This is a genomic window from Pseudomonas sp. GM25 (assembly GCF_000282255.1).
In the GTDB taxonomy this organism is placed as follows: domain Bacteria; phylum Pseudomonadota; class Gammaproteobacteria; order Pseudomonadales; family Pseudomonadaceae; genus Aquipseudomonas; species Aquipseudomonas aphyarum.
Genome location: NZ_AKJQ01000010.1, coordinates 113731 through 171401 on the forward strand (window position 1 = coordinate 113731; position 57671 = coordinate 171401).

46 protein-coding genes and 1 tRNA gene (2 of these 47 only partly in view) are annotated in these 57671 nt (G+C 60.2%); 30 read left to right on the forward strand and 17 right to left on the reverse strand.

The genetic code is table 11. The features are described 5' to 3' along the window. From PMI24_RS04015 to PMI24_RS04070, 12 genes are all read left to right on the forward strand, one after another. On the forward strand, positions 1-298 hold the 3' end of the coding sequence (locus PMI24_RS04015) for an LLM class flavin-dependent oxidoreductase (protein ID WP_007951369.1). The gene continues 824 nt to the left of window position 1, outside the view; only the last 298 of its 1122 coding nucleotides appear in the window; its start codon lies beyond the left edge, outside the window; the stop codon is at positions 296-298. Positions 299-517: 219 nt separating this feature from the next. After that, the gene (locus tag PMI24_RS04020) at positions 518-1414 is read left to right on the forward strand and encodes a VOC family protein (protein ID WP_007951370.1); all 897 of its coding nucleotides are present in this window, start codon (positions 518-520) and stop codon (positions 1412-1414) included. 11 nt (positions 1415-1425) lie between these two features. Continuing rightward, a complete protein-coding gene (locus tag PMI24_RS04025; protein ID WP_007951371.1) occupies positions 1426-2307 on the forward strand; it encodes a CoA transferase subunit A in 882 nt (293 codons plus the stop codon). A gap of 12 nt (positions 2308-2319) precedes the next feature. Next, positions 2320-3114, forward strand: coding sequence for an acyl CoA--acetate/3-ketoacid CoA transferase subunit beta (locus PMI24_RS04030; RefSeq protein WP_007951372.1), 795 nt, complete (start codon positions 2320-2322; stop codon positions 3112-3114). A 24-nt stretch (positions 3115-3138) separates the two neighbouring features. After that, complete coding sequence (locus PMI24_RS04035; RefSeq protein WP_007951373.1) at positions 3139-4011, forward strand: enoyl-CoA hydratase; 873 nt, start codon at positions 3139-3141, stop codon at positions 4009-4011. A gap of 2 nt (positions 4012-4013) precedes the next feature. Continuing rightward, on the forward strand, positions 4014-5081 hold the full coding sequence (locus tag PMI24_RS04040) for an NAD(P)H-dependent flavin oxidoreductase (protein WP_007951374.1): 1068 nt from the start codon (positions 4014-4016) through the stop codon (positions 5079-5081). An 11-nt stretch (positions 5082-5092) separates the two neighbouring features. Further along, complete coding sequence (locus PMI24_RS04045) at positions 5093-5848, forward strand: enoyl-CoA hydratase family protein (protein ID WP_007951375.1); 756 nt, start codon at positions 5093-5095, stop codon at positions 5846-5848. Positions 5849-5858: 10 nt separating this feature from the next. Beyond that, positions 5859-7025 (forward strand): acyl-CoA dehydrogenase family protein, encoded by a 1167-nt coding sequence (locus tag PMI24_RS04050; RefSeq protein WP_007951376.1) that lies wholly within the window; start codon positions 5859-5861, stop codon positions 7023-7025. 10 nt (positions 7026-7035) lie between these two features. Continuing rightward, a complete protein-coding gene (locus PMI24_RS04055; RefSeq protein WP_007951377.1) occupies positions 7036-8091 on the forward strand; it encodes an acyl-CoA dehydrogenase family protein in 1056 nt (351 codons plus the stop codon). Between the two features lie 24 nt (positions 8092-8115). Next, positions 8116-9264: an acetyl-CoA C-acetyltransferase gene (locus PMI24_RS04060; protein WP_007951378.1), complete on the forward strand. Its 1149-nt coding sequence runs from the start codon at positions 8116-8118 to the stop codon at positions 9262-9264. 25 nt (positions 9265-9289) lie between these two features. After that, positions 9290-10165 (forward strand): SDR family oxidoreductase, encoded by an 876-nt coding sequence (locus tag PMI24_RS04065; protein ID WP_007951379.1) that lies wholly within the window; start codon positions 9290-9292, stop codon positions 10163-10165. 311 nt (positions 10166-10476) lie between these two features. After that, the gene (locus tag PMI24_RS04070) at positions 10477-14409 is read left to right on the forward strand and encodes a YobI family P-loop NTPase (protein ID WP_007951380.1); all 3933 of its coding nucleotides are present in this window, start codon (positions 10477-10479) and stop codon (positions 14407-14409) included. 341 nt (positions 14410-14750) lie between these two features. Here PMI24_RS04070 and PMI24_RS04075 read toward each other — a convergent pair whose 3' ends face one another. Continuing rightward, on the reverse strand, positions 14751-15809 hold the full coding sequence (locus tag PMI24_RS04075; protein ID WP_238553807.1) for a hypothetical protein: 1059 nt from the start codon (positions 15807-15809) through the stop codon (positions 14751-14753). A gap of 191 nt (positions 15810-16000) precedes the next feature. Here PMI24_RS04075 and PMI24_RS04080 point away from each other — a divergent pair, with 191 nt between their 5' ends. The 5 genes from PMI24_RS04080 (at position 16001) to PMI24_RS04100 (ending at position 19150) form a co-directional block, all read left to right on the forward strand. Next, a complete protein-coding gene (locus tag PMI24_RS04080; RefSeq protein WP_045121644.1) occupies positions 16001-16693 on the forward strand; it encodes an ImmA/IrrE family metallo-endopeptidase in 693 nt (230 codons plus the stop codon). 301 nt (positions 16694-16994) lie between these two features. Further along, on the forward strand, positions 16995-18026 hold the full coding sequence (locus tag PMI24_RS04090; protein WP_007951383.1) for a tetratricopeptide repeat protein: 1032 nt from the start codon (positions 16995-16997) through the stop codon (positions 18024-18026). 44 nt (positions 18027-18070) lie between these two features. After that, the gene (locus PMI24_RS04095) at positions 18071-18364 is read left to right on the forward strand and encodes a hypothetical protein (RefSeq protein ID WP_007951384.1); all 294 of its coding nucleotides are present in this window, start codon (positions 18071-18073) and stop codon (positions 18362-18364) included. A gap of 2 nt (positions 18365-18366) precedes the next feature. Continuing rightward, on the forward strand, positions 18367-18687 hold the full coding sequence (locus tag PMI24_RS29190; protein WP_007951385.1) for a hypothetical protein: 321 nt from the start codon (positions 18367-18369) through the stop codon (positions 18685-18687). Then, positions 18635-19150 (forward strand): cupin domain-containing protein, encoded by a 516-nt coding sequence (locus PMI24_RS04100; protein WP_007951386.1) that lies wholly within the window; start codon positions 18635-18637, stop codon positions 19148-19150. The genes PMI24_RS29190 and PMI24_RS04100 overlap by 53 nt, the downstream gene beginning before the upstream one ends. Before the next feature lie 201 nt (positions 19151-19351). On the opposite strand, the gene PMI24_RS04105 is transcribed toward PMI24_RS04100, so the two are convergent. Beyond that, on the reverse strand, positions 19352-19963 hold the full coding sequence (locus PMI24_RS04105) for a dTMP kinase (protein ID WP_045121645.1): 612 nt from the start codon (positions 19961-19963) through the stop codon (positions 19352-19354). Positions 19964-20111: 148 nt separating this feature from the next. Between PMI24_RS04105 and PMI24_RS04110 the strand changes: the two genes are divergently transcribed. The 4 genes from PMI24_RS04110 to PMI24_RS04125 all read left to right on the forward strand — a co-directional run bounded on the left by PMI24_RS04110 (position 20112) and on the right by PMI24_RS04125 (position 28619). Further along, a complete protein-coding gene (locus tag PMI24_RS04110; protein ID WP_007951388.1) occupies positions 20112-21245 on the forward strand; it encodes an aminotransferase class V-fold PLP-dependent enzyme in 1134 nt (377 codons plus the stop codon). Between the two features lie 270 nt (positions 21246-21515). After that, positions 21516-23921: a glucose/quinate/shikimate family membrane-bound PQQ-dependent dehydrogenase gene (locus PMI24_RS04115; protein WP_007951389.1), complete on the forward strand. Its 2406-nt coding sequence runs from the start codon at positions 21516-21518 to the stop codon at positions 23919-23921. A gap of 126 nt (positions 23922-24047) precedes the next feature. Continuing rightward, the gene (locus PMI24_RS04120) at positions 24048-25301 is read left to right on the forward strand and encodes a carbohydrate porin (RefSeq protein ID WP_052026219.1); all 1254 of its coding nucleotides are present in this window, start codon (positions 24048-24050) and stop codon (positions 25299-25301) included. A 531-nt stretch (positions 25302-25832) separates the two neighbouring features. After that, positions 25833-28619, forward strand: a complete 2787-nt coding sequence (locus PMI24_RS04125; protein WP_007951391.1) for an EAL domain-containing protein — start codon at positions 25833-25835, stop codon at positions 28617-28619. Positions 28620-28679: 60 nt separating this feature from the next. Here the strand turns inward: PMI24_RS04125 and PMI24_RS04130 are convergent, their stop codons facing one another. Beyond that, positions 28680-30875 carry an OsmC domain/YcaO domain-containing protein gene (locus PMI24_RS04130; protein WP_007951392.1) on the reverse strand — a complete coding sequence of 732 codons (2196 nt, stop codon included), beginning with the start codon at positions 30873-30875 and terminating at the stop codon, positions 28680-28682. A gap of 287 nt (positions 30876-31162) precedes the next feature. Here PMI24_RS04130 and PMI24_RS04135 point away from each other — a divergent pair, with 287 nt between their 5' ends. Both PMI24_RS04135 and PMI24_RS04140 read left to right on the forward strand, forming a co-directional pair. Then, positions 31163-32350: a hypothetical protein gene (locus PMI24_RS04135; protein ID WP_007951393.1), complete on the forward strand. Its 1188-nt coding sequence runs from the start codon at positions 31163-31165 to the stop codon at positions 32348-32350. Between the two features lie 140 nt (positions 32351-32490). Continuing rightward, complete coding sequence (locus tag PMI24_RS04140) at positions 32491-33786, forward strand: OprD family porin (RefSeq protein WP_007951394.1); 1296 nt, start codon at positions 32491-32493, stop codon at positions 33784-33786. Positions 33787-33793: 7 nt separating this feature from the next. On the opposite strand, the gene PMI24_RS04145 is transcribed toward PMI24_RS04140, so the two are convergent. From PMI24_RS04145 to PMI24_RS04165, 5 genes are all read right to left on the reverse strand, one after another. After that, positions 33794-33889: transfer RNA gene (locus PMI24_RS04145), tRNA-Sec, on the reverse strand. A 6-nt stretch (positions 33890-33895) separates the two neighbouring features. Next, positions 33896-35806, reverse strand: coding sequence for a selenocysteine-specific translation elongation factor (gene selB, locus PMI24_RS04150; RefSeq protein WP_007951395.1), 1911 nt, complete (start codon positions 35804-35806; stop codon positions 33896-33898). Continuing rightward, on the reverse strand, positions 35803-37209 hold the full coding sequence (gene selA, locus PMI24_RS04155; RefSeq protein WP_007951396.1) for an L-seryl-tRNA(Sec) selenium transferase: 1407 nt from the start codon (positions 37207-37209) through the stop codon (positions 35803-35805). The genes selB and selA overlap by 4 nt, the downstream gene beginning before the upstream one ends. 51 nt (positions 37210-37260) lie before the next feature. Further along, positions 37261-37941, reverse strand: coding sequence for a DUF3313 domain-containing protein (locus tag PMI24_RS04160; RefSeq protein ID WP_007951397.1), 681 nt, complete (start codon positions 37939-37941; stop codon positions 37261-37263). A gap of 17 nt (positions 37942-37958) precedes the next feature. Beyond that, positions 37959-38270 (reverse strand): hypothetical protein, encoded by a 312-nt coding sequence (locus tag PMI24_RS04165; protein WP_007951398.1) that lies wholly within the window; start codon positions 38268-38270, stop codon positions 37959-37961. A gap of 151 nt (positions 38271-38421) precedes the next feature. Here PMI24_RS04165 and PMI24_RS04170 point away from each other — a divergent pair, with 151 nt between their 5' ends. Beyond that, a complete protein-coding gene (locus PMI24_RS04170; RefSeq protein ID WP_045121653.1) occupies positions 38422-39147 on the forward strand; it encodes a response regulator in 726 nt (241 codons plus the stop codon). Further along, positions 39144-40475, forward strand: coding sequence for an ATP-binding protein (locus tag PMI24_RS04175; protein WP_007951400.1), 1332 nt, complete (start codon positions 39144-39146; stop codon positions 40473-40475). Before PMI24_RS04170 ends, PMI24_RS04175 begins: the two co-directional genes overlap by 4 nt. Before the next feature lie 3 nt (positions 40476-40478). On the opposite strand, the gene fdhE is transcribed toward PMI24_RS04175, so the two are convergent. From fdhE to fdnG, 4 genes are read right to left on the reverse strand one after another with little or no spacing between them, the layout of a single operon-like run. Further along, entirely contained in the window at positions 40479-41405 is a 927-nt protein-coding gene (gene fdhE, locus PMI24_RS04180) for a formate dehydrogenase accessory protein FdhE (protein ID WP_007951401.1), read from the reverse strand. A gap of 3 nt (positions 41406-41408) precedes the next feature. After that, positions 41409-42062 carry a formate dehydrogenase subunit gamma gene (locus PMI24_RS04185; protein WP_007951402.1) on the reverse strand — a complete coding sequence of 218 codons (654 nt, stop codon included), beginning with the start codon at positions 42060-42062 and terminating at the stop codon, positions 41409-41411. Beyond that, on the reverse strand, positions 42059-42994 hold the full coding sequence (gene fdxH, locus PMI24_RS04190) for a formate dehydrogenase subunit beta (RefSeq protein WP_007951403.1): 936 nt from the start codon (positions 42992-42994) through the stop codon (positions 42059-42061). The genes PMI24_RS04185 and fdxH overlap by 4 nt, the downstream gene beginning before the upstream one ends. A gap of 14 nt (positions 42995-43008) precedes the next feature. Continuing rightward, the gene (gene fdnG, locus PMI24_RS04195; RefSeq protein ID WP_157222926.1) at positions 43009-46074 is read right to left on the reverse strand and encodes a formate dehydrogenase-N subunit alpha; all 3066 of its coding nucleotides are present in this window, start codon (positions 46072-46074) and stop codon (positions 43009-43011) included. 219 nt (positions 46075-46293) lie between these two features. Here fdnG and PMI24_RS04205 point away from each other — a divergent pair, with 219 nt between their 5' ends. The 4 genes from PMI24_RS04205 (at position 46294) to PMI24_RS04220 (ending at position 50609) form a co-directional block, all read left to right on the forward strand. Beyond that, complete coding sequence (locus tag PMI24_RS04205) at positions 46294-47442, forward strand: MalY/PatB family protein (RefSeq protein WP_007951407.1); 1149 nt, start codon at positions 46294-46296, stop codon at positions 47440-47442. A 95-nt stretch (positions 47443-47537) separates the two neighbouring features. Next, the gene (locus PMI24_RS04210) at positions 47538-48395 is read left to right on the forward strand and encodes a glucose 1-dehydrogenase (RefSeq protein WP_007951408.1); all 858 of its coding nucleotides are present in this window, start codon (positions 47538-47540) and stop codon (positions 48393-48395) included. 90 nt (positions 48396-48485) lie between these two features. Continuing rightward, complete coding sequence (locus PMI24_RS04215) at positions 48486-49097, forward strand: Yip1 family protein (RefSeq protein ID WP_007951409.1); 612 nt, start codon at positions 48486-48488, stop codon at positions 49095-49097. A 48-nt stretch (positions 49098-49145) separates the two neighbouring features. Continuing rightward, positions 49146-50609, forward strand: coding sequence for a cation:proton antiporter (locus PMI24_RS04220; RefSeq protein ID WP_007951410.1), 1464 nt, complete (start codon positions 49146-49148; stop codon positions 50607-50609). Here the strand turns inward: PMI24_RS04220 and PMI24_RS04225 are convergent. The 4 genes from PMI24_RS04225 to PMI24_RS04240 all read right to left on the reverse strand — a co-directional run bounded on the left by PMI24_RS04225 (position 50508) and on the right by PMI24_RS04240 (position 57015). Further along, the gene (locus PMI24_RS04225; protein ID WP_007951411.1) at positions 50508-51044 is read right to left on the reverse strand and encodes a hypothetical protein; all 537 of its coding nucleotides are present in this window, start codon (positions 51042-51044) and stop codon (positions 50508-50510) included. The genes PMI24_RS04220 and PMI24_RS04225 overlap by 102 nt on opposite strands. A gap of 73 nt (positions 51045-51117) precedes the next feature. Next, entirely contained in the window at positions 51118-53037 is a 1920-nt protein-coding gene (locus PMI24_RS04230; protein WP_007951412.1) for a hybrid sensor histidine kinase/response regulator, read from the reverse strand. Positions 53038-53047: 10 nt separating this feature from the next. After that, positions 53048-55366, reverse strand: a complete 2319-nt coding sequence (locus PMI24_RS04235; protein WP_007951413.1) for an ATP-dependent DNA helicase — start codon at positions 55364-55366, stop codon at positions 53048-53050. Further along, positions 55363-57015, reverse strand: a complete 1653-nt coding sequence (locus PMI24_RS04240) for a VRR-NUC domain-containing protein (protein WP_007951414.1) — start codon at positions 57013-57015, stop codon at positions 55363-55365. The genes PMI24_RS04235 and PMI24_RS04240 overlap by 4 nt, the downstream gene beginning before the upstream one ends. 195 nt (positions 57016-57210) lie before the next feature. On the opposite strand from PMI24_RS04240, the gene PMI24_RS04245 reads away from it, so the two are divergent. Next, a complete protein-coding gene (locus tag PMI24_RS04245) occupies positions 57211-57435 on the forward strand; it encodes a YgdI/YgdR family lipoprotein (protein WP_007951417.1) in 225 nt (74 codons plus the stop codon). 58 nt (positions 57436-57493) lie between these two features. Here the strand turns inward: PMI24_RS04245 and PMI24_RS04250 are convergent, their stop codons facing one another. Beyond that, positions 57494-57671 carry the end of a hypothetical protein gene (locus PMI24_RS04250; RefSeq protein ID WP_007951421.1) on the reverse strand. The gene runs 197 nt beyond the window's last position, so 178 of the gene's 375 nt are visible here — the last part of the coding sequence; the start codon falls outside the window, past its right edge; the stop codon is at positions 57494-57496.

The following is a 57671-nucleotide window of genomic DNA, read 5'->3' on the forward strand; positions in this document are numbered from 1 at the left end:
TCCGGAGAAATGGAAGGACGACACCTTCGTCGATGGCAACGGGCAGAGCGTGATCAAGTCGCGGTTTGCCTCGGAAGAGGTCAGCGTCGATTTCTCCGACCCGACCATGGCAATGATGAACCCCAACCATGCTTATGGCACTGTTGAGGATTGCATTGGCTATGTGCAGCGGCTGATTGACGCCGGCGCCGACGAAATTCTGTTCATCTGCCAGATGGGCACCGTGCCGCAGTGGGCGCAGCTGGAGACGTTGAAGAATATTGGGGAGAAGGTGATTCCGCATTTCCGCAAAAAGTAAGTTGATCGTTCCCACGCCGCGCATAAGGTCTGGAACGGAATCCAGTCCCCATTTCCAACGGGTCCTCAAGGCCCGTTTTTTTATGCCTGCGTTGCGCATGTGCGCTAGTCCCATTGGACGATGTTTCCCCCCGGCGAACCCGTTTGAATAGGCCTCAATACAGTCTCCCCGGCAATCGCCGTCGGGCGGCTCGGCCTGAGAACAACGAGGAGTGCATCCATGGATATCCGTGGTCTGGGTTACGTCACCCTGTTATCCAGCGATCTTGTGCAGTGGCGGCAGTACGCAAGTCAGGTGCTCGGCATGATGGTTGCCGGCAGTGATAACGATGAGCGCCTGTACCTGAAAATGGACGAGCGCCACCACCGGATTCTGGTGGAGAAAAGCACCGAAAACGGCTTCGGCGCCTGCGGTTGGGAAGTGTCCGGCAAAGCGGCGCTTGAGCAGGCGGTCAGCGAGCTGGAACGCGCCGACGTGCAAGTCACCCGTGGCACCGAGGCTCAGGCCCGGGAGCGCAAAGTCCAGGAACTGGTGCACTTCAGCGATCCGGACGGCAACCGTCACGAACTATTCTGGGGCCCGTTGCAGGATTTCGCGCGCTTCGTGTCGCCGGTCGGCGTAAAGGGCTTCGTCACCAATGAACTGGGCATGGGCCACGTGGTGCTGCCGGCGCCGAGCTTCGACCGTTGCCGGGATTTCTACGAGCAGGTGCTTGGTTTCGGCCTGTCGGACCTGATGAAAGTCCGCTTCACACCGGACCCGGCCGAACCGCAAAAGCGCATTCACTTCCTGCATTGCAACAACGGCCGCCACCACTCGCTGGCGATTTTCGAGTGCCCGATGCCCCACGGTTGCGTGCACATGATGGTCGAGGTCAACGCCCTGGATGAAGTCGGCCGGGCCCTCGACCGGGTGCAGGCCAATGGCGTGAAGATGTCCGCCACCCTCGGCCAGCACACCAACGACCAGATGATCTCGTTCTACATCAAGACCCCGTCCGGGTTTGACCTGGAGTACGGCTGCGATGGTCTGGTGGTCGACTGGGACCGGCACACCCCGTTCGAAAGCACCGTGGTCAGCCACTGGGGCCATGACTTCAGTGTCGGTCGCCAATGAGGAGTACGACGATGGACAAGCGAATGACCACGGCCGAAATGGTTGGCCAACTGCGTGACGGCATGACCATCGGCATCGGTGGCTGGGGCCCGCGACGCAAGCCCATGGCACTGGTGCGCGAGATTCTGCGCTCCGACCTCAAGGACCTGACCGTGGTCGCTTATGGCGGCGCGGACGTCGGCATGCTTTGCGCGGCCGGCAAGATTCGCAAACTGGTGTTTGCCTTTGTGTCGCTGGATTTCATTCCACTGGAACCGTACTTCCGCAAGGCGCGTCAGGAAGCGGCACTGCAGGTGATGGAAATCGACGAAGGCATGCTGTTGCTCGGCCTGCGTGCTGCCGCGATGAAGGTCCCGTTCATTCCAACGGCGGTGGGGCTGGGCACTGATGTGCTGCTACACAACCCGCAGATCAAGTTGATCGACTCGCCCTATGCCGACAACAAGCAATGGGTCGCAATGCCGGCGCTCAAGCTCGATGCGGCGCTGATTCACGTCGACCGCGCCGATATGCGCGGTGTCTGCCAGATCAGCGGCCCCGATCACTACATGGACGACTTGCTCGTCCGGGCGGCGACCCACAGCTACGTGACCTGTGACGAACTGGTCGACAGCGACTACTTCCATGCCGATCCGGCGCGGGCACATCAAGTGTTCTGGGAACGCAACCTGACCACCGCCGTGGCGCACGTGCCGGGCGGTGCGCACCCGTCTTCCTGCGCGCCGCTGTACGGCTTCGATGTCGCGCATTTCAAGGCCTACAACGCTTCGGCCCAGGCTGGCGAGGGTTGGCAGGACTACGTCCGCGCCTATGTCGACTGCACCCACGAACAGTATCTGGACAAGGTCGGCGGCCTGAACGCCATCCGCCAGCTCCCTCTGCCGGTCTACTAAGCGAGCCTTGATATGACGACTTCTGCAACGACTTACAGCCTCGCCGAGCTGATGATCTGCGCCGCTTCCGAAGCCTGGCGTGACGACGGCGAGGTGCTCGCCACCGGGATCGGAGTGATCCCGCGACTGGCCGCTTCATTGAGCATGCTGACCAGTAACCCGCAGCTGCTGATGACCGATTCCGAAGCCTACATGGTCGCTGAGCCGGTGCCGTTGGGTGCACGCAACGGCTACGAGCCAAAGCGCGACAGCTGGATGGGCTTTTCGCGGATTTTCGACAACGTCTGGGGCGGCAAGCGCCATGCCCTGGTCGGCCCGACGCAGATCGACCGCTTCGGTCAGGCGAACATTTCCTGCATCGGCGATTACGCCAAGCCCAAGGCGCAAATGCTTGGTGTGCGCGGCTTTCCCGGCAACTCGATCAGCCATGCCAACTCCTTCTGCGTGCCCAGCCACAACCGTCGGGTGTTCGTCGAAGGCGAGGTCGATATGGTCGCCTCGGTCGGCTACAACCCGGCGCGCCTGGCCCGGGGCTGGTCGCTGGACGAGATCGATATCCGCCTGATTGTCACCGACTTGTGCGTACTGGATTTTCTCGGCCCGCAACGGCAAGTGCGCATCCGTTCGCTGCACCCCGGCGTGACCGTGGAGCAGGTGCAGGACAACACCGGGTTCGAGCTGCATGTGCCACAGGATTGCCCGACGACAGCGCCGCCTACCGCCGCGCAGCTGCAACTGATCGAGCGTCTGGACCCGCACAACCTGCGCGCCAGTCAGCTCAAAGACAACCCGCCGGGTCAGCGCTGAGTCGCACCGTTTCGGAGAAAAGTGATGGCTGAACATAACGATAATAATGCCGCCGACGTGGTGCTCTACGAAGTGCGCGGGGCGGTGGCGCTGGTCACCATGAACCGTCCCGAGTATCACAATGCCCAGAACTCGCAGATGACCTACGCGCTGGACGCGGCGTTTCGCCGTGCCTGCGATGACGACGAGGTGAAAGTCATCGTGCTGCGCGGGGAGGGCAAGCATTTTTCCGCCGGGCATGACATCGGCACGCCGGGGCGGGACGTTCACAAGACGTTCGACCGCGCGAGCCTCTGGTACGACCACACCAACAAGCCCGGTGGCGAATTTCTCTATGCCCGCGAGCAGGAAGTCTATCTGGGCATGTGCCGGCGCTGGCGCGAAATGCCCAAGCCGACCATCGCGATGGTGCAGGGCGCGTGCATTGCCGGCGGGCTGATGCTGGCCTGGGTCTGCGATTTGATTGTGGCCAGCGAGGATGCGTATTTTGCCGATCCGGTGGTGCGCATGGGGATTCCCGGGGTCGAGTATTTTGCCCACGCGCATGAACTCAACCCGCGCATCGCCAAAGAGTTTCTGTTCCTCGGCGAACGCATGCCGGCGGCGCGCGCCTATCAGATGGGCATGCTCAATCGCGTGGTGGCTCGCGAATCCCTGGAACAGGAAACCCTCGACTTCGCCGGGCGCATCGCCCGGATGCCGCGCCTCGGCCTGCAATTGAGCAAGCAGGCGGTCAACAACGCCGAAGACTTGATGGGTAAACGCGCGACCATGGACATGGTTTTCGGCCTGCACCATTTCGCCCATGCCCACAATGAACTGGTGTCCGGCGACCGGCTCGGCGGTTACGACGCCAAAGCCATGGCCAGCTCGCAACGTTCGACGGGCGGGGCGTGACCATGGCGATCTCATTGAATACCCGGCTGACCGAGTTGCTTGGCTGCCGTTATCCGATCATTCAGACCGCGATGGGCTGGGTGGCTGACCCGAAACTGGTCGCGGCCACGAGCAATGCCGGCGCCTTCGGTTTTCTCGCCGGCGCGACCATCGAGCCGCAGCACATGGAGGCCGCGATCCTCGAAACCCGGCGCCTGACCGATCAGCCGTTCGGGGTCAATTTCCATATGTACCAGCCCAATGCCGACGACATCGTCGAGTTGGTGCTGCGCCACAAGGTGCGGGCGGTCAGTTACAGCCGTTCTCCCGGCAAACAGATGATCCAGCGCCTGAAAAATGCTGGTGTCGTGTGCATTCCCACGGTTGGCGCGCTGAAACACGCGCAGAAAGCCGTGGAAATGGGCGCCGATGCCGTGACCGTGCAGGGCGGCGAGGGCGGGGGGCATACCGGTTCGGTACCGACGTCGTTGCTGCTCGATCAAGTGGTCAACGCGGTGTCGGTTCCAGTGGTGGCGGCCGGCGGTTTCAAGGACGGCCGGGGGCTGGTGTCGGCCCTGGCCTACGGCGCCGAAGGCATCGCCATGGGCACGCGGTTTCTGATGTGTGCCGAAAGCCCGGTGCCGGAACAGACCCTGGCGCGATACCTGGCGATCAAGGATCCGGCGGCGATCATCGTCAGCCGTGCCATCGACGGCATGCCGCAACGGATGATTCGCAACGAATTGCTCGACCGACTGGAAACCAGCGGCGTGTTCAAGCGCTGGTTGCTGGCGGTGCGCAGCGGTCTGGCTTACCGCCGCCTTAGCGGCATGAGCTTGAGTCAGTTGCTTTCCAGTGCATTGAAGATGCGCAGCAGCGCAGGCCTGACTGCCGCGCAAAGCATCATGGCCGCCAACGCGCCGATGGTTATCCAGAAAGCCATGGTCGACGGGCTGCCGGCCGAAGGCGTGTTGCCATCGGGTCAGGTCGCGGCCTCCATCGACAGCCTGCCCAGCTGTGCCCAATTGATCGAGCAGATCGTTCGTGACGCCGAGTTGCGTCTGGACGAACTCTGCCGTCGCGTGTCGTGAAAGGAAAAAACATGCATCCATTCAGCGTCAGTATCGATAACGGCATTGCCGAACTGGTGTTCAACCAGCCGCCGGTCAACGCCTTCAATTGCCGTACCTGGGCCGATATCGCCCGTGAAATCGAAGGCCTGGGCAACGATAGCCGGGTACGGGTCATCGTGATTCGCGCCGAAGGTCGCGGCTTCTGCGCCGGGGTCGACATCAAGGAACTGGCCGCCGACGGCAACCTGATCGTGGCGGTCAACAAGGGCAACTACGACAGCTTCAAGGCTATTCACCGCAACCCGAAACCGGTGATCGTGGCGGTGCACGGTTTTGTGCTCGGCGGTGGCATCGGTCTGTGCGGCGCCGCCGACATTGTCGTGGCCTCCGAGTGCGCCACTTTCGGCGTGCCCGAGGTCGACCGTGGCGCCATGGGCGGTGGCGCGCATTTGCAGCGTCTGTTCCCGGTGCAGAAAGTCCGGCACATGTACTTCACCGGCGAAGCCATCAATGCGGCGGAAGCCTGGCGCCTCGGAGCGGTGGAGCGCGTGGTCAAGCGCGAAGAGTTGCGCGAAGCCGCGTTGCAGATCGCCCGCACCATCGCCGCCAAGAGCCCGGCCATGATCAGCCTCGCCAAAGAAGCGCTGAACGGCATCGAGGACGGCAATCTGGAAGACAAATACCGCTGGGAGCAGGGCTTCACGCTTGAAGCCTATCGCTCACTGGATTCACAGGAAGCACGCGACTCGTTCATCGAGAAACGTGATGCTCACTTCAACGGCTGAAGGCTCTCTCATGGATCTGACCTATACCCCGGCCCAACAGGCCTTTCGCGCCGAAGCGCGGGCGTGGCTGACGGCCAACGTGCCTCGCGAGCCGCTGCAATCATTCGACACCGAACAAGGTTTTGCTCAACACCGGGCCTGGGAAAATCGCCTCAACGACGGGCGCTGGGGCATGGTCACCTGGCCGGTCGAGCTGGGCGGGCGCGGTTGCGACTTGATCGAGTGGCTGATTTTCGAGGAGGAGTATTACCGCGCCGAAGCGCCTGCGCGAGTCAACCAGAACGGCATCTTTCTGCTCGGCCCGACACTGATGGAGTACGGCAGCGAAGCCCAGAAAGCGCGCTTTCTGCCGCGCATGGCCACCGGTGAGGATATCTGGGCCCAGGCCTGGTCCGAGCCGGGAGCGGGCTCCGACATGGCGGCGATCCGTTCGCGAGCCGAGCGGGTTGGCGATCACTACGTCATCAACGGCCAGAAGACCTGGTCGACCCGCGCGGTGTGGGCCGACTGGGTGTTCGGGATCTTCCGCACCGACCCGAACTCGCAGCGTCATCATGGCCTGACGTTCATTCTTCTGCCGCTGGATACGCCGGGGATTACGGTGCGGCCGATTCCTCAACTGAACGGCTTGCCCGGGTTCGCCGAAATTTTCTTCGACGACGTCAAGGTGCCGGTGGAAAATGCGCTGGGCGGCGAGGGCATGGGCTGGCACGTGGCGATGTCCACCGCCGGTTTCGAGCGCGGTTTGCTGCTGCGTTCGCCCGCGCGCTTTCAGGAAACCGCCCGGCGCCTGGTGCAGCTGTATCAGGCCAATCGCGAGCAGGCCGACCGCGACCCGGCGATTGGCGAGGCGGTGATGCGCGCCTGGCTGGACGCCGAGGCCTACACCCTCAACACCTATCGCACAGCGTCGCAACTGGTGCAGGGCGGCAAGATCGGGCCGGAATCGTCGACCAACAAAATCTTCTGGTCGGAACTCGATCAGCGCATGCACGACACCGCCATGAGCATTCTCGGCCTGCGTGGCGAGTTGCTGCCCGAGGCGCCGGCGGCGGGCGATGTCGGCCACTGGCTGGAAGGTTTTCTGTTTGCCCAGGCCGGGCCGATCTACGCCGGCACCAACGAGATCCAGCGCAACATCATTGCCGAACGCATGCTCGGCATGCCGCGTGCTTGAGGAAGAGACCATGGACTTTAATTTCAGCCGCGACCAACTGCTGTTCCAGGACAACGTCAGGCATTTTCTGATCAACGAGGTGACGCCGGAGCGCATTCGCGAACTCTGGCAGACCGAGAGCGGGCGCAGCGATGAGCTGTGGGCGCAATTGGTCGAGCTGGGGCTGACCGCGCTGACCGTTCCCGAAGCGTATGGCGGGATGGGCATGAACGAGCTGGATTTTGTGCTGCTCGCTCAGGAATGCGGGTACGCCGGACTGCCTGAACCGCTGGTGGAGACGATGCTGGTCGGCGTGCCATTGCTGGCTGCTCTGGATGAGCGCCATGCGGTACTCAAGCAGGGCTGGCTCGGGCGTATCGCGGAAGGCAGCTCGCGACTTGCAGTCGCCGAACCGGGCAACCCGCTGGTCAGCGATGCGCATGTCGCCGATCTGCTGTTGCTGGCCCATGGCGATGAGGTGCATGTGGTTGAACCGGGTGCGGTGCAGTTGACCCGCAATGTGTCGGTCGATCCGGCTCGGCAGTTGTTTCAGGTTTCGTGGACGCCGTCGTCCGCCACCTGCGTGGCCTCGGGCGCACAAGGGCAGCGACTCTGGGCGGATGCGGTTGACCGTGGCGCGCTGGCCAGTGCAGCGCAGATGTTGGGGCTGGCCAAACGCATGGTCGATCTTGCGGTGGACTACACCTTCGAGCGCAAGCAGTTTGGCAAACCGGTGGGCTCGTTTCAGGCGGTCAAGCACCTGATGGCCAATGTCGCGGTGCAGATCGAGTTCGCCAAGGGGCCGTTGTATCGCGCGGCTTATGCCGTCGCCGAGCTACAGCCGAACCGATCGGTGCTGGTTTCCCACGCCAAACTGGCGACCTCGGAAGCCGCCATGCTGGCGGCGAAAAACACCATTCAGGCCCACGGTGCCATGGGCTACACGTGGGAAGTCGATCTGCATCTGTTCATGAAACGCGCCTGGGCGCTGGACAAGGTCTGGGGCGATCGCGGCGCTCACAAAGAGCGGATTCGCACAGCCTTGTTCGACGGTCGTTGCGCACTGGGTGCCGGCCAGACGTTTTGACGGCACCACTTACCGAGAAAAATCATGCCTGAAGCTTATATTGTCGACGCCCTGCGCACGCCCACGGGCCGGCGCAAGGGTGGTTTGAGCCATATTCACGCGGCCGATCTGGGCGCCCACGTGTTGCGTGCGCTGGTCGAACGCAACGGCATCCCCGATGAGGATTACGACGACGTGATCTTTGGTTGCGTCGATACGATCGGCCCGCTGGCCGGGGACATTGCGCGTACCAGTTGGCTGGCTGCCGGGTTGTCACAGTCGGTTCCCGGCACCACGATCGATCGCCAGTGCGGCTCGTCTCAGCAAGCGGTGCACTTTGCCGCGCAAGCGGTGATGAGCGGCACCCAGGACGTGGTCATCGCCGGCGGCGTGCAGACCATGACGCAGATCCCGATTTCCTCGGCCATGATCGCGGCCGAACCTTTGGGCTTCAGTGACCCGTTCAGCGGCTCCGAAGGCTGGGTACGGCGTTACGGCGCGCAACCGCCGACTCAGTTTCGTTCGGCGCAGATGATTGCCGAGAAGTGGGGATTGTCTCGCGAGCAACTGGAAGCCTATTCGCTGGAGTCCCATCAGCGGGCATTGCGGGCCATCGAACAGGGCCGATTCTTGCGGGAGATCGTGCCGCTGGCCGACGTTGTTCACGACGAAACGCCGCGCCACACCAGTCTCGAGAAAATGGCTGAACTGGAGTTTCTGTTTGGCTGCGACCGGGTGACGGCGGCGGTGTCCAGTCAGACCTGCGATGCGGCGAGCGCGATGCTGATCGTTTCCCAAGCGGCGCTTAAACGCTACGGGCTGACGCCACGTGCGCGAATCCATCACCTCAGCGTACGTGCCGAAGATCCGATCTGGATGTTGACGGCGCCGATTCCGGCCACTGCTTATGCGTTGAAGCGAGCGGGCATGAAGCTGGAAGACATTGATCGGGTCGAGATCAACGAAGCCTTTGCCTCCGTCGCCATGGCTTGGCTGAAGGAGACCGGCTATCCCCACGAACAGACCAACGTCAACGGTGGCGCAATTGCCCTCGGTCACCCGTTGGGCGCCACCGGCACGCGCTTGATGTGCAGCCTGCTGCATGAGCTGGAGCGCAGCGGTGGCCGCTTTGGTTTGCAGACCATGTGCGAAGGCGGCGGTCAGGCCAACGTGACGATCATCGAACGCTTGTGAATGAAGTTTTGAAGGGAGCAGGACCATGCAGATCTGTAAAAACCGCGTCGTGATCATCACCGGTGCCGGGGGAGGGCTGGGGAGGGCGTATGCGCTGGCATTCGCCGCCGAGGGCGCGAAAGTGCTGGTCAACGACATCAACCGTGAAGCCGCACTGGCGGTGGTGGATGCCATCGAGTCGCAGGGCGGCATGGCGGTGGCCAACAGCAACGACATCACCCGCTATGACGATGCAGCGCTGATCGTGCGCCAGGCGATCGAGACCTTTGGTGGGCTGGATGTGGTGGTCAACAACGCCGGCATCTGTCGTGATCGCATGTTCACCAGCCTGAGCGAATCCGATTGGGACGCGGTGATGGCCGTGCACCTCAAAGGGCATTTCTGCATTTCCAGTCATGCCGCGCGTTACTGGCGTGAGCAGGTAAAGGGTGGCCAGGCAGTGAGTGCACGGATCATCAATACCAGCTCTGGTGCCGGGTTGCAGGGCTCTATCGGCCAGTCCAACTACGCCGCCGCCAAGGCCGGGATCGCCGCGCTGACGCTGGTGCAAGCGGCAGAACTCGGGCGCTACGGGATTACCGTCAACGCCTTGGCCCCGGCGGCGCGCACCGGTATGACCGAAGGAGTGTTTGCCGACGTCATGAAAAAACCGGAGGAGGGGTTCGACTACTTTGCGCCGGAGAACGTCGCGCCATTGGTGGTGTGGCTGGGTTCGCAGGAATCCGCGGCGGTGAATGGGCAGATGTTTGAAGTGGAAGGCGGCAAGTTGTCGATTGCCGATGGCTGGCGCCGCGGGCCGGAACTGGACAGGCAAGGCCGCTGGGCGGTGGGTGAAGTCGGCGATGCGGTGGCGCAGTTGATGGAACGGGCGGTGCCGGCTGCGAAGGTTTATGGGAGCTGACAGTCAGGCGGACGCGGTGGGTGACTGTGTCCGGGGCGCCAGTGTCATGGCGAGGAGCACGCCGTTGGAACGCGAGCGGATCCAAAGCTTTCTTGATTGATTCGCGGCGCTCAGTGCAACGGCATGACCTCTCCAATTTCCTGTACTACCTGATACTAGGTGAACAAAGCGTTCGCAGGCGAAGATGGCCGTGAGCTATCATCTGGGCCTTCGTATTAGGCTCACCAGCAGTTCCCCCTCAGACCCAAGATCGATCAGTCAGTCTTTGGCAGATGAATGCCTGGTAGCCGCCAGCCTGCTTGGAGACACGGATGTTCATTCGCTTGCGCGCCATCTATCACAGGGCATTAGATGCCTTTAACGCCTGGAGTAATGAGACTCGCCGCAAGCTGTCTGCCTTGAAGCGATACCCACGCGCGGCCGTCAGCGCCTATAAGGCTGCACATGCGTTCTTGGCCGTGCCGACTCATGAAAATCTGTTCGAGCCGCTTACCCCTGTACTCATTGAGCCTGGGAAGATCAATCGGTATGAGCGCGAGTTACTAAACGGCCTGAGGAACGATCAGGTCAGGAACATCGCGATCACTGGTGAGTACGGGGCAGGGAAGAGCAGCGTGCTTCGCACTTTTGTCCACCGCCACCCAGAGTTTGTCTATGCGTTTGTTTCGCTGGCCACATTCGGTAAGGACACCGAAATCTCCGGGGCGTATGAGTTGGTCACTGAGAGCGATGTGGCCGGGGCCACCGGAGTCCCCCCCAAGGCAGGACAGAACTCTAAATCCGAGGAAAATAAGGCCGAGTCCGATCTCGTTGCCCGGATTGAGGAGACGATCGTCCAGCAGCTACTTTACGCCGTTCCTGCGAAGACACTTCCCAAAACCCGCCTTAAAAGGATCGACCAGGCTTCCGGCGTGAAGATATGGTGGAAAACGCTCTGCTATGGCTCCCTCATTCTGGCAGCGCTGAGACTGTACGTTCCCCTAGCAGAAAAGCTGCCGAAAATCGAACCCACCTGGCTTCTGGAGTGGCTGCTGTCGATCCCAAGCTCACTCGCCGTGGGAATCGCCGCGCTAGGGTGCATGCAGCTGCTGCACACGGGACTGAGACTGGTCTCATTATTCAGCATTGACGGCCTGACGCTCAAAGGCGGCAAGCTGGAGACCACCCACCACGGCTCTGTCCTGCACAAAAATATTGATGAGATCATTTATTGCTTTGAGCGCAGCAGCATTGACGTGGTAATCATTGAGGATCTCGATCGGTTCGGCATTCATGACGTGTTCACCCGATTGCGGGAAATCAATTTCATCATCAAGCAATCACCTCAGGTGAAACGACCTGTCTATTTCGTCTACGCGCTGCGCGATGAAATGTTCGTCGTCGGCGAGAAAACCAAGTTTTTTGACCTCATCGTCCCAGTGATCCCCGTCATCAATTCGGAAAACTCCCAAGAAAAGATGATGGAGCTTCTGAATCTTCGAACCTTCAAATCGAAACCCTTGGGCGAACACCTCGACCGTCGACTGGTGGAGACGGTCTGCTACTATATCGACGACCTCCGGCTGGTGAAAAATATCGTCAATGAATTCGATATGTTTTCAAATATCCTTGCCAGCGGCCTACGCCTAGAGCCAGACAAGCTGTTTGCGATAGTCGCCATTCGCAATCTGCATCCCGGCGCGTACGCCGACCTTGTCAAACGGCGGGGGGCGATCTACGGGGTCATCAAGGGCCTCGATACCTGGAGAATCCAGCAAAACAGCGCCTACGTCAGACAGCTTGATGGCTTGCGACGTGAGCGAGATGATCGAATCTCAGAATTGGCCAACAATGTCACTGAGCTGAGGGCCTACGTTTGGTTCACGCTTCTTCGACTGACCGAAATGGACACGGCAACCCATGTCCTAATCACTGGTACCCAGTACACGCAGAAGCAGTTCGTGACCGACGAGGTGTTCGAAGTATTAATGAATCAAGCTGGGCCCCTCTCAATGGCTACCTTGGATCAACACGGGCGGGCCAGAAACTCATCTCGAAATGTCCCGAAGGCTGAGCTGCTCACCGCTACATCCTATGAGCGGCGCTATGCTTTGCTTGGGCGGCGACTTAACACAATCGCAGATGAAATCGCATCGGTGCAGAGGCAATCGGATCAGGTCATCAGGATGTCGTTCAAGACTGCGGTCAAGAAAGGTTATGGAGACGTCGTAAGGCACAATCTTCTGGGCTTGGACGTAGTGAGCTATCTAATGCAGCATGGTTATCTCGATGCCGACTACACCGACTACCTAGGTTATTTCTATCAGGGATCGCTGACGCCTGGTGACAAAGATCTGATCCTTTCATTGAGACGTGGCGTGCTGCCTGAAGTATCCACGCCTGTCGACAGCCCGAGTACCGTGTTGGAGAAGCTTAAGAGCGACGAGCTCGACGAGGGTAGGGGGATCATCGTCGATTTGATCGCCTGTCTCAGCGCCCGGCCAACCTCGCTCGCGGCTGGCTCAGCAGACACACAGCTAAGCCATATACTGAGAAGCGGCCTGGACGAGCACACCGAACGAATGGCCATCGCAGTGCGCGAGCTTTTGAGTCGAACAAACGCGGCCGGATTTATTCGCGCCGTGTACCGCCTCGAACCCAAACTGTTTTATAGCCTTTTCAACGCTAGGGACACGGGTGATGCTGGTGGCGTATTTGAAGGAAGCGAGGCCCGCCAGTCCCTTGTCAAAGCAATCGTCGACAACCTGCCGGAATCCGACTTCAAGACCCTGGCCGGTGATGCCTCAACGGATCTGGTGCCTACAATCGATGGGCTGGAAGATGCTTCACGACTGATGCCAGGATTAGAGAGCAATGTGGGAACCTGGGCGTGGCTCAGGGCTTACCCAGTCCAGTTTGCCTCACTGGGCCATACGATGAGTCTCGCAGACCTCGAAAGGCTGATCGACTGGGGCTGTATCAAGATCAATCTGCCAATGCTGTCGCTGATATGCGCGAAGTCGGAAGCTGGACAGGATTCTAAAGACGCCAAATCCGAACCTGCAGATGTGGGCATCGTGTCCTTGCGTAGACTGCAGGCTTCGGGAATCAATGGGTTCGGTAATTATCTGCTCTCTCACGCCGATGAGCTCGGGAGCGCATTGCTAGATCAGTCTGCTGTCCTGGATGAGTCAAGCGATTCCTTGGCCAGCTTACTAGCAGAACTGGACGCAGATCACGATCTGACCAATAGACTCTTCGATCACACGACCTGTGACCTACACGCACTCACTGACGCCCCGAGATATCTTTGGGCAAAGGCACTTGAGAGTGATCGACTGGTGGCCAAAGCTGACGCAGTGTGGATTTTTTTTGAGAAAGTCGTTGGGCCAGACGGCAACGTCTCGGACGAAGAAATTGGATCGGAACCCACAACGGTATTCACCGGCTTCATCGCTCGGAATGCTTCGTCTCTCAAGGGCACGCTGTGGCAGTCAACGAGCGCAGACTGGTCGCTGCAACAATATCTTCTGAGCTCCGCCAGTATCAATAATGACGTGCTCAAGGTATTGCTCGATGGTGTCGTGCTTCAAGACCTAGCAATGATAAAAGCAGCACTACCTGAGGGTCGCTGGGGCATGCTGGTAGCCTCATCATTTTTGCCATACAGCTCGGAAGTCCGGGAGATCGTACTGAATACTTGCCCACATCTCGAAGGCAAGTATCTGGTTGAACGGTGGGATCTAGCAAAAGCAGAGATCGATATCAGCTCGCTCCAGCTCGACTCGATGCTCACGCTGAGCAAAAGCAAAGCGCTGTCACTCACACAGAAAATTCAGATGTGGTCAGGGCTTAGCCTGGAGACGATTGAAAGCAAACCGGAAGCGGTTCCAGAGTTCGGCCGTGTATCTATGCTGGCCAACCAAGCTGGCGAAAGGTTTGCTGAGCCGCTGATGCCTGTGCTGCGACATCTGGTTCGCAACGCGAGCCTCACCCCGGAGCAGCGCTCTGAAATGCTGACACAATGTCTTCCTGGAATGAAGTGGCCGGACATTGCTGCAGCTCTAGGGTTGCTCGACGATGAGGACTTCAAAATCGTGAGCGCGAAGGTCAAGAGGATCAAGGTAAGAAACACCGAGTCAAACCGGAGGTTGGTCAACGCGATGAAGTCTGAAGGGTACCTGGCAACGGTGACCGCTGAGGACGACGTCATGATCGCAACCACCAGGCCCTCGTCAATGACATCTGAGGACGGATGGCTCTAGGCTGAGCGTTGAAGGTAGCGACCACCGTAGAGCGCCAGATAAGGCTTGATGCTGACCTGCATGGGAGTAACCTGACCCTCGCACATTACTTCTCTAGCAGCTCGTAAAAGCAGCATGGGCGAGGGGAGTGCTGACGTGAAGCATGGGGCTGTTCTTGAGCCAGCAGGTGGGCGATACTGGAGCTGTAACGTGGATGCAAACCAATTCGATAGACCCCTCAGCCCTGACGCACTAGGACTGTTTCTCCCGGGATAGTCTGAGCCCATTAGGGCTCGCTTAGCATCCATGGCAGGCCCGAACCACCATCGGCATATGCTTCGGGGTGGCTCAGGCTTCACTAGCTACTTGTCGTACTTGGAAGGCAATGGGCAGTCGTAGTTAACGTCAACCATATCCAAGTTCTTCAGCTCGAAATTGGCGTAGCTCGTCCCCTGTGACGTTCGTACTGTGGGTTGTCCGTACAGAAACACAAACGCAGTGGGTTTGGGCTGCTGGGAGATCTTTGAAAGCCTGGTAGCCATGAGGTTTTTGAGTTTGTAGCGCTCGACGAGCGTGTCTGAAACGAAGCTTGAGGTCGTCAGGCTTTCGGTTCCGCGCATCAAGCATTTCTTGAACTTGATCCGGTACGCGTCGTTTTTCCTAGTGCGATCGATGTAGGCCCACCCATAGTAGATGACGGGGTGGTCGGGGAGGTCATTCAGATCCTGCTCCCAGATGCATTTAAAAATGCTGTCGTAGGCCACGTCCTGGCCGGCAATATTGAGTCGGCGAAACTCCAAGGTGTTGTCGGATCGATATCGGATATACCGGCTTACTACAGAGCGCACAGAGTAAATGGGGCCTACGATCCCGGATTCACCCAGCTTGGTCGTGTAAGGCCGTGTGTTTCTAGCGCGATGTTTCGCCACATGCATATCAGCGCTGGGATCCTGAGTAGGTTCGTCATAGTACGAGTCGGGTCGATCAAGCTTGAACACGTCAACAATGGACTCATCGACGGTTTTGCGTTCCTGCCCGTCGGGGCCGCTCGGCTCAACCTCAAGGTCGATCGCCTTCCCGTTGATGATCCCGCATGCCTCACTATGCTCTCCGTAAACCTTGAAGTGCGGCACGACCCGCATGTTCTGCACGTCCTTGTCCAAATTCGCACAGGTCACCTGCGCTGCACAGTCCGCTCCAGGACAAACGAAGGCTCGTTTATTGGTAATAACACCTGCCCAAAACAGGTCATAGGCTCGATCGGGATCGACAAAGTCTCCAGCCTCAATGCTAAACGCAACATCCAATGCCATGTTTCTTGTCAAACCTCCTGTAATCCTTTTGATGGCTCCCAACGCTACAACGGGCGACATCAAGGGCTCGATGTGATGATAGCGGTCTGATACGCCCTCATCGGCCATCGCCGTGGCCGAATCCTCGCACACAATTTGGAGCAGGGCGACCCTAAAGGTGGCGAAATGAAATCACTTTTTTCTTGTGCCAAACTCCTCAACCGTTCATCTGAAAAAGCCATGTAGTGGGTTAGTCACATATTGAAATCACTACATATTGGGCTAGATTGTATTTGAGAGCCTACATGTGGTGTTCTGCCATGAGCGAAGCTTCAATCGAGAAAGCAGCGACTGACCTGCTCATGCAGATTTACCGCGATCGCCGGTACCTCTGGCCAGATCAAGAAATTCCAGCGATGATGATGCGCAGCCCCCGGATCGCCGCGATGGTCTGCGGCTACGACTATCATGAACATCCCACACTGGGGGACACTCCGTTCAACCGGCATAACACCGGTACTCGCATTGCGGGCTTAATTGACCGTCAATCCAATAAGATCGCTGTCGCGACCGAGTTTGGTGACAAAGTTCAGCTCTTCACGGGGGCCCATGAAGTCGGCCATCTTGTGCTGCATGAGGACACCGTCATGCATCGCGACCGCGCGTTTGATGGCAGCCCGTTGCAAACACCACGTGCACCTGCAGAGCGACAAGCCGATCGCTTCGCGGCCTGCTTCCTCATGCCTCAAAAACTGGTGAGGGAACGGTTCGAATTCATGTTCTGCTGCAAGGGGCAATTGCGCTTCAGCGACGTGATTGCCTATCACCTCGACCCCAACAATCCGGATCGGCTCCTCTACGCCCCAAAAGACTCGGGAGAAGGTGAGCTGTCGCTAGCGCGATGCACCCGCTTCAACAACCAGTACCTGGTGTCACTTGCCCAGCAATTCGGCGTCTCGGATTCGGCGATGGCCATCCGGCTCAAGGAACTGGAGTTGGTGCGATGGCCATAAAGCGGGCAGGGGTCACAGCATATTCAGAGTGTGGATCGTCCATAGCGATAAGAGGGATTGGGAAGGCAGCCTCCTTCTTAAAATAAAAAAAAGGCCCTCGCGAGGGGCCCTTTATGCCCAGTTCCCAGCCTCTTAAGAAAATAGGAGTGTGTAAATCACTTTTTAACACCGTTAACCACCGGGGTTTACAGTGCAAACGTTACTTCGCTTCAACTTAATTCTAATCAGCCTCTACAGACGCAGATGTATTGCTTGAAACGCACTTCCATCCCAATGCGCTCAAATACCAAAGGAGTAGGAGATGAGCATTTTCAGCTGGCTGTTCAACAGGCCCAAAGCCCTGAAATCCGCTACCGCAGCAAAGCACCAGCCTGCTCAGGCTCAATCAGGGGGCGCTCAGCGGGTGCCACGGCCAAGTGCTCAAATCCGACGAGATAAGCTTTTTCTCAGAGTCGAATCGCTTGAGTTCTCCGGCAGCTATCAGCTTTCCCAGTCCAAGAAGTGGGCGATCGCCTGGCGAGATTCTGATCCATCAGCAGGTCGCGGAGGTCATAGGGAGTCTGGATTAGGGGCCTACGTCCTCGCAGATCTGGGCAGCGGTACCGTCTCATGCCACGGGAGCATGCCTAGGCCAAACAATGGCCACGTGTGTGATACCGGCATGTTTTGCCTGGAAGATTGGCATTTTGGCAGCACCCTGTCCGGGACATTCAGCGTCTACGATCCCAGTGGTTTTGTGATCTTCGCCAAAGAGCTCACAGCCAACATTCTCACCAGCGGCATTTCTAGGCATGGGAAGTACGCATTCTGCGCCACAGCCAACAGCCCAACCGATCATGGCAACAAGGTGTTCCTGTTTGACCTGGTCAATCGGGTCGAAACTTACTGTGTCTCTCCAGAAGCTGGATGGCCTGACAGTTACGAAGTGGACGAGGGCACGGGGGAGCTCATGGCTGTCTTCGCAGATATGGGAAGCTTCCAATACGACATCGACGGTCGATTCATAGATGCCGACCGACTAGGTAATGCCAAGCTCAACTCATCACGCTATGACCTTATCATTCTTGCAGCAGAAAGCCTTCTAGGGGAGGTCGGCCTGACGGATGAGCGCGCCCGAGAAGTATTGGCGGCTGTGCAGCGTGCGCGTTCGCACGGCGCAGACGAAAACCCAGCTTGGAAGCCTATAGCGCTGAAAGTCCAGGGGCTTGCGCACGAGCAGTTGGGCCAGTACCCCGAAGCAGCCCAGGTTTATGAGGAGGCGCTGGCTTTGAATCCAAAAATTGGCGTTAAGCGCAGGCTGACTTCGGCGAGTAAGCGGATCAAGGCGGAGTAGCAGGGGCCGCCACCCATTCTTACACCCCAAGCATCGGAGTCCTTTTGAGCCCCTCACCACACGGTTTAGTCGGCATCCGCCTCGCAGAAAAGCAGATCGAAACGCTCAGGCAGCGGATTGATACGCTCCAGCAGGATCCAGGCTATGCGCAGGACGTGGAATGCTACGAAAAGCTTCAGGGGCTGATGCAAAAATTTGGAATTACCTCTCAGGATGTGGTGGAGCTACTGATGTTGAGGGGAAATCTAGAGCTTGCACCGAATCTAACCGTATCGCGTTTTTTGAGGCACATCTTCAGCCTGATCGAGGGTGAGGCCCGGGTAGAGAGGAGGGCATGAAGATGGGTGAGAGCCAAGGCAAAGCGATCCATCAGAAGCTGGGCTGGCTGATCGAGCTGAATCAGGACATCGGGCTGCGTTATCACTTGTCCTGCGAGCTGATGGAGGATCCGGGAGTGGCGGATTGCTTAAGGTTTCTTGGGGAGCTCGATCACTTAGCGCTTCAGTACGGGTTTAGTCCGAGCGAAATCATTGCACTCAACTCAACTCAACTAAATGACCGTTTAGTCGAGTTATTACAGGTTGTATTGAAAATCGTTGGAGCAGGTCATGAATCCACGCCTGATTACAGCGTCAAACCTGATCGCATCACTAGACCTTGAACCTCACGTCGAAGGCGGTTTCTTTCGCAGAACCTACCAGGCCGATCACCGGGACATGCTCGAAACCACCGGCGGGCCGCGTTATCTGATGACGTCGATTTACTACCTGCTGACCGAAGATTCACCGGTTGGCCAATTCCATTTCAATCATTCCGACATCCTGCATTATTTCCATCTGGGCGACGCCATCGAGTACAGCCTGATTCATGCCGACGGCTCGCTGCAGACGCTGGTAATGGGCAGCGATGTTCTGGCCGGCCAACAACTGCAATTGCACGTACCGGGTGGAATCTGGAAAGCCTCCAGATTGCTAAATGGCGAGAACGGATTTGGCTTGATCAGCGAAGCGGTTTCACCAGGATTTGATTTCGCGGATATGGAAATGGGGAATCGGCAGAAACTCACAGCGCAGTATCCACAGCATCGAGCGCTGATTGAAAAGCTGACGCGTGACGAGGATTGAGAGCAGCACATTTCAAATAGAGAGATCAGCCGGCATCAATGATCAGGTCCTTTGAGAGCGATGCTGGAGATTGAAATGGTGTGCGCAACCGGGCTGACTTCGTAATACTTTGTTACGTGTAATGTATATTATGTTAAATGATGTGTCTGGGCGGAACTTTACCAGCCCCTGCCTAAACCCATCGGTAATCCACCTCGATAATCAGCTAAACACCTTATAGATCTCAGCAACCACCTGCATCGTCGCATCCTCGATCGTTCCTTCATTACGGCACAAAACCCAGCCGTGATCGGCAGCCGCTTGCTCGAACATTTCCGTACACGCGACATGCTCGGCGTGCTTTTGAATCACAGTACCGCCCAGTCCTCTGGATCGTGCCGTTGCCCTGGTCCATGAAATATCCGGCGTGGTGACGACGCCGACATGCAGGTCTGGCACCTGCACGTTTTGCTCGAGGTTCAACTGGAGAATCTCTGCAAACGGGACGGTATGGCGAAACGCAGCGTCAGACGGATACCAGCGATCGATCAGGATAATGCTGTCCAGCGGCTGTTCAGTCAGCACGTGTCTGGAGATCCAGCTACGGCTATCAGCAAAGCGCTGACACACAGCCCACTCCAGATCCCGGGAGGGATTTCTGGCAAGTTTGTTAACGAGGGCCATCGTGGCACCCCGGTAAGGATCGCTTTTTCTCTCGCAAAGCCGGATGACTTTCTTGTTGTCGGCCCTCAGTACTGCCGTAACCGCTTCCAATAATGTGGTTTTGCCGGTTCCTTTTGGCCCATCCAGAGAAACAAACAACGGACGATTCATTTTTCACACAACGATTGAGGCATTGGCGACCACTCTATCCTCATTTCTGCAATTCAATCAGCTCATCCCTGCCCTTTGCCTAGACTTGCTTCCCAATGATGTTCGCCAGACCTTTTGACTGCCAGGGAATCACATAAGGAGCCACCCCATGTCAAAGCTATACCCCGGAATCGATCCTGAAGGGCTTATCGAGTATTCCGTGGTCTACACCGACCGCTCGCTCAACCACATGTCGCAGTCCTTTCAGGCCGTGATGAAGAACATTTCCCAGACCCTGAAACAGGTCTACAACGCCGAGGCGGTTGCGGTGGTTCCGGGCAGCGGCACATTCGGCATGGAAGCGGTGGCGCGCCAGTTCGCCACCGGTCAGCAATGTCTGGTGATACGCAACGGCTGGTTCAGTTATCGCTGGAGCCAGATCCTTGAGACGGGCAACATCCCGGCGGCCACTACGGTACTGAAAGCCCGACCGGTCGAAACGGGTCGCCAGGCTGCCTACGCCCCGCCACCTCTGGACGAAGTGCTGGCAGCCATTGCAGCTTCGAGGCCGCAGATTGTCTTCGCCCCCCACGTTGAAACCTCATCAGGGATTATCCTGCCCGACGAGTACCTGCGGGCCGTCGGCGACGCCGTGCATGCGGTAGGTGGTTTGTTCGTGCTGGACTGCATCGCTTCCGGCACGCTTTGGGTAGATATGCACAAATGCGCCGTCGACCTGCTGATCAGCGCACCGCAGAAAGGCTGGAGCGCCTCCCCGTGCTGCGCCCTGGTGATGTTCAGTGCTCTGGCCCTCGAACGCATCGAGCAAACGCAAAGCACCAGCTTCGCCTGCGACCTGAAAAAGTGGCTGCAGATCATGCAGGCCTATGAACAGGGCGGACACGCCTACCATGCGACGATGCCCAGCGATTCCCTCGCGCGGTTCAACGACGTAATGAAAGAGACGCAAGCCTACGGTTTCGACAGGATCCGCGACGACCAGCAGGTTCTGGGTGACCGGGTGCGCGCCATGTTGACCGGCAAAGGCTTTAAAAGCGTGGCCGCAGCAGGCTTTCAGGCGCCAGGCGTCGTGGTGAGCTACACCGATGATGCCGATATCAAAAACGGCAAGAAATTTGCCAGCCACGGTCTGCAGATCGCCGCCGGGGTACCGTTGCAATGCGACGAGCCGGCCGACTTCCAGACCTTCCGTATCGGGCTGTTCGGACTCGAAAAGCTGCACAACATCGAGCGTACGGTCAGCATGCTTGAGCAGGCACTGGATGAGGTGATGGTTAGCTAAGCCCTCACCTCGGCCGCAGCCAATACCGTTCCCGTCGATTCTGTCCGGCGGGAACCACCAAGCCTGATCAACCTGTCATAAATTCCATATCCGCTGGCAAATAGAAGACTTTTCCACCGTTCCAATAGCCGCTGAGGAGCCGCGATGACAAGGCCAGCGTCGATCCGTCGCACCATTTAGCGCCAAAACCCCTTTCATTCTGATTTAGTGATTTAACTAGGTAGTTACCTAACTATATAATGCCCTCCTCATTTCAACGGGACATTCAACGTGAAGCAGAGTCAACGCCTCTCGGGCATATCAACATTCATTCTGGTCGGGCTGGGCGTGATCATCGCCCTGCTCGGCCTGGCACTGGCCGCTGGCGGTGTGAAATTGGTCAGCCTGGGAGGCTCCTGGTACTTCCTGGTGGGTGGTCTGGCGATGGCCATTTCCGGTCTGCTGATCGCACGCCGCAAGCCTGCCGGTGCGTGGCTGTTCGCGGCGTTTCTGCTGGGGACGGCGGTCTGGGCAGTCATCGATGCAGGGCTGGTGTTCTGGCCGGTGTTTTCGCGTCTGTTCATGTTCAGCGCCGTGGGTCTGGTGGTCGCGCTGGTCTATCCGCTGCTCAAGCGCGCCAATGGCGGCGTTGCGGGCCGTGGTGCCTACGGCGTTGCCGCCGTTCTGGCGGTTGGGCTGGCGGTAGCTGCCGGCAACATGTTCGTCGCGCACCCGACCGTCGCCCCTACCGGCACCGGCCCGGGCCTGACGCCGGTCGAGCCGGAAAAGGCGCAGAAAGACTGGGCGCACTACGGTAATACCGAGGGTGGCAGCCGCTTCGCCGCGCTGGACCAGATCAATCGCAGCAACGTCGACAAGTTGAAAGTCGCGTGGACCTACCACACCGGCGACATCGCCGAGAGTGACGGCAACGGCGCCGAAGACCAGCTGACTCCGCTGCAGATCGGCAACAAAGTCTTCATCTGCACCCCGCACAACAACCTGATCGCGCTGGATGCCGATACCGGCAAAGAACTCTGGAAAAACGCGATCAACGCTCAATCCAAAGTCTGGCAGCGTTGCCGTGGCATGGCGTATTTCGACGCCAGCGCCGCCGTCGCCAAACCGGCCAGTTCGCCGGTTACCGAGACCCCGGTCGCACCCGCAGCCAACTGCACGCGCCGTCTGCTGACCAACACCATCGACGCCCGCCTGATCGCAGTCGATGCCGACACCGGCGAGTTCTGCCAGGGTTTCGGCAACAACGGCCAGGTCGATCTGAAGGCCGGTCTGGGTGATGTCCCGGACAGCTACTATCAACTGTCCTCCGCGCCGCTGATGGCTGGCACCACCGTCGTGGTTGGCGGTCGCGTTGCCGATAACGTGCAGACCGACATGCCGGGCGGCGTGATCCGTGGTTTCGACGTGATGACCGGTGCCATGCGCTGGGCGTTCGACCCGGGCAACCCGCAGGATAAAAACGCACCGGCAGACGGCAGCACCTACGTGCGCAGCACGCCGAACAGCTGGGCGCCGATGTCCTATGACCCGGCGACCAATACGATCTTCCTGCCGATGGGCAGTTCGTCCACCGACATCTATGGTGTCGAGCGCAGCAAACTGGATCACACCTACGGCGCCTCGATCCTGGCGCTGGACGCCAACAGCGGCGAAGAAAAGTGGGTCTACCAGACCGTGCACAACGACCTCTGGGACTTCGACCTGCCGATGCAGCCAAGCCTGATCGACTTCACCAAGGACGGTAAAACCGTGCCGGCGGTGGTGATCGGCACCAAGGCCGGGCAGATTTACGTGCTCGACCGCGCCACCGGCAAACCACTGACCGACGTTAAAGAAGTACCGGTCAAGGCGTCGAACATCCCCAACGAACCCTACTCGCCAACCCAGCCAAAATCGGTGGGCATGCCGCAGATCGGTGCCCAGCACCTGACTGAATCGGACATGTGGGGCGCAACCCCGTACGACCAGTTGCTGTGCCGGATCGACTTCAAGTCGATGCGTTACGACGGGCTGTACACCGCGCCAGGCACTGACAAATCCCTGAGCTTCCCGGGTTCGCTGGGCGGCATGAACTGGGGCAGCATCTCGACTGACCCGGTGCACGGCTTCATCTTCGTCAATGACATGCGTCTGGGTCTGTGGATTCAGATGATCCCGTCGCAGAACACAGGCAAGGCAACTTCCGGTGGCGAAGCGTTGAACACCGGTATGGGCGCCGTTCCGCTGAAAGGCACGCCTTACGCGGTGAACAAGAACCGCTTCCTGTCGGTCGCCGGCATTCCGTGCCAGGCCCCGCCGTTCGGCACGCTGACCGCCATCGACATGAAAACCCAGAAAGTCGCCTGGCAAGTTCCGGTCGGCACCGTTGAAGACACCGGCCCGCTGGGTATCCGCATGCACCTGCCGATCAAGATCGGTCTGCCAACCCTCGGCGGCACGCTGTCGACCCAAGGCGGCCTGATCTTCATCGCCGGCACCCAGGACTTCTACCTGCGCGCGTTCAACAGCGGCAATGGTGAAGAAGTCTGGAAAGCGCGTCTGCCGGTTGGCAGCCAGGGCGGCCCGATGACGTATGTATCGCCGAAAACCGGCAAGCAATACGTGGTCATCACCGCTGGTGGCGCTCGTCAGTCGACCGACCGTGGCGACTACGTGATGGCGTACGCCCTGCCGTAAACCGCAGCGCCCTCCTTCACTTCACTTGTGCGCGGCACCTTCGGGTGCCGCGTCGTTTCATGTCCTTCGCTCTGGATTTCAGTAATGTCATCTGTTCGCTTTTCCCACGCCGGGGTCTTCACCGGCATGCTGTTCGGTCTCACCTGCGGCGCTGCCCTGCCCGCCCTCGCCGATACCGATTCGAACGTGTTCACCCGCAACACCCTGACCGGCGACTGGGGCGGCCTGCGCCACCAGCTCGATGAAGACGGCATCAAGTTCACCGGCGACTACACCGGTGAAACCGCCTACAACGCCGACGGCGGCCTGCATCGCTCGGCGCGTTACTCGCAAAACATCAAGCTCGGCGCGCAGTTCGACCTGAGCAAACTGTACGGCGTCGACAACGCCGGCAAGATCCAGCTGAGCATCAACGACCGACGCGGCAACAGTGCCTCCGAAGATCTGGTCGGCAACCGTCTGCCGATCCAGGAAAACTACGGCGGCCTCTACACCCGCCTAACCGAGCTGAGCTACGAGCGCAGCCTGTTCACCCCGGCGCTGAACGTCAAACTTGGCTACATGGCCATGGGCAACGACCTCGGCGGCCTCGACAGCGGCATCCTCTGCAACTTCATGAACGCCGGTTTCTGCGGTCACCCGCTGAACATGTCCGGTGGCAGCGGCTGGACCAACTACCCCAACGCCCACCTGGGTGTGCGGGTGAAATACGACCTCTCCCCTGCCTGGCAACTGCGCGTCGCTGCGTTCAACGTCGACCCGGAAAGCAACGGCAATTCCAGCCGCGCCTGGCACCTGGGCCCGAAACACACCACCGGCACCGTGGTGCCGATCGAACTGGTCTACAAGCAGGCAGGCAAACTGCCCGGTGAGTACAAGGTCGGTTATTACTACGACAGCTCCGACGTCAAACGCATTGGCAGCGACAAGGAAGTGTCCGGACGCGGCGGTCATTACGTCCTGATCGACCAGGCCGTCTGGGCTTCGGACGCTTCCGAAGGCCGCAGCCTGCACGCCTTCGGCCAATACTCGGCGGCGAGTGAAGCAGCTTCGCCGTTCAGCAAGTGGTATGGCACCGGTCTGGTTCTGTACAAGCCTTTCGAAGGGCGCCCGCGCGACACCGTGGCGCTGGGCTACGGCCGCGCAGTTCCGAACCCGCGCAGCCGTGATGTGCAGCAGGACGCAGCGCTGGACAATGGCGCAGCGTTTCCAAACCTGGACAGCGCCGAGCAATTGATCGAACTCGGTTACGGCTATCAGGCAACGCCTTGGCTGACGCTGCGCCCGAATATGCAGTACATCATCGAGCCGGGCGCGTTTTCCGGGAAGGACATCGACAATGCATTGGTGTTTGGATTGCAGGTGAAAGCCGCGCTCTGACGCCAACATTTGCCGATCAGACGTTAAACAGGAAAAGCACCTTCGGGTGCTTTTTTTGTTCATTGACTATGAGGAAACTTACTCAGAGGATAATCATTGCCATGAATAGTCATCTCGAAAAGGGTTGAAACACTCTCCGCGATTGAAAAAACCGAACTTGAAAAACGTTAATGACCGATTGTCAGACAGGCTTCTATAACCGTTTAGTGCCAAAGAACTTTTATTAACTTTCCTGACTGCTCGGCCAATAACGGCAGAAAAAATAACGCTCGCAGCCACCGTTCGCCCATTTCATTCAAACATGACTTTCTTATAAGCTTCGCCGCCTTAATAGCCCCTAGCCATCAATTCTGCGAAGACAACGTTCTATTGAAGAAAAAAATGCGACACGTCTTGCCCTGAAAAACACCGGTACAACCCCGAACACTGAGTCCCCTTCCGCCCGATTCTGAACTGCCAGCCTGGCACTTTCCGCATGGACGCTCACTTTCGCCAACCCTTTCCTGGCTGTCCGGGACAGAGGAGGATTTTTTGCTTCGCAAGTTTGCACCGCCTCATGGTTTGAAAACGATCCTGACGACAGCACTGGTCTTTCAATGTGCCACGTTAGTGCTCAGCTTCTGGTTAGCGACCAGCAACCAATCCAGCATCGGAAACCTTTCAAGTGTGGCCGTCGACCAGGTCGATGCGGTGGCGGAAACTGTTCAGCATTTGATGGAAGCACGCCTCTCCCTGTCCCGCGCCAACACCCGTATCGCCCTGTTCAATACCGTTCCGCAGGACATGGTGCAACACGCCCGCATGGAATTGATCCTGGCGAATGAATCGTTCGACCGGTTTCTCACACGCACCCGGGTGGATGAAGAAAACCACGTCCGGGTCCAGGCATTGAAAGACGTGTATTCACGCTACGTGAACATGCTCCATCGTCTGGTTCAGTACACGGGCGCTGGCGACGTTCAGTGGGCACTTGCGCAGCCGGTACAGGAAATTCAAGAGCAACTTCTGCAGGAGCAAAAGAACTTCATCAAGTACGGCAACAGCATCAGCCAGACTTCACTTCAGTCCATGGGCGATCGCTTCAGGATATACATCGCGGCAGCGGCGATGATACTTCTGCTGGTGTTGGCCACCACGTTCTTCCTGCTGTACGTCATCAAGAAAGTCGAGAAAAGCCGACTGCTGAAAATTGCCGTCAACCGGACGGACAGCGCCATCATCGTCACGGATTCAAACAGCGTCATTACCTACGTCAACGAAGGTTTTGTGCGCATGCTGGGTTATGAAACAGCCGATCTGGTGGGCAAGAAGCCAGACCAGGTGTTTTACGGCCGCCATACGGATACGCAAACCGTTCTCTCTTTCCGAAACAGCATCCAGAAGGGAGAAAGCCACACCACGGAGTTACTGGTCTACAACAAATCAAAACAACCGCTGTGGGTTCGCGTAGTCGCCAATCCGGTACTCGACCCTCAGGGAGTCCAGCAGGACGTGGTGGCCATTGTCACGGACATCACCGAAGCCAAGATGAATGACGAGTTGCAGTTCAAGGTACTAAGCGCCATGGCCCGCGAAGAACCTCTGGGCGATGTCATGCAGTTGTTGTGTCTGGAGATCGGCCGTATCGCGCCGGAAATCGGTGTTTCCATCCGCCAGTTTGATGAACGCGGTTGCCTGCCGCTGATTGCCGAATTCAACTTGCCGGACGGTCTGCTTCAGTCTTTGGAAAGTCTTGCCGAGCGTTCCATCCTGCAAAAAATGGATGCCAAAGAAAGCATCATGCTCAACTTCACCGACCCAGGGTCTTACGACGGTGAATGCGTTGATCCGCATCTTTCGCAATCGCTGGGCTTCACGGCCGGCTGGGTCAACACCATTCGCTCCAACAACGGGCGGACACTTGGCACGTTCACTTTTTACTACCGCGAAAACCACCTTCCTGCGGCGCAACATCAACGGTTGCTGCAAACCAGTCTGAAGCTCTGCGCACTGGCACTGGAGCGCGACAGTTTCATCCACGATATCGAACGGCTGGCCTATTACGACAGCCTGACGATGTTGCCCAATCGACGGCTGTTAATGATGAAAGCCAACACGATGATCGCCAACGCCCAGCGCTCGCAATCATCCCTGGCCGTGTTGTTCATCGACATCAACAAGTTCAAACAGATCAACGATTCCCTCGGGCATGCCGCCGGGGACTTGCTGTTGTCTGAAATCGCCAGAAGGCTTCAGTCTTCTGTAAGAGGCAATGATATTGTCAGCCGTCTTTCGGGGGACGAGTTCGTCATAATTCTGTCCCCTTCCAGTGCCGAACAGGCGATTGCCTTTTCGGAACGCATGCTCAGCCAGCTCTCGGAGCCGATGATGTTGGCCGATGTCAGCGTCTCGCCTTCCGCCAGCATTGGTATCGGCATTTACCCGGACCACGGCAATGATATGCAGGCGTTGCTGTTGCATGCCGACCAGGCGATGTACAAGGCCAAGTCCGCAGGTCGCCAGGCCATCGAAGTGTTTGATCCGGTGGTGGTTGATTCAACCGATGACGAACTGACGCTGAGCATGGCCCTCAAGCAGGCGTTAGAGTCTGATCAGCTAACACTGCATTACCAGCCCCAGATGATGCTCGACGGCAATCAACTGTTTGGTGTCGAGGCGTTGGCCCGCTGGTCTCATCCGGAGCTTGGAAACATCCCACCCAACCGTTTCATTCCGTTGGTGCGTGATACCCGAATGATGCCCAGGCTCAACCAATGGGTGCTCACCGAAGCCTGCCGGCAAATGGCGCAATGGCGCGACGCCGGGGTCGATGTGCCGCAGATCTCGGTCAACATTTTCCCCATCGCCTTTCGCGACCGGGCCATTGTCGAACTCATCGAAGCGCTGTTGGCACAGTATAGGCTCCCGCCTTCCTGCCTGACCCTGGAAGTCACCGAGGACTTCATCCTCGACGCCACCGACACGGTCATCTCAGTGATCAGCGAAGTCCGTCAATCCGGTGTCAGCCTGTCCATCGACGACTTTGGAACCGGTTATTCCAGCCTGAGCTATCTGCTGCGACTGCCCGTCAACGCCATCAAGCTCGACAAGAGTTTTATCGACGATCTCGAAACCAGCGAAAGTGCCCGGACGCTGGCCCAATCGATTGCCGGGATCTGCAAGAGCCTGCAACTGAACATCGTCGCCGAAGGCGTTGAAAGCGTCGGGCAACGGGACATTCTTCGAGCGCTGGGTTACCCGATAGCCCAAGGTAATGTGTTCTCTCATCCTTTGGCGCCAGAGGATCTGGCGCAATGGGTGCGTGAGCGATCACGCTAACTGGCCTGCAAACGAAAAAAGCACCCGAAGGTGCTTTTTTTGTGCGCGCCGCCAACGGAATCAACCCGCGAAGTTGGCCCGCGCTGCGTGCAGTTTCTTGTAGCTCTCGATCAGACGCAGATGGCGATCCAGCCCTTCCAGCTTCATGCTGGTCGGCGTCAGGCCGTAGAAGCGCACACTGCCGTTGACCGAGCCAATCGCCGCATCCATGCGTTCGTCGCCAAACATGCGGCGGAAGTTGGCTTCGTAATCTTCCAGCTCCAGATCCTCGTCCAGCTCCATTTCCAGCACCACGTTGACCGCTTGATAGAACAAGCCGCGCTCGACGGTGTTGTCGTTGTATTGCAGGAAGGCTTCGACCAGATCCTTGGCCTGCTCGTACTTCTGCAACGCGAGGTAGATCTGCAGGCGCAGTTCGAGGATGGTCAACTTGCCCCATGGGGTGTTGTCGTCGAACTCGATGCCGATCAGCGTGGTGATGTCGGTGTAATCGTCCAGTTCGCTGTGTTCCAGGCCTTTGGCGAGGTTGCGCAGACCGACCTTGCTCAAGTTATGCAGGTTGAGGATGTCGGCACGGAATTGCAGCGCTTTGTTGGTGTTGTCCCAGATCAGGTCTTCTACCGGATAGATCTCCGAATAGTCCGGCACCAGAATGCGGCAAGCCTTGGCGCCGATGTGCTCGTAGACCGCCATGTAGACTTCCTTGCCCATGTCTTCGAGGATGCCGAACAGCGTCGCGGCCTCTTCGGCGTTGGAGTTTTCGCCATTGCCGGAGAAATCCCACTCGACGAATTCGAAGTCGGCCTTGGCGCTGAAGAAACGCCACGACACCACGCCGCTGGAATCGATGAAGTGCTCGACGAAGTTGTTCGGTTCGGTCACGGCCTGGCCCGAGAAGGTCGGCTGCGGCAGATCGTTGAGGCCTTCGAAGCTGCGGCCCTGCAGCAACTCGGTGAGGCTGCGTTCCAGCGCCACTTCGAAGCTCGGGTGCGCGCCGAACGAGGCGAACACGCCGCCGGTGCGCGGGTTCATCAGCGTCACGCACATCACCGGAAATTCACCGCCCAGCGACGCGTCCTTGACCAGCACCGGGAAGCCCTGCTCTTCCAGCGCCTGGATCCCGGCGAGGATGCCCGGGTATTTCGCCAATACTTCTTGCGGCACATCCGGCAGGGCCATTTCGCCTTCGAGGATTTCGCGTTTGACCGCCCGTTCGAAGATTTCCGACAGGCACTGCACCTGGGCTTCAGCCAGGGTGTTGCCGGCGCTCATGCCGTTGCTGAGAAACAGGTTTTCGATCAGGTTGGACGGGAAGTACACCACCTCGTTGTCCGACTGACGCACGAACGGCAGCGAGCAGATACCGCGCTGGGTGTTGCCGGAGTTGGTGTCGTACAGGTGCGAGCCGCGCAGTTCGCCGTCGCGGTTGTAAATGCCCAGGCAGTACTCGTCGAGGATTTCCGCAGGCAACTCGTCCTTGGCGCCGGGCTTGAACCAGCGCTCGTCCGGGTAATGCACGAACTCGGCATTGGCGATCTCTTCGCCCCAGAACTGATCGTTATAGAAGAAGTTGCAGTTGAGCCGCTCGATGAACTCGCCCAGCGCCGAGGCCAGCGCGCCCTCTTTGGTCGCGCCCTTGCCGTTGGTGAAGCACATCGGCGACTGCGCATCGCGGATGTGCAGCGACCAGACGTTGGGCACGATGTTGCGCCACGAAGCGATTTCAATCTTCATGCCCAGGTCGGCAAGAATCCCCGACATGTTGGCGATGGTCTGTTCCAGCGGAAGATCTTTACCGGCAATGCAGGTGCCCGCGCCGGACGTGGAAGCCGGCATCAGCAGGGCCTGGGCATCGGCGTCGAGGTTCTCGACTTCCTCGATCACGAACTCCGGCCCGGCCTGCACCACCTTCTTCACCGTGCAACGGTCGATCGAGCGCAGGATGCCCTGGCGATCCTTTTCGGAGATGTCCGCTGGCAGCTCGACCTGGATCTTGAAGATCTGGTTGTAGCGGTTTTCCGGATCGACAATGTTGTTCTGCGACAGACGAATGTTTTCGGTCGGGATATTGCGGGTGCTGCAGTACAACTTTACGAAGTAAGCCGCGCACAAGGCCGACGACGCCAGGAAATAGTCGAACGGACCCGGTGCAGAGCCATCGCCCTTGTAACGGATCGGTTGGTCGGCCACCACCGTGAAGTCATCGAACTTGGCTTCGAGTCGGAGGTTGTCGAGAAAATTGACCTTGATTTCCATGCGGGTTACCAGAATAGCGAGCTAAACAAATTGGCCGCCATTATCCGGCTTTTGAGCGTGAAGTCTTGTGCTTTTGACTCCGCACCGCTGGTCGGCGCCACGCCGCACGCTGATCAAAGATCACGCGCGCCCTCCTCCCTGATGTTTATCAACTAGCCTTGAAATCGGACTTCACGCCGGGAGCCTTCAAGGAGCTGCCATGTTCGAGTTCATCAAGACCGCTGTGATCGGCGTCTAGTCTTACTTCCATGAATGGATCGCTGCAATCCGTTTTCCACGGAGGGTATATGCGCTACAGAGTCTTCGTCCCTGCCACGATCCTGATCGTTGCTTTGGTTGCCATCGTGTTATGGCGTGGCTCCTCGAAACCAGAAGCCGGAACGATGCTCAAAGCGTGGCATGAAAGCGTACAGAATCTCGGCGTTCGGGCAATTTATCCTCTACAGGAGAGTCTGTATCCGGGGAACATGCTTTTGGTTCCAACTTACCCTGGCAAGGCCAAATGGTTTGAGGAAAAACCTGCCGAGTATTACACCAATTACCTGGTCCGGATCGGCTCGCTCGACCTCTGTCAGTTGTATCTCTCACTTAAAAACGCTCCGGAAATCCCGCCAGTCACGAACTTTGAACCCAGCGGCGGGACGTCCGCGGGCAGCAAGCCTTTCACGCCATGGCAGCCTACCGAGATCAGATATTCGCACTTCAAGTGCAATGATTACCGGGGCCCCGACTTCAGAGTCAATCGCGTCATGGCATTTCCTGCTTTCCAGTTCGGTTCACTGGCCGAGTCAGGTGTCAGCGCCAATGTGTTGAATGGGGTGACGGGGCTACTGGGCAGTCTGGTAGGAAACAATGAGTATCGAATGACCGTATCGATCCCCAGTGCGACCGTCATCAGAGTCGACTTGCATGATCTTTTAACCGCCCTGAACAACTACAGCTACAGCACGACAGGTGGCGTCAGTGACGTACAAGTCATTCTTGGACGAATGAAAAATGTCCAAACCGTTCGCGACAAACAAGGTGTAGCGTCGCCTCCTGAGTTACTCGTTGTTACGGAGGTCTATTACGCGAATGCCATTGATATCTCTATTGCAAGTTCAGCCGCCAGAGCCTCGGATCTTTCAATCAGTACTCAGGCACTGGCCCAGCAGTTTGACCAGCTTAAAAAACTGCGTGAACAGCTCCAGGCAGCCAGGGCGGAGGCCGATGCGTCCACTGGAGATAACGCAAATACGTCTGATAGCGCGCCCCAAAGGGAAGCCCTGAAAGAGCTCGCCAAACAAATTGCTGAAAAAGAGGCCGAGGTCGACAGGCTGTCGAAAGTCATTCTGCCGGGTGCTCCAGGGGTCACTGGAGCGGTGAAGTCTGTCTCCAGCTCAGGCGTAACCTTGACTCAGGTTTTTCCACGACCTATGGCCTTTGGGTACCGCGCAATAGGATTTGATCCAGACCAGTACTCCAGAATGCACTGATGTCCTCGCACTGGAGGTCGCAGCAATTCGTTTTCGAGCTTCATGAAACAGCTCTTTTGCAACTGAGCACATCCGCTCAATCTTCCCGGTTTGCTCTGCGAGATCATCAGCGCCCTTCCGCCAATGCTGGTCGCTGACTCATGATGGTTTTACCCACGCCGCGCCTCGCGCTGGCCTTACTGATTGGCGGGCTCGCCAATACCGCGTCCGCCAGCGGATTTCTCGACGACGCCAAGACCGAAGTGCTCAGCCGCAACTTCTACCTGAGCAACGACTACCGCTCGCCCTCGCCCGCCGGGAAAAACTACAAACAGGAATGGGCTCAAGGGTTTATCGGCACTTTCGCATCCGGTTTCACGCAAGGAACCGTCGGATTTGGCCTCGATGCCCACGCCTTTTATGGTCTGAAACTCGATGGTGGCAAAGGGCATTCCGGCACGGGGCTGTTGCCGGTGGACAGCGATGGCCGTAGTGAAAGCGACTATTCCAGCGCCGGTGGTGCGCTGAAGTTGAAGACTTCGAAAACCACCCTCGCCTTCGGGGAAATGACCGTGGAAACGCCGGTGTTCGACACTTCGGACAAACGCCTGCAACCGGAATACGCCACCGGTTTTCTGCTCGACAGCCGCGAGATAGAAAACGCGCGCCTTGTCGCCGGGCGTTTTACGGCATTCAAGAACCAGGACAGCTCATCCGCCAAAGGCGACTTTCAGGGCTATGGCGCCAGCACCCAAGGCGAAAACATCAGCTTTGTCGGTACCGACCTGTTCAGCGACAGCCCGGTGGGCGGCGCGCTGTACGCGTCCGATCTGAGCGACACCTGGCGCCAGTACTACGCCAACCTGCATTTCAAACAGTCCGGGCTTTTGCTCGACGCCAACGTCTACCACACCCGCGACACCGGGCAGGCATTAGCTGGCGACATCGACAACACCGCGTTCAGCCTCTCGGGCAAATACACCTTCGGTGCCCACGCGGTGATGCTCGGCTGGCAACGCATCAATGGCGACACGCCGTTCGATTTCGTCGGCGGCGATTCGATTTACCTGGCCAACTCGATCAAATACGCCGACTTCAACGGCGCCCACGAGCGCTCCTGGCAAGCGCGCTACGACCTCGATCTCGGCGCCTTCGGCATTCCCGGGCTGAACTTCATGACCCGCTACGTCTCCGGCAGCCACATCGACGGCACCCACGCGCCCAAGGGCGGCGCCTATAACCCGTTCGACGCGGACAGCGGTCAATACCAGCCGCAGCAAGGGGACGGAGGCAAACACTGGGAACGCGACATCGATCTGCGCTACATCGTCCAGTCCGGCGTGGCCAAGGATCTGTCGCTGCAGCTGTCCCACGTTTCGCACCGGGCCAACAGCGCCCAGGCGGGCGATGACATCGACCGGATCTACGTTGTGATTCAGTACCCGTTGGGGTTTTGAGGGAAATTGGCGGAAGGCAGCCGGAGTCGAACCTGCCCGGGAACGGATGCCGTCCCCAACCGGGTTTGAAGCCCGGCCGCGCCACCGGGCGCGATTGCCTTCCTTGAACTCAGTCGGCGCCGGGGTTGGCCAGCGCACTGTCGGTGCGGATTTGCCGGCCTTCGCCGACGCGCCGGGTCAGGCCCAGCCGATCGAAGTATTCAAGGATCTGAATACTGCGCTTGCGTCCCAAGCCTAGCGCATCGCGGAAGGCCGTGACTTCGATCTGCGGATTTTCTTCAGCCAGGCGCAGCAGCACCGCCGCCATTTGCCGGAGCGTGATGTCGGTGACAAACAGGTCGCGCACCACTTGATGTATCACGCCAAGGCGCGCCAGTTTGCGCAGCAGCAAACGCACGGTCGCGTCTTCCTGACCGACGACTTTCGCCACATCACGAACCCACGGCGGATCGAAGCCGGCCTGTTCGAACAATGGCTGCAGCGCCTGCCACAGGGTTTCGTCGTCGGCGCTCAGGCGCACTTGATGGTCGGGCAAATGCAGCCACGGGCCGCTGGCGACCAGCGAGCCGGCGCCGAGCAGTTCTTCCAGCAGGCTGATGAAGGTCGCGCGTTCGAGGCTCAAACCGCTGAAACGCCGCAGACGGTCGCGATCCGGCCCCATCTGATCGGGCTCCAGCTCATGAAAGCGCGCCAACTGCTCCAGCAGGGTGAACTTGAGCATGCCCCAGCGCTGCGCATTGAACAGCACCGGGCCCTGACGGGTTTCGATCAGGCGGACGTTGTCCGGCAGTGACCAACTGTCACGCGGACGATTGAACTGGCGTTCCAGGCGCTGCGGATCGAGGCCGCTTTCGCTGTATTCCAGCAGCGTCGGCAAGGCCTGTTCCAGCTCCGAGCTGATCGCTAGCGCACGCAGCTGCGCCAGCCGTTCCGGACTGCGGCGCTGGCGGGCCGGGGCGAAAGGATCGAGCACACGCCCGCCGCCGAGCGTTCGCTGGGCGCTGGCGTCACGCAGGATCAGCGGATCACCGTGGACGCCGTGCACCGGAACGTTGGTCAGCAGTTGCGCAAACATGCGCTCGCCGGGTGCCAGGCTTGCACCCTCCAGCAAGGCGACTCGGGCGATCACGTCCTGCGTCCCCAGATGCAGGTGCACCGGCTGGAAATGCTCGAAAACCCGCTCGCCCGGCAGCAGCCGGAAATCGATGTCCAGCCGCTGGGTCGGTGCGTGCAGCCATTCGGCGAGCAACCATTGGCCGCGATGGATCTGCCCGAGCTCCAGGCGATCCGCGCTGGTGTTCAGGGCCACGCGCTGGCCGGCGAAAGCTTGTTCGGCAGCCTGATTCTGCGCGTGCAGACCCCTGACCCGCACGGTTTTGCCCGCCGGGCCGAGGCTGAGCTTGTCACCCACGGCGACCGAGCCCGAAAGCGCCGTCCCCGTCACCACGATACCGGCGCCGGCGACACTGAACGCCCGGTCGATGGCCAGGCGAAATCCGCCTTCGCGACTGCGCTCCTCGACTTCTATCTGCAGCAATGCCTCGCGCAGCACGTCGACGCCCTCGCCCGTCACGCTGGAAACCGTCAGCAACGGTGCTTCGGCATAGGGCCCGGGCGCCAGCAGGCTTTCTATCTCTCGGCGAACCTCGTCCACCCTGCCCGCCTCGACCCGGTCGCACTTTGTGATCGCCACCAGCGCCCGTGGAATGCCCAGCAGCTCGACAATCGCCAGATGCTCGCGGGTCTGCGGCATCACGCCGTCATCCGCCGCCACTACCAGCAACACCAGATCGATGCCTTGCGCCCCGGCCAGCATGTTGTGGGTGAATTTCTCATGGCCCGGCACGTCGATGAAACCGGTCAGCCCGGCGCCGGGCGCCAGTTCTTCGTACAGATAACCGAGGTCGATGGTCATCCCGCGTTCGCGCTCCTGCGGGCGGCGGTCGCCGGATTGCCCGGTCAGCGCTTCAAGCAGTGACGTCTTGCCGTGGTCGATATGCCCTGCCGTGCCGACGATCACGTATGCAACTGCCCGAGTTGCGCCTGCCACGCCGGTTCATCGTCGAGTTGCCGCAGATCCAGCCACAACGCGTCGTCATCGATGCGTCCGAGCACCGGGATCGGCAAGGCGCGCAGCGCGGCTTCCAGATTCAGCAGGCAACGTCCGCGCAGGCGCTTCGATACTTGCGGGCGCAGGCACAATGCCGCGCTTGGCAGGCGCGCCACCGGTTGGCTGCCGCTGCCGATCATGCCCAACGCGGGCTCCGCCCTGACGGCCCAGCCCTCGCCAAGCAGTTCGGCCAAGGCCGGTTGCAAGCGTTCGGCCTGGGCCAGAATCTCGGCTTGCGGTCGGGTCAGCAGACGCAGGCTCGGCAAGCGCTCGGCCAGACGATCCGGGTCGCGATAGAGCCCGAGCACCGCTTCGAGTGCGGCCAGCGTCAGTTTGTCGACCCGCAACGCGCGTTTCAGCGGGTTCTTCTTTATCTTCGCGATCAGGTCCTTGCGCCCGACGATCACACCCGCCTGCGGCCCGCCGAGCAGTTTGTCGCCGCTGAAGGTGACGATGTCGGCGCCATCGAGCAGCGCCTGACGTACCGTCGGTTCCGCTGGCAGGCCCCAGCGGGTCAGGTCCAGCAGACTGCCGCTGCCCAGGTCTTCGAGCAGCGGCAGGTCATGCCGATGGGCCAACGCCGCCAGTTCGGAGGTCGGCACCCGGGCGGTGAAGCCTTCGATGCTGTAGTTGCTCGCGTGCACGCGCATGATCAGGCCGCTGCGTGGGCTGATTGCCGCTTCGTAGTCGCGGGCATGGGTGCGATTGGTGGTGCCGACCTCGTGCAGGCGCACGCCGGCGCGGCTCATGATGTCGGGGATGCGGAACGCGCCGCCGATCTCGATCAGCTCGCCCCGGGAAATGATGCCTTCCTTGCGCGCGCCGAGGCTGTTGAGGGTCAGCAGCACGGCGGCGGCATTGTTGTTGACCACGGTCACGGCTTCGGCGCCGGTCAATTCGCGGATCAGGCCTTCGATCAGGTCGTCGCGGTCACCGCGCTTGCCGCTGGCCAGGTCGAATTCCAGATTCAAGGGATAGCGCGCCGCGAGTTGCACCGCGTCGATCGCTTCTTCGGGTAACAAGGCGCGCCCGAGGTTGGTGTGCAGCACGGTGCCGGTCAGGTTGAACACCCGGCGCACCTGACTGCGCTGCTTGAGCGCCAGACGTTCGGCAACCCTTCCCGCCAGCGCTTCAGGGCTGATTTCAACGGCGGTCAGTTGCCCCGCCAGCACGGCTTCGCGTAAGTCATCCAGTAACTGGCGAAACCCCGTCAATAGCGCCTCACGCCCATAACGCTCGGCCAATGGCTGGCACGCGGGGTGGCGCAACAGGCTGTCAATCGACGGTAATCGCAGGGCAACACTTACGGACATCAGGCACTCCCGAAATCGAAATACGCCTGATGATGTTAGACCACCCTGCTTCTAGCGCAGCGCGGCCCTCTGAACCGGCACATAGGTTTGACTCAGGTCCGTGGCCCAGCCATCGAGTACGGCCTTGACGTTATCGGGCGTCATGACCTGTTTGTCGTTCTCCAGCGGCACGCCCTTGCCCTTGCGCACCACCTCGGCCACGACTTCCCCGGTCGAACCGTCCTCGAAGGACACTTCCGTGGCGATCTCACTGTCGCGGTCACGAATCCCGGTAGCGGTGCTCACCCCGGCCGCGACCAGCGTCACCGGCAGCCATTCATAAAAACGCAGGCCCTGAGTGCTGGCGGCGACCTGGGTGATGGCCGGTTTGACGATCAGCGTGTTCGGGCCGGGTTTCGACGCCAGCGGCAGCACCTTGCCCAGCTCCAGCCTGAGGGCTGCGTCGTAATAATGGGTTACTCCCGACAAAGTACTTTGGGGAATGCGCGGCGAAGGCTGGGGCCGTGGATAAAACTGGCTCGGCGCCAGGTAAACCTGGGTGTAACGGCCTCTGGCCAATGTCGGGCTGACCCAACTCAGAATCTTCTGCCCCGAAGCGGTCTGCCCTTCCTTGAGCACGCTGTAATCCCGTAGAAACCCGGCCTGCGGCTCGGTCGGAAGCTTTTTGCTGCTGCACGCCGACAGGCTGAGGGTGGCGGCAAACAGCACGGCCAGTGAGCGATGGTTACTCATCGAGGGTGTTTCCTTTTTCAGGCGTGGACATGGTTGTGCGGGGTGTTGTCGGAGCACTCGATGCGCAACTGGCCGTGGGTCATGATCCATTGGATGAATTCGGCGGTAGGAATCGTGTGCAGGTATTCGACCCAATGGGCCTCGGTCGGGCTGAACCGTTCGAAATAGCGGCGCAGGATCAACTGACTCTGATCGTTGGCCAGCCCCAGGCACGTTTCCTGAAAAAGGATCGGCGTGTCCGGGCCCGGTGCGGTGGTGCGCTGGGTCAGGATCAACGGGCGCACGGCGCCATGATCCCGGGTGATGTAGCCGCTGTTCATGTCCTTCATGTTGAGCCCCCTTGGTTGGAAGGCGTGCAGAGTGCCTGCGGATGTTTGCCCGACGATGTCCGGCTGATGTCCGCGCTGAAGGAATGTTGCAGGATTGAAATATATGACCGGCGCATCGAAATGGTTTTAGATGCGCTTCTTTTTTGGGTTCATGGATTGCGCAAACGTGAGCAGATTGCTGATCGTCGATGACGACGGGGAAATTCTGTCCTTGCTGAAGAAGTTCTTCGTTCAGCACGGCTATCAGGTCGATGTCGCCGCCCATGGCGAGGCCATGTGGGCGGCCATTGCGCAGGCACGGCCGGACACGATCATCCTCGACCTGATGCTCCCCGGTGAGGGTGGCCTGAGCCTGTGCCAGAAAGTACGGGCGCAGATGGGCATCCCGATCATCATGCTCACGGCCATGGCCGAGCTGAGCGACCGTATTGTCGGCCTGGAGCTTGGGGCCGACGACTACCTGACCAAACCCTTCGCCCCGCAGGAACTGCTGGCCCGGGTGCGCGCCCTGCAACGTCGGGTCGGTGAGAACACGCCGTCGGTTGGCGAGCCTTCACGACCGGTCATGACCTTCGCCGGTTGGCATCTGGACATCACCTGCCGAGAACTGCGCTCGCCCGAAGGCGTGATGATTCCGATGTCCGCCGGCGAATTCGACCTGCTGCTGGTGTTGCTCGAACATCCGCAACGCATCCTGACCCGCGAACAATTGATCGACCTGACCCACGGCCAGGGCCACGACGCCTATGACCGTAGCATCGACGTGCAGATCAGTCGGCTGCGGCGCAAGATCGAACCGGACAGCAAGCGCCCGGACCTGATCCGCACGGTGCGCAACGGCGGCTACATGTTCACCGCCAAGGTCAGCCGCTCATGATCGGCCGGATGCTGCGGCGCGACACCCTCAGTCGGCGGATTGCCCTGACAATCGTCGCGGCCATGCTCGCTTCGCTGCTGCTCAATGCGCTGTTCGTTCAGGTCGCTGGGATCTGGGCCCGGCCGCCGATCGAGCGCACCGGGCTGCTGGAACAGATCGCCGCCACCACGCGAGTGATCGAGGCCGCGCCGGCAAACTTGCGCCCGCAACTGGCCAGTGCCGCCAGCAGCCCGATGCTTGAAGTGCTGTGGAATCCCCGTCGAGTCGACTTCGGTCTGCCGGGGAACGGCGCGCAGGTCGAGGCCGGAAAAGTGCCTGCGCTGCGGCAATTGCTTGGCGATGACCGGCAGATCGACGTGTTCAACCCCGACGACTGGCCCGCCGGCAGCCCTCGGGCGCATTACATGGCTTTGGTACGGCTGGCCGATGGCAGCTGGCTGTCGTTCACGCCGCCGGAGCGCAGTTGGGGCTTGAGTCTGAACGTGCGGATTGCCGTGATCGTGGCTTTGGGATTGGTTGCCACGTTGCTGGTCGCCTGGCTCGCCACGCGGCAACTGGCCCAGCCGTTACAGCGCTTTGCCCATGCGGCGCGGCGTTTCGGTGGGGACCTGAAAGCGCCGCCGATCCACCTCGAAGGCCCGCACGAAATCCGTCAGGCCATCGTCGCCTTCAACACGATGCAGGCGCAGATCCAGCATTTCATCGGCGAACGCACGCACATGCTGGCCGCCATTTCCCACGATTTGCGCGCGCCGCTGACCCGGATGCGTCTGCGCAGCGAATTCATGGAAGATCTCGACCATCAGGGCAAACTGATCCGCGACATCGAGGAAATGCAATCGATGATCAACGCCGCCCTGGCGTTCTTCCGGGAAGACACTCACCTGGAGCAATCCACCGCGTTCGATCTGTCGGAGTTGCTGCAAACCATCGTCGATGACTACCGCGACCAGCATATCGACATCGGTTTCATCGGCCCGGCGCACGTGGTGTACGACGGCCGGCCGCTGGGCATCAAACGGGTCATCGTCAATCTGCTGGATAACGCCGTGAAATACGGACAGCGCCCTAGCGTGGTGCTGAGTTGCGATGACGCATCGATCCGCATCGAAGTCATTGACGAGGGGCCGGGGATTGCCGAGGACGCGCTGGAGCGGGTGTTCGATCCGTTCTTCCGTCTAGAAACCTCGCGCAACCGTGACACCGGCGGGGTTGGGCTGGGTCTTTCGGCGGCACGGGGGATCATTCGGGAACAGGGTGGCGAACTGAGTTTGCGTAATCGTCGCAGCGGCGGCTTGCGCGCACGGGTTGAATTGCCCCATCGCTGAGGGTTATTCGTCGCCGGGTGCCAATAGCAGATTTGGCGCCAAGCGCTGATAACCGTCCTGAGCCAGGCGCATGTCGAGCAGCAGACTGCCCAGATCCGCCGACAGTGCCTCGCCCTCCCCGTCGTTTTCCAGATACAGCAACTTCAGGTAGCTGTTGCAGCCCGGGCAGACTTCGGCGCGCAGCGGCGCCTGATTGGCCGCGTGGCGGTCATCCTCGAGGCTCAGGTATTCGAGCCCTTTGCTCTGCTCGCAATACACGCACTTGACCCGCACCACATGCCATTCGCAGGCGCACAGCGAACACACCAGATAACGCAGGCCGTTGTGCTTGCCGCGATGGCGGATCACCCCGGCCATGGCCGGCGAACCACAGGCCGGGCACTGGCTGAGGCTGTCGCCGGGCGTCAGTTGCAGGTTCTGTGCGCTGAGCAGCCAGTGACTCCACGCCGCTTGCAGCGCCGCCCCGAGAAACGGCACCAGCGCCGCCGGAATCAGCGAATACTGGCCGCTGACCAGTGCCACGGACCAGGCCCGTAGCTGACCGGGGCTGGCGATGCGCAGCGTGGTCACAGCCTCGACCACCGCGGGTTGCTCGGGGGCGACATAACGCTGGAGCAAGGCTTCGAGATAAAGCTGCCAAGTGTCCTCGCGAATCAGGATGTCGGCGGCGAACGGCGGCATGCCGTGTTGCCGGCAGACTTCCAGCCGCTGTTCATCAAGCGGCGCGGTCGAGGGCGGGTCGTCGAGGATCTGTTGCTGGACATGGCACAAGCCGGCGATCAAATGCAGGTAATCGGCCAGAGGATGCTCTTCGGCCAAGCGTTCCAGACGCTGGGCCCGCAGCATGAACAGGTTGTGCGGCGGCAGGTGCAGAAACGGCGGCGAACTGGCCGCCGCTTCGATTTCTCCGGGTTCAAGGATGGTTGGCAACTGTCAGCCCTTTTTCGTGACCGGTCGCTCTGGCGGATCTTGGCTCTCCACCTCGCGATACCAGAGTGCATGGTGTTTCCTGGCCCAGGCGCGGCTGACCCAGCCGTGCATCATCGCGTCCACCGAGCCCTTGATCCAGATCCCGGCGTAGATGTGCACGATGATGCTCAGGATCAGCACAAATCCCGCCAGTGCGTGCAGCAACATCGCCCAGCGGATCGTGGTGATGCCGAAGTAATGACTGAAATACGCGCGCCAGATCACCAGCCCCGTTAACAACAGCCCGAGCATGCACAGCAGTAAAGTCCAGAACAGCAGCTTCTGCCCGGCGTTGTATTTGCCCACCGCCGGCACGGTTTCCTCGTCGTTGACCAGCACCCGGTCGATGCGTCGCAGCCATTTCCAGTCGTTGTCGATGAAGAAGTTCGAGCGCCAGAAACGAAACACCAGGCCGAGGAAGAACACGAACATCAGCACGCCCATGAACGGGTGCAGGATCCGCGTCCACGGCCCGCCGCCGAACAGATTGGTCAGCCAGAACATCGACGGATGAAACAACGCCAGCCCCGACAGTCCGGCCATGAAGAACAGAATCGCCACCAGCCAGTGGTTGGTGCGCTGGTTGGCGGTGTAGCGCAGGATCGTCTTGTTGCTCATGGCCGGCCCTCCCCGCGTGGGTCGAAGGTGTGCACCGCCGGATCGACGACGTGTACCGAGGTGTCGGGCGGTTCGGGATGTTCATCTTCCTCGACCCGGTTCGGGCCGATCCGCACGTAATGGAAGAACCCGGCCAGCACGGCCGCGCCCATGGCCAGCAGGCCCAGCGGTTTGCTGATGCCTTTCCACAGGCCCACCAGCGGACTGATCTCGGGGTTGTCCGGCAGACCGGCGTAGATTTTCGGAGTGTCCGCATGGTGCAGCACGTACATGACGTGGGTGCCGCCGACGCCTGCCGGGTCATATAGGCCGGCGTTGTCGAAGCCACGGCTTTTCAGGTCGACGATGCGCTCGGCGGCGTGGGTCTTCATGTCGTCTTTAGTGCCGAACACGATGGCCCCGGTCGGACAGGTTTTCACGCAGGCCGGCTCCAGCCCTACCGCCACCCGGTCCGAACATAGGGTGCATTTGTAGGCCTTGTGATCTTTCTGCGAAATGCGCGGGATGTTGAACGGACACCCAGTGATGCAATAACCGCAGCCGATGCAGTGATCCTGATCGAAATCGACGATGCCGTTGGCGTGCTTGATGATCGCGCCGGGGCTGGGGCACGCCGCCAGGCAACCGGGCTCGGCGCAGTGCATGCAGCCGTCCTTGCGGATCAGCCATTCGAGGTTGCCGGCATCGGTTTCGTGCTCGGTGAAGCGCATCAGCGTCCATGAATCGGCGCTCAGATCCTGCGGATTGTCGTAGGTGCCGTGGTTGTGGCCGACCTCGTCGCGCAGCTCGTTCCATTCCGAGCACGCGACCTGACACGCCTTGCAACCGATGCATTTGGTGGTGTCGATCAGCTTGGCCACCTGTTCCTGGCCGCGTATCGAAGGCGCCGGGGTCGTGGTGGCCGAGCGGGCAATGATGTCTTGGCTGGCCATCTAAAGATTCTCCATCAGAGCTTCTCCACGTTGACCAGGAATGACTTGGATTCCGGGGTCTGTGTATTGCCGTCGCCGAGGAACGGCACCAGGGTGTTGGTCAGGTAACCGTGGCGCGTCAGGCCGGTGAAACCCCAGTGCAGCGGAATGCCGATCTGGTGCACCACCTGGTTGTTGACCTGCAACGGCCGGATCCTTTTGGTCACCACCGCCACCGCTTCAATGAACCCGCGTTTGCAGCTGACCCGCACCCGGTCGCCGGCAGCGATGCCCTTCTCCTTGGCCAGCACTTCGCCGATTTCCACGAACTGCTCGGGCTGGGCAATCGCGTTTAACTTGCAGTGCTTGCTCCAGAAGTGGAAATGCTCGGTCAGCCGGTAGCTGGTCGCTGCATACGGGTAATCCTTGGCCACGCCCAGGCTGTCCCATACCGAATCGAAGATCCGTGCCGCCGGGTTGCTGGTGGCTTTCTTGTTGTCCGGGTGCAGCGGGTTGATGCCGATCGGCGTTTCGAACGGCTCGTAGTGCTCGGGGAATGGCCCTTCGTTCATCTTGTCGACGGCGAAGAACCGTGCCACGCCTTCGGGGTTCATGATGAACGGGTTCATCCCGGCTTCCGGCGGCACGTCAGCCTTGTAGTCCGGCACATCGGTGCCGCCCCAGGTCTTGCCGTTCCACCAGACCAGGCGTTTTTTCGGATCCCACGGCTTGCCGGCGACGTCCGCCGAAGCGCGGTTGTACAGAATCCGCCGGTTGGCCGGCCAGGCCCACGCCCAGCCCTGATGCTGATGCATGCCGTAAGGGTCGTTGTTGTCGCGGCGGGCCATCTGGTTGCCGGCTTCGGTCCAACTGCCGCAGAAAATCCAGCAGCCGGACGCAGTGCTGCCGTCATCCTTGAGCTGGGCGAACCCGGCCAGTTGCGAATTGCCCTTGATCGCCGCACCCGTGGCGTCGGTGAAGTCAGTAGTGGCGTAGCCGTTGACCTCTTTGGCGATTTCTTCCGGCGAGGGTTCTTCGGCAATCTTGTACGGCCACGACAGTTTCAACAGCGGATCGGCGAACTTGCCGCCCTCGGCCTGATAACGCTCACGCAGGCGCAGGAACAGCGCACTCATGATCTGCACGTCGGTGCGTGCCTCGCCGGGGCCGTCGGCACCTTTCCAGTGCCATTGCAGCCAGCGGCTGCTGTTGACCAGCGAGCCGTCCTCTTCGGCAAAGCACGTCGTTGGCAGGCGTATGACTTCGGTCTGGATGTCGGCGCTCTTCACATCGTTGAACGGCCCGACGTGTTCCCAGAACTGCGAGGTTTCGGTGGCCAGCGGGTCCATCACCACCAGCCATTTGAGCTTGGCCAGTGCCGCCATCACCCGGTTCTTGTCCGGCAGCGCGGCAATCGGGTTGAAGCCCTGGCACATATAGCCGTTGACCTTGCCCTGCCCCATCAGGTCGAACACCTTGAGGATGTCGTAGTTGGGGATATCGAGTTTCGGCAGATAGTTGTAGGCCCACTGGTTCTCGGCGGTCGCGTTGGCGCCGTACCAGGCCTTCATCAGGCTGACGTGAAACTTGCTGTAGTTCTGCCAGTAGGACAATTGCCCCGGCCGCAACGGTACTTGCGTGCGTTTATGGATGTAGGCCGCGTAATCCTGCTCGGCGTCGGTCGGCAGGGTCAGGTAACCCGGCAGCGCGTTGGACAGCAGGCCGAGGTCGGTCAGGCCCTGAATGTTCGAGTGCCCGCGCAAGGCGTTGACCCCGCCGCCAGGCATGCCGACGTTGCCTAGCAACAGTTGCACCATCGCCGCGCTGCGGATGATCTGCGAGCCGATCGAGTGCTGGGTCCAGCCCAGCGCATAGAGAATGGTCATGGTCTTGCCCGGGATCGAGCAAGTGGCGATTTCCTCCCAGATTTTCTGCATCGCATCGACCGGCATCCCGCAGATCTGGCTCGCCAGGTCGATGTTGTAGCGGCTGTAATGCTGCTTCATCAGCTGATAGACGCAGCGCGGGTCCTGCAGGGTCGGGTCGACTTTGACGAAGCCGTCATCCCCCAATTCGTAACCCCAGGTGGATTTGTCGGTGTAGCTGCGCTTGGCTGCGTCGTAACCGGTGAACAGCCCGTCCTCGAAGCCGAAACCGGCTTTGACGAGGAACGACACGTCGGTGTAGTTGCGCACGTATTCGTGCTGGATCTTGTCCTCGGTCAGCAGGTAATTGATCAGCCCGCCCATGAACGCGATGTCGCTGCCGGTGCGGATCGGCGCGTAGTAATCGGCCACGGACGCGGTCCGGGTAAACCTCGGATCGACCACGATCAGCCGCGCGGCGTTGTGCGCCTTGGCTTCGGTCACCCATTTGAAGCCGCAAGGATGGGCTTCTGCTGCGTTGCCACCCATCACCAGGATCAGATTCGCGTTGGCGATATCGGTCCAGGTATTGGTCATGGCTCCACGGCCGTACGTCGGGGCAAGACTTGCCACCGTCGGGCCGTGTCAGACACGCGCCTGGTTATCGAACCCCAGCATGCCGAGACTGCGCACCACCTTGTGGGTGATGTAGCCCGCTTCGTTGGACGCTGCCGACGCCGCGAGGAACCCGGTGGTCAGCCAGCGATTGACCGTCTGGCCCTGGGCGTTCTGCTCGACGAAATTGGCGTCGCGGTCGGCCTTCATCAGGTCGGCGACGCGGTCGAGGGCTTCGTCCCAGGTGATCCGGGTCCATTCGCTGCTGCCGGGCTTGCGCACCTGCGGGTACTGCAAGCGGCCGGGGCTGTGAATGAAATCCAGCAGGCCGGCGCCTTTCGGGCACAAAGTGCCGCGATTGACCGGGTGGTCGGCGTCGCCCTCGATATGGATGATGTTTTGCGCAACGTTCTTCGCGGCATCGCCCTGGCTGTACATGATCAAGCCGCAACCGACCGAGCAATACGGGCAGGTGTTGCGGGTTTCATGGGTGTGGGCAAGCTTGAAGTGGCGCACCTGCTCGGCGAAGGCCAGCGTCGGGGCCATGCCCAACGCGCCCAGGCTAGAGCCTGCAAGGCCGATACCGGCGACCTTGAAGAACTGACGACGGCTGAGATCCATCGTGCACTCCTGATCAGGTGGAACCCGGTACTTGAGCCGGGTTTGTTCTGGACAATCACGGTTGCGGCACACGAGTGCCGATCTTTTCACTGTAGACAACGCCCCCGCCGCCTGTGTGAAAACCGACCGTCGGCCACCCTCGGGTCACAAGTTCGCGCCCATAGGGGATGCGGGTTTATCATCGCCGGCACGATCCATCTCCGCCTTCAGAGACCGCGCATGACTTTCGATTTTGATCAGGTATTCGACCGCCACGACACCGGCAGCACCAAGTGGAGCCGCTATCCGGCCGACGTGTTGCCGATGTGGGTCGCTGACATGGATTTCGCCGCGCCGCCGGTGGTCATCGAGGCGCTGCAACAACGCCTGCTGCACCCGCTGGTCGGCTACAGCGTGGCTCAGGACAACCTGCGCGAGGCCATCGTCGCCGACCTCTGGAACAAGTTCGCCTGGCGGGTCAAACCGCAAGAGCTGATCTTCCTGCCGGGTGTGGAATCGGGTTTCAACATGGCGCTCAAGGCGCTGGTGCAACCGCAGCAGAACGTCGTGGTGCAAACCCCCAACTACCCGCCGCTGCGCCACGCGCCGGGCCATTGGGGCCTGAACAAGATCGAGCTGGAATTCAACGCCCAGGCTGACGGCACTTACGCCACCCCGCTGGACGCACTGCGTGAATCCCTGACCGGTGGTGGCGCCCTGCTCCTGAGCAACCCGCACAACCCGATCGGCAAGGTCTTCGGCCGTGAAGAACTGCAAGCGGTAGCAGACATCTGCGCCGCGCAGGACGCCTGGATCATCTCCGACGAGATCCACGCCGAGCTGTGCTACGACGGCCGGGTCCACATTCCGACCGCATCCCTGAGCCCGGAAATCGCCCGTCGCACCATCACCCTGATGTCGGCGAGCAAGGCCTACAACATCGCCGGCCTCAAGACCTCGTTCATGATCATCCAGGACGCCGCCCTGCGCGAACGCGTCAACCACGCTCGTTGCGGCATGGTAGACAGCGTCAACCCGCTGGGCATGGAAGCCACGCGGGTGGCCTACAGCGAGGCCGGCCCATGGCTTGAAGCGCTGAAACACTACCTGCAAGCCAACCGTGACTGGCTGGTGGACGCCGTGCGCAGCCGCTTGCCCGGCGTGACCATCAATGTGCCGCAAGGCACGTACCTGGCCTGGCTCGACTGCTCGGCGCTGGATCTGGACGACCCGCAGAAATTCTTCCTGGACCACGCCCGCGTCGGCCTCAGCCCGGGCCTGGATTTTGGCGATCAAAGCCAGCAGTTCGTGCGCCTGAACTTCGGTTGCCCGCGTTCGATGCTGGAAGAAGGCATTGCGCGGATGGAGCGAGCCCTCAAGTCCCGGTAATCAAGTCAAGGCAAACCCAAGCGTCAATCCGATCGAACTCACCGCAAACGGGCCGGGTCAACCGGCCTACCTGCCCTGAGACCCGGAGATTGACGATGACTGACTATCCAAAACCCCCGTTCCCGAAACAGGCGCAAGCGGTTCCTGGCTCCCAGCGCAAGATGGAGCCCTACCCCGATTGCGGCGAGCAAAGCTACACCGGCTCCGGTCGGCTGGCCGGCAAGATCGCCCTGATCACCGGCGCCGACAGCGGCATCGGCCGTGCGGTGGCCATTGCCTTCGCCCGCGAAGGTGCTGACGTAGCGGTCGCCTATCTGAATGAACATGAAGATGCCAAGGAAACTGCGCGCTGGGTCGAGCAGGCCGGTCGCCAGTGCCTGTTGCTGCCCGGTGATATTGCCCAGAAAGCCCAGTGCCAGGCGTTGGTGGATCAAACTGTCGAGCGCTTCGGCCGCATCGACGTGCTGGTCAACAACGCGGCCTTCCAGATGACCCACGAAACTTTCGAGGAGATTCCCGACGACGAGTGGGTGATGACCTTCGACGTCAACATCACCGCGATTTTCCGTCTGTGTCAGGCCGCCATCAAACACATGGGCCCCGGCGCCTCGATCATTAACACCAGTTCGGTCAACTCGGACATGCCCAAACCCACCCTGCTCGCCTACGCCACCACCAAAGGCGCCATCGCCAATTTCACCGGCGGACTGGCGCAGATGCTCGGCCCGCGGGAAATCCGCGTGAATTGCGTGGCACCGGGGCCGATCTGGACGCCCCTGATCGTCTCGACCATGCCCGATGAGGAAGTGCAGAACTTCGGCGAGCACACGCCACTCGGGCGGCCCGGCCAGCCGGTTGAAGTCGCGCCGATTTACGTGCTGCTGGCATCGGATGAAGCCAGCTACATCACCGGTCAGCGCTATGGCGTGACCGGCGGCAAACCGATGCTCTGAACCGTCCGCCGAAAAAAGTGAACCGCTGGACAAGGCGGCCTCTCCATACCTTCATGGCCCGTTCGGGTTGCGATAGATCAGGAGGTCGTCATGTCCGCACCTATCGTCAAGCTCTTCACCCAGCCGAACTTCGCCTGGACCGACATCCGCCGCGAAGAAGAGGCGCATCCGCGTCATTACCTGGCCCACCTGCTGTTGCTGGCCCTCGTTCCGGCGGTGTGCCTGTTCATTGGCACTACTTATGTCGGCTGGAGCCTGGCGGTAGGTGAAACGGTCAGGCTCAGCAGTGCCAGCGCCTTGCAGCTGAGTATCCTGCTCTACATCACCATCGTTGTTGGCGTGGCGATTATCGGCGGATTCATCCGCTGGATGTCGCGCACCTTCGATGCCCGGCCGACGCTCAATCAGTGCATCGGTTTCGCGGCGTATACCGTCACCCCGTTTTTCCTCGCCGGTCTTGCCGGCCTGTACCCGAGCCGCTGGCTGGCGGTGCTGGTACTTGGCGCCGCGTCGATTTATTCGACGTTTCTGCTGTTCGTTGGCCTGCCAACCTTCATGCACGAGCGTAAGGAACAGGGCCTGTTGTACTCGGCCAGCGTCTGGGGTGTCGCGCTGCTGGTACTGGTGACGTTGTTGGTGTCGATGATTCTGCTGTGGTTCAACGTGCTGACGCCGGAATACCTGCGCACGCCTGTGAGCTAGGCCGGTCATGTCGCGGCGGCATCCAACCGGCGCGGCGGGCCGCCCGTCGTGACCTTCATCATTTGGGTCGCCGTGCTCGGCGCCGTGCTGCTGACCCTCGCACTGACGTCGTCCTACCTGCGCTGGATGCCGGTGACGACGTCGGCGGTGTGTCTGTTGCTGGGTATCGGCATCGGGCCGGTCGGGCTCGATCTGCTGGAGTTGCCGCTGGATAAAGCCTCCAAGTGGATGGAGCACCTGACCGAAGTCGCGGTGCTGTTTTCCCTGTTCGTCTGCGGTTTGAAGCTGCGTTTGCCGTTGCGCGACAAGCGCTGGCGGATCGCATTCGGCCTGGCGGGCCCGGTGATGGTGTTGACCATTATCGGCGTGTGCCTGTTGCTGCATTTCGGGTTGAATCTCAATTGGGGCCCTTCTTTGCTGATCGGGGCGATTCTGGCACCCACCGACCCGGTGCTCGCGGCGCTGGTGCAGGTCAACGATGCGCGGGACGTCGACAGCGTGCGATTCGGCCTGTCCGGCGAGGCCGGGCTCAATGACGGGATAGCCTTTCCTTTCGTGATCCTCGGCTTGTTACTGCTTAAAGGTGAAGGTTTTGCCGCCGAATGGCCCGACTGGGTGTTGCGCAGCCTGCTCTGGGCCGTGCCCGCCGGATTGCTTTGCGGTTACTGGATGGGCCGCGGCATCGGCCGTCTGACCTTGTCACTGCGCATCCGCAACGATGACAGCACCCTCAGCCCCAACGACTATCTGGCGTTGGCGTTGATCGCGCTGGCCTATGTGGTGGCCGAATCCATCGGTGGCTACGGGTTTCTGTCGGTGTTCGCCGCCGGCCTGGGGTTGCGGCAGGAGGAAGTCAAATCCACCGGCGCCCACCAACCGCCCGCCGAGCATCTGGTGCAGCCGGTGGTCGGCCATCAGAACGTCGAACCGCAGCACGCGGTGCACGGCGATACCGAACGGCTGGAAGACAGCCAGGTGGCCGCCGGCATCATGATGGGCGACATGCTCGCCTTCGGCGGTCTGGTCGAGCGGGCGATGGAGGTGTTTCTGGTCACCCTGCTGGGTGTGGTGCTGGTCAGTCACTGGGACTGGCGGGCGCTGCTGGTCGGCGGCGTGCTGTTCTGTGTCATTCGCCCGGTCTGCGTGGGGTTGATGCCGTGGGGATCGCTGCTGGCTGGACGCCAACGGTTATTGATCGGCTGGTTCGGCATTCGTGGCATCGGCAGTCTGTTCTACCTCTTCTATGCGCTGAACCATGGGCTGGGCGACAGCGTGGCCACGCTGTGTACCGACCTGACCCTGTCGGTGGTGGCGCTGAGCATTCTGCTGCACGGCGTCAGCACCCAGCCGATTCTCGCCCGCTACGAGCGGCGTCAAAAACCGGGCAAATCCGAAGAACGCGGTGGTGTTTCAGCTTCCCGGGTTGGTCACCTGAATGTAGAAGGCATAACTGCCGAGCAACATCCAGAACGTGGCAAAGATCCACGGCGTACGAATGGAAAACAGCAGTGACTTGCGATACCCCTTGTGGCTCGATTCCATCTCGCTGAACAGCGGCGATTCGTCATAAGCCAGGCCCATCAGAGGTTCGCTGCGCAGCAATTCACTCTGCTTGAAGTGCCAATGATCGATGATGTCGTAGGCGGCACGAATCCCCGGCCAGGCATTGAGCGAACTGAGCAGGCCGAGCAAGGCCAGGAACGGTGGCACCACCAGGGTGAACAACTTGCCCCACTCGGGGTTGAGGTTGGCCATGCAGGACGCGAAGGCAATCACCAGAAACGATTGCGCCGCCAGGTAGGCGTCGGTGCGGTTGGCCAGGATGCTGGTTTCGTACTGGATTTCCCGTCGGTAGAAATCCAGCCGCTCCTTGGGTGAACCGAACATTTTGGCGTTATGTTCGTTCAGGGTTTCTTCGGCGGTCGGTTGGGTCAATATGCGTGGCACGATGGAACGCTCCGAAACAAAGCGTTTGGAGGCGCCATGCTCCGGACAAGTTCAGACCGATTGTGCCTTGGGTTCACTTCATTGACTGGGCAATGATCTCCACCAGATTCAGCTGATTGAACGGTTTCGACAGTCGCGGCAAGCCCGCTGCAAAGCCTTCGAGGCGCTCGGCATAACCGGTGGCGAGGATGATCGGCAGGTCCGGCTTGAGCAGGCGGACGGCGTGAGCGAGTTGCGCGCCGCTCATCTGCGGCATGGCCATGTCGGTGATCATCAGGTCGATGACCTCGTCCTGATCGAACAGCTCCAATGCCTTGGCGCCGGAACTGGCGCTGATCACCCGATGACCGAGGTCTTCCAGCAGCAGGACCGTGCTGGTGCGCACCAGGCTGTCATCGTCCACCACCAGTACGCTGAGGCGCGGCACCGTATCGGTGGACACCATCGGGCCAAGCGGTTTGGCGACAACGCCGTCGATGGCCACCGGCAACCACAGTTCAGCGGTGGTGCCCTGCCCCTGGGTACTTTTCAGAATGAAGCGGCCACCCAGTTGCTCGATGAAGCCATGGACCATCGACAACCCCAGCCCGGTGCCCTTGCCCAAGCCTTTGGTTGTGAAAAACGGATCGGTCGCCGACGCCAGCGTTTCAGCGTCCATGCCCTCACCGGTATCGGTCACCCTCAGGCAGACATAGCGTCCTGCCGCCATCGTCGAATCGTGCTGTTCAAGCACCACTTCGGGTTCGGCACTGATGGTGACGCTGCCGCCCTCCGGCATGGCGTCACGGGCGTTGGTCGCCAGGTTGAGCACCGCCAGTTCGAGCTGATTGCTGTCGGCCAGCACCGCTTGCAGGTCTTCGGGAAACTGCGTTTCGATGCGGATCCCCGGCCCCAGAGAGCTGCGCAACAGCCCGGTGATGCCCTGCACCAGTTTCGGGATTTCGATCGGTTCGGTCTTGAGTTCCTGACGTCGGGCGAAGGCCAGCATGCGTTGGGTCAGCGACACGCCGCGCAATGCGCCTTGCGTGGCGTTCTCCAGCAGACGGCTGACTTTCGGGTCCTCGCCTACGCGTTTGCGCACGATTTCCAGGTTGCCGAGGATCACCGTCAGCAGATTGTTGAAGTCGTGGGCGATACCGCCGCTGAGTTGGCCGATGGCCTGCATTTTCTGCGCCTGGAACAGCGCTTCACGGGTTTTCTCCAGGGCCTGTTGCGCCTGGGTAGCTTCGGTCACGTCGCGGGTGATCTTGGCAAAACCGAGCAAGGTGCCGGTGTCGCCGCGAATCGCATCGACCACCACATGCGCCAGAAACCGCGTGCCGTCCTTGCGCAGGCGCCAGCTCTTGTTCTCGAAACGGCCTTCGCGTACCGCGGTTTCCAGGGCGCGCTGGGGTTCACCGGCTTCACGGTCTTCCGGGGTGTAGAACATCGAGAAATGCTTGCCTATGACCTCATCCGGCTTGTAACCCTTGATCCGCTGCGCGCCGGGGTTCCAGTTGGTCACCCGGCCTTCGGGGCTGAGCATGTAGATCGCATAGTCGGTGACGCCCTGCACAAGCAGGCGGAATTGCTGTTCGCTCTGCTTGAGGGTTTCTTCGGCTATCTTGCGGTCGGTCAGGTCGCGGGTGATCTTGGCAAACCCGAGCAGTTGCCCGCTCGGGCTGAAAATCGGATCGATCACCACATGGCACCAGAAATGCGTGCCGTCCTTGCGTACCCGCCAGCCTTCGCCCTCAAACCGGCCTTCGCGGATCGCCGTGTCCAGCGCCCGCTGTGGCAAACCGTCAGCGCGGTCCTGGTCGGTGTAGAACCGGGAAAAGTGTTCGCCGAGGATCTCCGCCTCTTCGTATCCCTTGAAGCGCTTGGCGCCGGAGTTCCAGCTGGTAATGATTCCCTCGGGGTCGATCATGTAGATCGCATAATCGACCACCGCATCGATCAGCAAACGAAAGCGCATGTCTTCGATCGCAGCGGACTTCTTGTTCTCGCTCATCAGGCTTGGCTCAAAACAGTTTTTCAATCACTGGAGTATGCGTCAAACCGGCGGATTGGAAAGCTGCTTCTGTGAGATCAAGGTGCCACCAGCGCGGCAACAATTGCCGGATCCGGCTTTCGGCAAAGCGATCATCGATCAGCATCACCACGCCGCGATCCTGCTGGGTGCGGATCACCCGTCCGGCGGCCTGTACAACTTTCTGCACGCCGGGGAACAGGTAGGTGTAGTCGTAGCCGGCCCCAAAAATCGCCGCCATGCGCCGCTTCATCTGTTCATTGACCGGGTTGAGCTGGGCCAGCCCGAGGGTGGCGATGAACGCGCCGATCAGCCGTGCGCCGGGCAGATCGATGCCTTCACCGAACGCGCCGCCGAGCACGGCGAAGCCGACGCCCTGGCTGTCGGCGGTGAATTGATCGAGAAATTCCTGGCGCGCTCCTTCAGTCATGCCTCGGGATTGCTGCCAGCGGGTGATGTGCGGGTGCCGCTCGGCCAGCAACTGCGCGACCTGTTGCAGGTAATCGAAACTGCTGAAGAACGCCAGATAGTTGCCCGGACGTTCGCTGAACTGGCGGGCGATCAACTCGACAATCGGCTCCAGCGATGCCTGACGGTGCGTGAAACGGGTGGAAATCCGGCTGACGATCTGCACCTGCAATTGCTCGGCGCTGAACGGCGACTCGACATCGATCCAGACCGTGTCGGCCGGCGTGCCAAGCAAATCCGCGTAATAGTGGCGCGGGCTGAGGGTTGCGGAAAACAGCACGCTGCTGCGCGCCGCCGTCAAGCGCGGGCCGATGAACGCCGCCGGCACCACGTTGCGCAGGCACAGTTGCGATAACGGGCGTTTGCGCTCGAGGTCGCGTTTGCTGATGTCGAACAGGTAATGTGCGTCGAACAGTTCCGCCACCCGGCCGAATTGCAGCATCTCGAAGTAGAAGTTCTGCAATCCGCTGTCGAGCCCTTGCGGGTGATCGTTGAGGTAGTCGTCAATGCTCGCCGTGCAGGAAGAGAGCGCCTGCAACAGTTTTTCCGGCGCCTTGTCGTAGGCCTGATAAGGCGCAAACTGCTCATTGTGCAGGGCGTTCCATTCGCGGTTGACCCGCTGCAACGACTTCTTCAACGCCTCGGGCGCAGTTTTGCGCACGCTGCCCAGTGTCGCCTGATCGAGGGTGGCGCTGTACATCTGCCGCCCGCGTTCGACCAGGTTATGCGACTCGTCCACCAGCACCGCCACGCTCCATTGATTGAACTGGGCCAGACCGAACAGCAGCGCGCTGAAATCGAAGTAATAGTTGTAGTCCGCCACCACCACGTCGGCCCAGCGAGCCATTTCCTGGATCAGGTAATACGGGCACACCCCGTGCTGCGCCGCGACGTCTCGTAGCGCGGACTGATCCAGCAGACGTAATTGGCTGGCGGCTTCGCGGGCAGCGGGCAAGCGGTCGTAAAAGCCTTGGGCCAACGTGCAGGATTCGCCGTGGCAAGCCTTGTCCGGGTGTTCGCAGGCCTTGTCCCGGGCGACCATTTCCAGCACCCGCAGGGGCAAGGTTTCGCTGTGATCGAACAGCACTTGCGCCGCATCCAGCGCCAGTTTGCGTCCCGGTGTCTTGGCGGTGAGGAAGTAGACCTTGTCCAGTTGCTGCGGCGCCATCGCCTTGAGCATCGGAAACAGGGTGCCGAGGGTCTTGCCGATCCCGGTCGGGGCCTGGGCCATCAGGCAGCGGCCGGTGCTGACGGCCTTGAACACCGATTCGGCGAGGTGACGCTGGCCGGGGCGAAACGCGGCATGGGGAAAACCCAGCTGCTGCGCCGCCCGGTTGCGCGCGTCACGGTGGGCCATTTCCTGTTCGGCCCACGCCAGGAACAAACCGCATTGTTGTTCGAAGAACTGCCGCAGCGCTTCGGCGCTGAAAGCCTCGACCAGACAGGTTTCCTTTTCCGTGACGATGTCGAAATACACCAGCGCCAGATTGATCTGCTCAAGCTGCAATCGACAGCACATCAACCAGCCGTAGATTTTCGCCTGGGCCCAATGCAGCGAACGGTGATTGGCCGGTTGCTTGCTCAAATCGCCGCGGTAGGTTTTGACTTCTTCCAGGCAGTTCTGCGTCGGGTCGTAGCCGTCGGCCCGGCCCTTGACCTTCAATGGCCCGAATGCGCCCTCCAGCGCCACTTCGCTCTGGTACGCATCGTTGCGCCGGGACGCCACGGTGCGATGCCCGGCAATCCCCTCCAGCGCGGTCGGAGACGGGGTGAAGCGCAAGTCGAGGTCACCGGTTTTCGCGGTGAATTCGCACAACGCCCGCACCGCGATGCTGTAGCTCAAGCGCCCTGCTCCGCCCATTGCACGTAACACACGGCAACCGGCATGCGGTGCGTGTGGCAGAACTCCAGCCAGCGCAATTGGTTGTCCTGAAGGCGATCGCCGGGGCCTTTGACTTCGATCATCCGGTAGGTCTTGTGCTGCGGCCAGAACTGGATCAGGTCGGGCATGCCGGCGCGATTGGCCTTGATGTCCAGCAGCAGACGGCTGAACCAGTGCTTGAGGTGTTCGGCCGGCAGACAGGCCAGCGCCTGCTCCAGCAGCTCTTCATTGAGCGCGCCCCAGAACACGAACGGCGACTGCACGCCCCACTTGGCGGCGAACCGCGCGCGGATGGTGTCGGCATAGCGGCCATCGTCGAGTTCGGCGAGACAGGCCTGAAACAGCTCCGCACGTCGGGGCTGGAAGTCCTCGTTGAGCAGATCCACCGGCCCGCGCTGGAACGGGTGAAAGAACGCGCCCGGCAACGGCGCGAAGATCGCCGGCCAGCACAGCAGGCCGAACAGTGAATTGATCAGGCTGTTTTCCACGTAATGCACCGGGCCTGTTTCTTCGTGCAGGTGCGCCTGAACGTGATATTCCACCGACAACGCCGGATCGAGACGCGGCAGGTGCAGATCCAGCCGCTCCACCAGGCCGGGCGCCGTGCGCTTGATCGGTGGCCCGCCGAGCTTGCGCCGCAGGCGTGGCAACACCCGTTGCAGGCCCTGCTGTTCGGTGGCGGTTTCCGGTGCCTGCTCGGCAATGACCGCCAGTTCCAGCGCCAACGCATATTCGGTGCTGCGCTCCAGCACACGGATCATCCGCAATCGCGCGCCGGGATAGGCGCAGTCGCGATAGATCTTCAGCGCCAGGGCGAATTCGCCGATGCGCTCGCAGTATTGGCCGATCTGGAACAACAGCTTGCCGCGCCGACGTTGCAGCCACGGGTTGTCGAAATGCAGCGTCGCGACCTGTTCGACGATCGGCTCCAGCGGCTCGCCGGCTTCGAAATACAGCTGGCAGTCGTGCAGAAACAGGCAGGCATCGACGTCGGCACGGCTGCGCAAGCCCCGGGAATCAGCGCTGAATTCGACTTTTTCATATGTGAAGATGCCGAGGTCGGCGAGCACGAACTCCGACCAGTCCTGATAGAGGTTGCCGAAGAACATCAGGCGAAAACGGTCGCACAGGTCCATCAGCGTCAGGCTGAACAGCCGATCCGCCAGCGCCGGGCACCATTGCAGGAAACTGCGGGGCTCGGGGAATTGTTCGTGCAGCAGCGGCAACCAGTCGACTTTCTTGCCTTTAGGCTGATCGATGGCCGGGCCGAAGGCTTGCAGGATCTCGGCCTTGAGCAACACCTCGAACAGATCCGCCATCGACAACGGCGCCTGTTCATCGAGCCAGCCCTGCTCCAACAGCGGTTGCGCCGCTTCGGCGATGTCGCCGATTTCCGGATAATTCAGCTTTCCGGCACGAAAATGCACGCCCTTGCGCATCACCATACGTACCAGCAATCCCTGGGATCCGCGCGGCAGTGCCTTGAAGTCGCGGATGAAGGCGTGCTCCGCTTCGCTCATCACGTCGGCGTAACGAAGCTCAAGCCAATCAAGCACCTGGCGGAAGTTGTTGAGGTAATAGAACGGATCGTCAAGGGGATTGGCAGTCACGGTGATTTCGGGGCCATGGCAAGCGAGTACTGGTTATGCGTACAGATACCAGCCTGACCCGGCGGGCGCAAACGGAAAAAGATCAGTGGCACCTTCATTGCGGATTTTTTCAGGTGGCCATCGAACTTTTCCGGGCGTAATGGCACCAACCGCGTTAGAGGCCGACAATGGTCGAAATGAACAGGAACGCTGCTTATGAAAATCAAGACTCTCGGGATCCCGTTGGCTGTTGCGGCCCTGCTGACGCTGGCCGGTTGCTCGACCCCGACGGTGGTCACCCTGCAGAACGGCACCCAGTACCTGACCGAGGACATGCCCGATACCAAAAACGAGGACGGCTTCTACGAGTTCAAGGACATTTCCGGCGCCAAGATCCGTGTGCGTGCCGACGAAGTGGCCACCGTGCGCAAGGAAGACTGACGATTACCTCATCAAAAAAGGCTGCGTTCCTGTAGGAGCGCAGCCTTTTTTGCATTGATCAGCGGGGTAATGCCATGCCCGGGAGGGAGCCGTCGCAGTTCAGCGCGCGCTCGCCGCGCCGGACCATTTCTTCCTGCAAGCGCTGGCAACGCTGTCGCTCCTGCTGCGCCATGCGATCGATGCTCAGGTTGCCGGTCATTTCCGGCTCATGGTCTTCGCCGATGCGAACGGTCACG

Coding starts and splice junctions, on each gene's coding strand:
- PMI24_RS04075 (WP_238553807.1), bottom strand. CDS start 15,809: ATGGCCGATGAGGGCGTATCAGACCGCTATCATCACATCGAGCCCTTG.
- PMI24_RS04140 (WP_007951394.1), top strand. CDS start 32,491: ATGATGGTTTTACCCACGCCGCGCCTCGCGCTGGCCTTACTGATTGGC.
- PMI24_RS04135 (WP_007951393.1), top strand. CDS start 31,163: ATGCGCTACAGAGTCTTCGTCCCTGCCACGATCCTGATCGTTGCTTTG.
- PMI24_RS04060 (WP_007951378.1), top strand. CDS start 8,116: ATGCCTGAAGCTTATATTGTCGACGCCCTGCGCACGCCCACGGGCCGG.
- PMI24_RS04210 (WP_007951408.1), top strand. CDS start 47,538: ATGACTGACTATCCAAAACCCCCGTTCCCGAAACAGGCGCAAGCGGTT.
- PMI24_RS04175 (WP_007951400.1), top strand. CDS start 39,144: ATGATCGGCCGGATGCTGCGGCGCGACACCCTCAGTCGGCGGATTGCC.
- PMI24_RS04040 (WP_007951374.1), top strand. CDS start 4,014: ATGGCGATCTCATTGAATACCCGGCTGACCGAGTTGCTTGGCTGCCGT.
- PMI24_RS04055 (WP_007951377.1), top strand. CDS start 7,036: ATGGACTTTAATTTCAGCCGCGACCAACTGCTGTTCCAGGACAACGTC.
- PMI24_RS04035 (WP_007951373.1), top strand. CDS start 3,139: ATGGCTGAACATAACGATAATAATGCCGCCGACGTGGTGCTCTACGAA.
- PMI24_RS04080 (WP_045121644.1), top strand. CDS start 16,001: ATGAGCGAAGCTTCAATCGAGAAAGCAGCGACTGACCTGCTCATGCAG.
- PMI24_RS04090 (WP_007951383.1), top strand. CDS start 16,995: ATGAGCATTTTCAGCTGGCTGTTCAACAGGCCCAAAGCCCTGAAATCC.
- PMI24_RS04045 (WP_007951375.1), top strand. CDS start 5,093: ATGCATCCATTCAGCGTCAGTATCGATAACGGCATTGCCGAACTGGTG.
- PMI24_RS04025 (WP_007951371.1), top strand. CDS start 1,426: ATGGACAAGCGAATGACCACGGCCGAAATGGTTGGCCAACTGCGTGAC.
- PMI24_RS04020 (WP_007951370.1), top strand. CDS start 518: ATGGATATCCGTGGTCTGGGTTACGTCACCCTGTTATCCAGCGATCTT.
- fdxH (WP_007951403.1), bottom strand. CDS start 42,994: ATGGCCAGCCAAGACATCATTGCCCGCTCGGCCACCACGACCCCGGCG.
- PMI24_RS04100 (WP_007951386.1), top strand. CDS start 18,635: ATGAATCCACGCCTGATTACAGCGTCAAACCTGATCGCATCACTAGAC.
- selA (WP_007951396.1), bottom strand. CDS start 37,209: ATGTCCGTAAGTGTTGCCCTGCGATTACCGTCGATTGACAGCCTGTTG.
- PMI24_RS04070 (WP_007951380.1), top strand. CDS start 10,477: ATGTTCATTCGCTTGCGCGCCATCTATCACAGGGCATTAGATGCCTTT.
- PMI24_RS04165 (WP_007951398.1), bottom strand. CDS start 38,270: ATGAAGGACATGAACAGCGGCTACATCACCCGGGATCATGGCGCCGTG.
- PMI24_RS04120 (WP_052026219.1), top strand. CDS start 24,048: ATGCTGTTCGGTCTCACCTGCGGCGCTGCCCTGCCCGCCCTCGCCGAT.
- PMI24_RS04205 (WP_007951407.1), top strand. CDS start 46,294: ATGACTTTCGATTTTGATCAGGTATTCGACCGCCACGACACCGGCAGC.
- PMI24_RS04065 (WP_007951379.1), top strand. CDS start 9,290: ATGCAGATCTGTAAAAACCGCGTCGTGATCATCACCGGTGCCGGGGGA.
- PMI24_RS04245 (WP_007951417.1), top strand. CDS start 57,211: ATGAAAATCAAGACTCTCGGGATCCCGTTGGCTGTTGCGGCCCTGCTG.
- PMI24_RS04050 (WP_007951376.1), top strand. CDS start 5,859: ATGGATCTGACCTATACCCCGGCCCAACAGGCCTTTCGCGCCGAAGCG.
- PMI24_RS04130 (WP_007951392.1), bottom strand. CDS start 30,875: ATGGAAATCAAGGTCAATTTTCTCGACAACCTCCGACTCGAAGCCAAG.
- PMI24_RS04030 (WP_007951372.1), top strand. CDS start 2,320: ATGACGACTTCTGCAACGACTTACAGCCTCGCCGAGCTGATGATCTGC.
- PMI24_RS29190 (WP_007951385.1), top strand. CDS start 18,367: ATGGGTGAGAGCCAAGGCAAAGCGATCCATCAGAAGCTGGGCTGGCTG.
- PMI24_RS04230 (WP_007951412.1), bottom strand. CDS start 53,037: ATGAGCGAGAACAAGAAGTCCGCTGCGATCGAAGACATGCGCTTTCGT.
- PMI24_RS04110 (WP_007951388.1), top strand. CDS start 20,112: ATGTCAAAGCTATACCCCGGAATCGATCCTGAAGGGCTTATCGAGTAT.
- PMI24_RS04185 (WP_007951402.1), bottom strand. CDS start 42,062: ATGAGCAACAAGACGATCCTGCGCTACACCGCCAACCAGCGCACCAAC.
- PMI24_RS04170 (WP_045121653.1), top strand. CDS start 38,422: ATGGATTGCGCAAACGTGAGCAGATTGCTGATCGTCGATGACGACGGG.
- PMI24_RS04105 (WP_045121645.1), bottom strand. CDS start 19,963: ATGAATCGTCCGTTGTTTGTTTCTCTGGATGGGCCAAAAGGAACCGGC.
- PMI24_RS04215 (WP_007951409.1), top strand. CDS start 48,486: ATGTCCGCACCTATCGTCAAGCTCTTCACCCAGCCGAACTTCGCCTGG.
- PMI24_RS04160 (WP_007951397.1), bottom strand. CDS start 37,941: ATGAGTAACCATCGCTCACTGGCCGTGCTGTTTGCCGCCACCCTCAGC.